Here is a 57,671-nt window from a genome sequence, read left to right on the forward strand (position 1 = left end):
GGCCTACCCTTTGGGCAAACCTTCTTTCAGCGGGCGCGGGCATTAAACATACAATTAGTCTTTGTCGACTCGCTGGATGTTGCTTTCAATATGTTGAAACAGGGGCGTGTCAGTGCCGTTGTGGCTTACACACCGGATGCCTATCTCTACTTTAAAGAGAAAGATATTGCACCATATCCCCATGAGGCTACACACCCTGTTGTGGTACATCCAGATTCGTTTCTCTGTCGGGGGATCAGTCAAAAGGTTGAGGAAGAATTATCCCGCCATATTGAGGAGTTAAGAGGCAGTGGCGAGTTAAAAGAGGCTTTAGGCGAGGTCTATCAAGTGTTGCCGACAGGCGTGAACCCTGACTATAAAATTCCTTAACGATGACTAATACCATTCCCGATAAGTTTCTTGATATCAGAGTAGGCTGAATAAGCGGAGCGCCATCCGACACTAACTCCGATACCATATGGTTGCCGGAAGGTGTCTTTCAGCTTCTCCAACAACAACTTACCAGGTTTGGTTTGATCCCAGTGCAAAGAGTATAAAGTCTGCTTTAAGCGCTTAAACGCTCCAGCAGTTGCAGTTTGCCGTTTGGATCTTTGACGGTGATAAACTCACCATCCTTTGGAAACAGCTTGTCACGCAGACGAGACAACCAGAAGCGCAGTGCCGCAACCTTCTGCATCTCAGGCAGGCATTGTTGTTCCAGCTCATTCAGTGGGCGCACCCTATTGTAATTGTCCAACAAGGCTGCAGATTTTTCCTGATCATACTCTTGCGTAGCTTCGTTATAACACCAGGCATTCAGACTGACCGCCAGATCGTACAGATACGGCGTTGAGCAAGCATGGTAGAAATCGATCAAACCGGACAGTTCATCACCCTCAAACAGCGCATTATCCGGGAACAGATCGGCATGGACCGGGCCTGTGGGTAACTCCGCCCACGGCAGTTCACCGGCAGCTTGCACTGCCTGTTGCAACTTGGCTTGCTCATGTTCAGACAGCTTAGGCCAAACACGGTCACGCACTTCGCAACTCCACTCATAGGTATTCTGATAAGCATCCGCTGGTAACTGATCGGCGGCTTGGTGACTGGCCGCCAGGGTACGGCCAATTACCGCGCACTGAGTTTGTGTCGGAATATCCAGCGGTGCGCCGGAAAGACGACGCATAAATACCGCTGGTCGCTGATTCAGTTCACCAAAAAGCTGACCGGCACGATTAGCGATCGGTTGCGCCACATCCACCTGAGAGTCAGACAGATGAGCGACAAACCCCAGAATAAATGGCAGCTTTTCAGCGGACACGGACTCCACCAGTGTCAGCACATATTCACCGGCACTGGTGGTGACAAAATAGTTCGTATTTTCCACCCCGGCTTCAATGCCTTTGAAGCTCACCAGAGTACCGATGTCATATTGGGTCAGATACTCTTCCAGCTCGGAATGAGAGACCAGGGTATAGATCGACATAACTTCCTACTTTCTATCTTCTATGCGGCTATTTTTCTTCTGCATGGCACACACAAGGCATGACTGGCAGCAACATCTGATGTGTGAAATCTGACGTTTAGGGTTTAACTGTTGACCACAGGCCGTTAAGCGTTAACCACCTGCGGACTTTGCTGATGACTCATCCACTGCCAAAGGTGTTCAGCACATCGATCACGTACCAGAATGTCATACTCCTGCTGATCACAAGGTGACTGAATAATCACTCCTTCATCCAGCAGACGTTGATGGCTGGCCATACGACGATCCGCCGCTTCATTGTGACCGTCCTGGGTATTTTCACTTTCCAGCAGATAACGTACCGCAGCTTCGGTCAGCTCTGCGTGCATCTGCTCGTCTTCGGTATTAAAACGAATATCCTGACCAAAGGTATCGGTCAGTGCCTGACGCACCGACAGATGACTGCCCGTTGGTGGCAGTACCAGCCAACGGTTGACATCCAGCCACAGGATAGCCAAACGACCGATGCAGGAGATACGACTTACCGCCAGCGGTTGAGCGGCACCTGTGACATCCCCTACCGCAATCAGAAAGGATAGATTGTCCGGGTCGATATCCAGATTCAGCTCACCAACAAAGGGGCGCTCGCGCATCATAATGGCACCGACGTCACCGGCACTATCAACCTGTAGAGACAGGTTAATGTGCACCAGACGGTTATTGATGGTTTGTACTGTACTTGCCATATTCATACCTTAAACCTCAACGCCCAGATCTTTACCGACACGCTCGCCGCTGGCTTGCAGATCCGCATGGTAAGAAGAGCGCACCATAGGACCACTGGCCACATTGGTGAAGCCCAGCTCCATGCCGATCTTTTCGTATTCTTTAAACTCTTCCGGCGTTACGTAACGCTCAACTGCCAGATGGTATTTGGTTGGCTGCAGATACTGACCGATGGTCAGCATATCGACCTTGTTTGCTCTCAGGTCTTTCATCACCTGAATCATCTCTTCCTTGGTTTCACCCAAACCGACCATCAGGCCAGATTTGGTGGTGACTTCAGGATGAAGACGCTTAAATTGATACAACAGATTCAGCGACCAGTGGTAATCCGCCCCTGGGCGCACAGACTTATACAGTGACGGTACGGTTTCCAGGTTGTGATTCAGTACATCAGGCAGATGCTCGCCCAGCTTTTCCAGAGCGAGCTCCAGGCGGCCACGGAAGTCTGGTACCAGAATCTCTACGGTCAGTTCCGGGTTTAATGCACGGGCTTCACGTACTACCTCAGCAAAATGCTCGGCACCACCGTCACGCAGATCATCACGATCCACCGAGGTGATCACGGCATAACGCAGATCCATCTTTTGAATCGATTCTGCCACATGACGGGGTTCTTCCGGGTCCAGGGCCATAGGATGGCCATGGGCCACATCACAGAACGGACAACGACGGGTACAGATCGCGCCCATCACCATAAAGGTGGCGGTACGCTTGCTGAAACACTCTGCCAGATTCGGACAGGAGGCTTCCTCACACACCGTGTGTAGATTCAGGTCACGCAGCTGCTTTTTGACTTTATTCACATTGCCATTACTGTGCGGATCGATTCGAATCCACTCAGGTTTTCTCAGGCGTTTGCGTTCTGGGTCAGGCTTATGACGCAGACGCGCCATCTTGGATTCGCCTTTAAGCTCGGTTAAAGGAATCAATTCCATACGTCACCTCACGGGTGTAATTGTTTTTATGCTTAGGGCCGGTAAAGGTCGGACAAACCTTTACCGGTTTTACAGATAGGAAGCAGAGCTATCCGGGCGGATTAGCCGCGGTAGTAACGCTGTTCAATGAAAGGCATGCGGGATACGGTCATTGGCAGTTTTTTGCCACGTACTTCAGCGTAAACAACGGTTTCCAGCGCACTGAATTCAGTGGCGACATAACCCATTGCAACAGGCTTACCGACAGTCGGACCAAAAGTACCACTGGTGACAACACCGATCTTGTTATCGGCTTCGTCAAACAGCTCTACACCTTCACGTACCGGTGCACGACCTTCACCCAACAGACCGACACGCTTACGAGTCCAGTCTTTGTTAGTGATCTGAGACAGTACTTTCTCAGCCCCTGGGAAACCACCCGCACGCTCACCGTCTGCACGACGACATTTGGAGATTGCCCAGATCAGGCTGCCTTCCAGTGGAGTCGTCGTCGTATCGATGTCGTGGCCATACAGACACAGACCCGATTCTAAACGCAGAGAGTCACGGGCACCCAGGCCAGTGGCTTCAATCTCAGATTGATCCAGGAACAGGCGACACAGACGCTCAGCGTCGGCAGATGGGATAGAGATCTCAAAACCATCTTCACCGGTGTAGCCCGAACGGGATACCAGGCAGTCGACGCCGTCGATCTGCATCTGACGGGAATCCATAAACACCATTTCATTCACTTCCGGTGCCAGACGGGCCACGGCCTGGGCCGCTTCAGGACCTTGAATCGCCACCAGAGCGCGGTCGTCCAGCACTTCCAGTGTAACGTCATCACCCAGATTAGCCTGCATGTGAGCGACATCTTGCTCTTTACATGCGGCATTAACGACCACATAGATCCAGTCACCGTAGTTGGTCACCATCAGGTCATCCATGATGCCGCCTTCTTCGTTGGTAAACATGGCATAGCGCTGTTTACCCACAGGCAGATCAATGATATCAACTGGCACCAGCTTCTCTAAAGCCGCTGCGGCATTCGCACCGGTCAGCTTTACCTGGCCCATATGGGAAACATCAAACAGCCCCGCTTTTTCACGAGTTTGCAGGTGTTCCTTTTTAACACCCAGCGGGTACTGCACAGGCATTTCATAACCGGCAAAAGGTACCATTTTACCGCCCAGCTCTACGTGAAGATCAAACAAAGGCGTTTTCTTCAGAGCACCCTGTGTTTCAGCCATATCGAACCTCTTTGAATTTTTATGGGTTGGGAAAATATGTACTCAGCGTGCTGTTTATACTGAATCAGACGTTCTACCCTAGCCTGATCAGCCGTTGCTAAACCCAAGCAGCCCCGGCCTCCTGAAAACACCCCTGGCCGGTAACACTGGAGTACATATCCCCTTTGTGAATGAAAACATCAAGTCGATGGTAAAGATCTGTACAGATCTCAAGTTTCCAATAGGAAACAAATTAGACCAATAGAAAACCTGATGCAAGATTTTTTTCCAATTCAGGTCGTATTGCATCATGGAAAAGATAATAAAAATCTTTATTTTCAATGGGTTATTAAGATTGAGTGACATCGTTGGGTGTTGTAAAAATCCCGAAACACCGGCTTATCCACAACAATAAAGGCCGCGCTTAGGTTTCTCAAAGGAAAATAATATCTGGAAAAGCGTGTACGATCGGAAATTCAGAGAAATAAATACTTAAAGGTTCGCCAAGGGAGGGAATTTGGTAATTACGATGTTCCACTCAAAGGCTGATTCAGCGTGAGCCTCACTTCGAAACTAACTCAGGGGAAATATCAGGCTAAATAATCAATTTGATAATAAGATACGAGGATTAAAAGGGCCGAAAAAAGAAGAGAAAAGAAAAAGAAAAGCGGGAAACGGCGCTTACGCCGTCACCCAGATCACTATCGCATCGTCATCACTGGTGGATACCAGTGCATGACCCATCGCGCAATCATAATAAGCAGAGTCACCGGACATCAGCTCAATCGGCTCATAGAACTCGGTATAGAGCAACACAGAGCCGCTTTCCACATACATAAACTCTTCTCCATCATGGCGCACCCACTCAGGGTACTCTTCAAAAGAGCGGGCTCTGACCGTTGTACGATAGGGAATCATCTTCTTTTTAGTCAGCTGAGTCGCCAGCAGTTCATGTTCATAAGTGGGCGTAGGATGCGGTGTACCTTCACCCTTACGGGTAATATCACGACGACCTACAGCTCCCATACCGCGAGTCGGCTCGCTGAACAGCTGTGGGATATCAATCCCTAACCCCTTGACCAACTTATTTACAACGGAAAATGTCGGTGAGATCTGCTCATTTTCAATTTTAGACAGAGTGGAACGGGCAAGGCCGGTCAGCTTACTGGCTTCTTCCAGAGTCAGGCTTTGACTCAAACGAATCTCACGTACCCGCTGCCCTAACTGCAGAGGTTCGACATGAGCTTCAGCATCCGCCTCAGCACGACTAATCTGGACTTTTTCTTCTTTTAAGAAATGTGGCTCGTCAGGCATTTAACTTCTACTCCTTCGCTCCCGGTGTGGCACCAGGATGCTATTTTCAAAAATGGTACACAAGCACAGGTCTCTTTTAAAGAAACAATGTAGTCCCTGTATCAACAAAATATAAATAAGTTTCCTATAGGAAATTTTTGTTGCCAATTATAAAATCTATTGCTAGTCTGAGCCTTAATGGTGCACTCCACTGCTTTTCATGAGAGTTCGGGTCTTAAACGACCCACGATAGGGGTGTCGTCTCTGAGACGAAAAGCAGTGGTTTTTAAGTGTGCAGGCGCTGTTAAACAAGCACTTATACATGGCCGTTTTTCAAAGCCTGCTCTTAATGATGTATCGGTTTATAAAGTATCAACGTGATTTTTACCCACTTAAACAAAAGTATTTCGCTGCAAAATGCAGCACTTTGGTGAAGAGAAACTTTTGTTTGAGTGCTTTGCAATAGAAATAAGTCAGGTCATCAATAAACCCGACATGTCTCCCAGTAATTAAACAATAAAAAATCGGAGGCCAGAGCAATGGCGCTCAGCATCTTTGATCTGTTCAAGGTGGGCATCGGCCCATCCAGCTCTCACACCGTTGGTCCTATGGTAGCGGCCAACCGCTTTCTTGATGAGCTGCGTGAAAAAGACCTGTTAACGGGCACTGCCCGTGTCAAGGTCGATTTATATGGCTCTCTGGCCATGACAGGTGAAGGACACGCCACCGATATCGCTATATTACTGGGCCTGTTGGGTGAGCAGCCCGACTTGGTTAACCCGGATAAAGTCGCTGAATATATTCAGCAGATTGATGAGCAGGGTGAGTTGAATCTGGCTGGCGAGCGCCTGATTCCTTTTAACCGTAAAAGTGATCTGCCCTTCAATTTTGGCGAATCCCTGCCAAAGCATCCAAACGGTATGCGCTTTTATGCCTTTGATGCTGCAGGCATAGTGACTCTGGATAGCATCTACTATTCCATTGGCGGTGGTTTTGTACTGAGTGATGCCGAGGTGGATCAGAAAGGGGCTGCAGGCTCCGATAGCAGTGTACCTTATCGATTCAACAATGGCGTTGAGTTATTAAAAGTTTGTCGTCAGGAAAACCTGAGTATTGCGGATATTGTGCTGGCGAACGAAAAAGCACGCTTGGGCTCAGAAGAGAAAGTAAACGAAGCAGTGCTGAACATCTGGCATGTGATGGATAACTGTATTCGCCGTGGCTACCAGCAAACCGGGATCTTACCCGGTGGTTTAAAGATAAGACGTCGCGCTAACGAGCTGTACCGTGAATTGACGGAAAAGCCGGAAAAAGCGCTGAAAGATCAGCTGTCGGTGATGGATTGGGTCAACCTGTACGCCATTGCCGTGAATGAAGAAAACGCTGCCGGTGGTCGTGTGGTAACAGCCCCCACCAATGGTGCAGCCGGGGTGATTCCTGCGGTGCTGGCCTATTATGACCGTTTTGTTCCGGGTTCCAACGAAGATGGCATCGTACGCTTCCTGGCAACGGCAGCCGCCATTGGCATGCTGTACAAGCAAAATGCCTCAATCTCTGCCGCCGAAGTCGGCTGTCAGGGTGAGATTGGCGTGGCCTGCTCTATGGCTGCCGGTGCACTGTGTGCGGTACTGGGCGGTAACAATGAACAGGTTGAGAACGCGGCCGAGATCGGTATGGAACATAACCTGGGCCTGACCTGTGACCCTGTGGGTGGTCTGGTGCAGGTGCCTTGTATCGAACGTAATACCATGGGTGCTGTAAAAGCGATCAACGCGGCCCGTCTGGCCCTGCGTGGCGACGGTCAGCACCATGTATCTCTGGATTCGGTGATTGAGACCATGCGTCAGACCGGTCTGGATATGCAGGATAAATACAAAGAAACCTCTACCGGAGGTTTAGCTGTAAATGCAGTAGCTTGTTAAAGGGCACACAACCGCAGCGGTGGCATCCCCTCATGTTACCGCAGCTTTTTTAAAATAAGAAACAGAGATAGACACCATGAGCATGAGTGAACTGTACAGAAACGACGCAGTAAGCGAAAAGTTCTTTACCAGTAATCTGGCGGATAGCGATGCGGCAATCAAAGCGGCCATTGAGCGTGAATTCCACCGCCAGGAAGACGGTATCGAGCTGATCGCTTCCGAGAATATCGTCTCTAAAGCGGTAATGCAGGCCCAGGGAACCGAGCTGACAAATAAGTACGCTGAAGGTTACGTAGGTCGTCGTTACTACGGTGGTTGTGAATACGTTGATGAAGTGGAAGCGCTGGCGATTGAGCGTGCCAAACAACTGTTCAACTGCGAGTATGTCAACGTACAGCCTCACTCGGGTGCACAGGCTAACGGTGCCGTTTTTATGGCTCTGCTGCAGCCTGGCGACACTATTCTGGGTATGTCTCTGGATGCCGGTGGTCACCTGACTCACGGTGCACGCCCTGCTCAATCCGGTAAATGGTTCAATGCGGAGCAATACGGTGTTGACCGTGAGACTCAGCGCATCGACTACGATGCGGTTGAAGCACAAGCAGTGGAGTGTCAGCCAAAGCTGATTATTGCCGGTGGCTCTGCAATCCCCCGTCAGATCGATTTTGCTCGTTTCCGTGCGATCGCTGACAAAGTAGGCGCATACTTGATGGTGGATATGGCGCACATCGCCGGTCTGATTGCCACAGGTCAGCACCCTAGCCCGTTGCCACATGCGCATATCGTTACAACGACGACACATAAAACCCTGCGCGGTCCCCGTGGCGGTATGATCCTGTCTAACGATCTGGAACTGGGTAAGAAGATCAACTCTGCGGTCTTCCCAGGTCTGCAAGGTGGCCCTCTGATGCACGTGATCGCCTCTAAAGCCGTGGCTTTTGGTGAAGCATTGCAGCCTGAGTTCACAGATTACATCAAGCAGGTGGTTAAAAACGCAGCAGTACTGGCTGAGACGCTGGTTGAGCGCGGTTGCGATATCGTCACCGGCGGTACTGATACGCACCTGATGCTGGTTGATCTGCGCCCTAAAGGTCTGAAAGGTAACGCCACAGAGGAATCTCTGGAGCGTGCCGGTATCACCTGTAACAAAAACGGTATTCCATTTGATCCTGAAAAGCCAATGGTAACGTCTGGTATCCGTCTGGGTACGCCTGCGGGCACCAGCCGTGGTTTCGGTGAAGAAGAGTTTCGTCTGATCGGCAATCTGATTGGTGATGTACTGGATGGCCTGGCGGCGAATCCGGAAGATAACAGTGCAGCAGAAGAGCGTGTTCGTGCACAGGTTAAAGCACTGTGCGAACGTTTCCCGCTGTACCGTTAATGGATGCTTTACAGCCTAAAAGTACCGTTTTTTACAAATAAAGTGTTGGCAGTACGGTAATAGTGAAAAAAAAGCACTATTGCGCATTGAGTACTGCTAAGTTTTGAAGATAATCACTGGCGGCAGCTGGCCTCACTACTTTCCATCCTGCCATCCAATGTATTTAACACCGAGGATTTAGATATGAGCAACGTACCTGGCAATCTGAAATATGCAGCTTCTCACGAGTGGGTTCTGGACAATGGTGACGGTACTGTAACCGTCGGTATTTCTGACCACGCTCAGGAGCAGCTGGGTGACGTAGTATTCGTTGAGCTGCCAGAAGTGGGTCGTGAAGTAGAAGCGGGTGAAGAGTTCTCACTGGTTGAATCGGTAAAAGCCGCTTCTGACATCTACTCTCCGGTATCAGGTGAAGTGGTTGAAGTAAACGAAGCACTGGAAGATGCCCCTGAAACGGTTAACGAGCATCCTTTTGCAGACGGTTGGATTGCCAAAATCAAACTGGCTGATAGCGCTGAACTGGAAAACCTGCTGGATGCAGAAGCATACGAAGCTAAGGTTGCTGAAGAAGAGTAATTAATTTACCGGAGGCACTGCAGTTAGAAACCCTCCGGTTATGAAGGGCTCAGATTCCAAGTCTTTTGGCGCTGAGCTTTCAAAATAAGATAGCCCCTCTTCTTGAATCTGAAACCAGTCCTGTCCTGGACAGGATTGAATAAGATAAACAAGGATCAGTGTCAGCCACTGAGACTGATCCGATTAAAACAGGTTGGAAAAAATGGCAGTTGATACGCGCGCACTGAGTGAACTGGAACAACACAACGAATTTACTCATCGTCACGTGGGCCCGGATGCAGCAGAGCAACAGGCGATGCTGGACTCACTGGGTGTCAGCACCCTGCAGGAACTGATTGAGCAAACCGTACCGGGCTCTATTCGTCTGGACGACGCTCTGGACATGGATCTGGGTATCACTGAAGTGGCTGCCCTGGCTGAGCTGAAAGCTCTGGCAGACCAAAACACAGTTAACAAATCCTATATCGGTATGGGTTACCACAATACCTTCGTACCGAATGTGATCCTGCGTAACGTTCTGGAGAATCCTGGCTGGTACACTGCCTACACGCCATACCAACCTGAAATTTCTCAGGGTCGTCTGGAAGCCCTGCTGAACTACCAACAGATGGTGATGGACCTGACCGGCATGGATCTGGCAAACGCCTCCCTGTTGGACGAAGCGACTGCTGCTGCAGAAGCGATGACTCTGTGTAAGCGCTCTAACCGCAAGAAGAGCGATCAGTTCTTCGTGGCAAGCGACGTACACCCACAGACTCTGGACGTAATCAAAACCCGTGCAGAATACTTCGGTTATGAGGTGGTTGTAGACTCTGCTGACAAGCTGGGCGAATACGACCCGTTTGGTGTGCTGCTGCAATACCCAGGCACCTTCGGTGATATCACAGATATCGCTGCCGTGGTGACCGAAGCGAAAGCTCAGAATGCGATGGTAGCGGTTGCTGCAGACATCATGTCTCTGGTACTGCTGAAATCCCCTGGCGAGCTGGGTGCCGACATTGTTCTGGGTTCTTCTCAGCGCTTTGGTGTACCTATGGGCTTTGGTGGCCCACACGCCGCTTTCTTCGCCGCGAGTGAAAAACTGAAGCGTTCCGTACCCGGCCGTATCATTGGTGTATCCGTTGATGTCAACGGTAACCAGGCCCTGCGTATGGCGATGCAGACCCGTGAGCAGCACATCCGTCGTGAGAAAGCGACCTCTAACATCTGTACTGCACAGGCACTGCTGGCCAACATGGCAAGCTTCTACACCGTATACCACGGTCCAGAGGGTCTGAAGCGTATCGCTGAGCGTGTTCACCGTCTGACCGCTATTCTGGCTCTGGGTCTGAAAGAGAAAGGTGTTGCCACTAACGATACCTACTTCGATACCCTGACTTTTGCTGCTGATGCAGCGGTTTACCAGAAAGCACTGGATAACGGTTGTAACTTCCGTCAGATCGAAGGTGGCAAGTTGGGTGTAAGCCTGGACGAAACCACAACTGCGGCAGATGTTGCTCAACTGTTCGACATCATTCTGGGCGAAGGCCACGGTCTGGACGTTACTGCAATCGACACAAGCATCACTGCGGGCGCAGAAACCGGTATTAAAGCGGCGATGCGTCGTGAAGATGCAATCCTGACTCACCCAGTATTCAACACGCACCACTCAGAAACAGAGATGCTGCGTTACATGAAGTCACTGGAAAACAAAGATTACTCTCTGGTTCATGGCATGATCCCACTGGGTTCCTGCACCATGAAACTGAATGCTACCGCACAGATGATCCCTGTGACCTGGCCTGAGTTTGCCAACATCCACCCGTTTGCCCCTACAGATCAGACTGTGGGTTACCACAAGATGCTGAGCCAGCTGGAAGAGCAACTGGTAGAAATCACCGGTTACGACGAAATGTCTCTGCAGCCAAACTCTGGTGCATCCGGTGAGTACGCCGGTCTGCTGGCGATCCGTAAGTATCAGGAATCCATCGGTGAAGGTCACCGTAACGTATGTCTGATTCCATCGTCTGCGCATGGTACTAACCCGGCGACAGCAGCGATGATGGGCATGAAAATCGTTGTGACCAAGTGTGATGAAAACGGTAACGTTGACGTTGCTGATCTGGCTGAAAAAGCGGAACAGCACGCAGACAACCTATCAGCACTGATGGTGACTTACCCATCCACTCACGGTGTTTACGAAGAAGATATCGTTGAGATCTGCCAGATCATTCATAAGTTTGGTGGTCAGGTGTATATGGACGGTGCGAACATGAACGCACAGGTCGGTATCTCTAAGCCGGGTCAAATGGGTTCTGACGTATCTCACCTGAACCTGCACAAAACTTTCGCCATTCCACACGGTGGTGGTGGTCCTGGTATGGGGCCTATCGGTGTTAAGAAACACCTGGCCCCTTTCCTGGCCAGCCACAAGGTAAGCCCGGTTGAAGGTTTGAACCCAGAGAACGGTGCGGTATCGGCTGCGCCTTACGGTTCTGCTGCGATCCTGCCGATCACCTGGATGTACAACCGTATGCTGGGTAAAGACGGTCTGAAGCACTCAACAGAAGTGGCGATTCTGAACGCTAACTACCTGACTGAGCAACTGGCTGACCACTACCCAGTCCTGTACCGTGGCCGCAACAACAAGGTGGCTCACGAGTGCATCGTTGATATCCGTCCGCTGAAAGAAGCGTCTGGTGTCAGCGAAGAAGATATCGCTAAGCGTCTGATGGACTACGGTTTCCACGCGCCGACCATGTCTTTCCCTGTTGCCGGTACACTGATGATCGAGCCGACTGAGTCTGAGTCCAAGGCTGAGCTGGATCGCTTTATCGAAGCGATGATTAAGATCCGTGCGGAAGTTGAGAAAGTTCAAAGTGGTGAGTGGCCAGCAGACAACAACCCTCTGGTGAATGCGCCACACACCATGGTTGATCTGACCAGCGCCTGGGAGCGTCCTTACTCACAAGAGGAAGCGGTATTCCCAACAGCACACACCCGTGCCAGTAAGTACTGGCCGACGGTTAACCGTGTCGACAACGTATACGGTGACCGTAACTTTATTTGCTCCTGCCCAAGCATAGAAGCTTACCAGGACTAATCGCAAACCCTTGTCGTCAAGTACTCTCTGTTACCGGCCCTGCACGCCACAAGGCAGGTGCCCGGTACAGAAGTTCTTATTTGCCCCGCACCCTCAGCGGGGCTTTTTTATCGTCAGCCGATACGCTGTTATGATAAGTGATCTTGATTAATTAAAGGCTCATCGACAAAGCTCAAAGCCCAGACTCGATCCACACTGGCATCTCTTTCTTTTGCAGATAACTGACCAAGTTGCTTAACCAATTGCAGGGTATCACTGATATCACCATTACTATTTTTCTTCTGGTTTAGCCAAGCATGAGTGACCAGTGCTTCGACCGTTTCAGTTAAATCCTTAGCGGACTCATCACGCCCTTTTAAGTAGTAAAAATTTGATCCTGTCCCATTATCGTTCATTCTTTGTTCGCCCATCCGTGAGAAAAAGACCAGATTACGTGTATCTTCATCTTCTCTCAGTGCTGAGATTGTGGCGAAGGCTTCTTCATGCTCCGACATATCGATTGGATGAGAATTTTCATTGCCAAACAGGCGTTTGAATCCTGTTGTGGTGATTTCCAGGTAAGCTCTTTGATTACTACGGTCCAGACTACTAAGCTCTGCAGTCATTTTTAATAGTTGCTCATCCGTAAAGCTATAATTTTCTATCAGATCCAAAGTATCTGTCATCATTTCATAGCCCACTTTATAGAAAAAATCATCTATATCGATAATTACTGTTGCGTCATCATCTGGAGCCCTATTACTTAGCTCAAACCCTTTAGTCCAGGCTGCTGTTTCCTTCGAAACAGAACTCAGAAACTCAAGTAGTTGGCCCTGGACATCATCAGAGAGATTATGATTTTGTAATGTGCTACTTACTCGATCTCCCAGCGATTGATCTAAACTATAAATTTCCAGAAGGTGGCTCTGATTTGTTGCACTCAATTGTTGCAGGTTATTGATTAAGCGCTCAGGATTATCATGATTCTTTAATTGCCCGACAAAATTAACAAGATCGTTAGCTGTTTGCCTGATCTCCTTAGTATGCCCATTTTGCGTATAAGTTTGCTGACTGTCTCCCGGGTGAACTTTACTGGCATATTGTACTGCCTGGTCCAGTATCTGCTGGCGCAGCTCAGGTTCAGCAGCAGAAACGATATCCATAAAGTCAGACATGGCATTGGCTGGGGATAATATGTCGGCTCTGTACATAATTCTGAGTTCGGCTGAAGTAGCTAAACCAATGAAAGCGTCTATGGCCTTATTCAACTCCTCATCCGTCAGGCTATTGGCGAATTCAGTGAACTGATCATTTTCCATCAGATCAATATTTAAACGGCTATTTCCTCTTATTGCATGTTGCTGTTCAGGGCTAAGACGCTCCAATACAGCATCAATTGCTTCTTGTCGTTCTGCAGAAAAGTAATGCCCGTGCCCCGAGGAATCCAGACCTGCATAGATGAACTGTGTGCCATCTTTTTCTTGTGGTTGCCTTGACTGGGATGCAAGTGTTTCATTATCGATGGCATCAATCGACTGGCGTATGCCTGTAGGAGCTGAGAGTTGGGATTGGTTAGGCTGAGTGCTGGCCCCAGTTTTAAAAAAACGATTGAATAGGTGGCTGGATGAGATATCCATAAAAACACTCCTTGTATAGTCCATTTCTGAAAAATCCTGCTTCCAGATTTATATCGGCATTAAACACCCTTTCAGCATAATGAATTGACGGTTTAATTAATCAGAATTTGCTGATTTAGAAAATAAAAAATCCGAAGGGGAAATCCCCTTCGGAAAGAATACGCCAGGTAGGGAGTTCAGGTCCCACCTGACGTAGACACTGGACCTCGCGAGAAGAACCAGTAGAAAGCGTTAATCGGTTTTAACGGAGTGCCGATCAGGTGAATGAGTTCAGGCCAGTTCAACCTCTTCAACATTTTCGATTTCAGTTTCAGCAACCGGGGTACGAATCAGATAATCAAATGCGCCCAGCGCTGCATTAGCACCATCACCCATAGCGATAATAATCTGCTTGTATGGGGAGTCGGTGACATCACCGGCTGCAAAGACACCAGGAATATTGGTTTCACCACGACGGCCGACCACAATTTCACCCCGAGGTGTCAGTTCTACACCTTCGTTGCCCTCTGACTTCAGGAACTCAGTGTTTGGCACCAGACCGATCTGAACAAAGATACCGGCCAGCTCAACCTGTTTGCTCTCACCACTGACACGATCGGTGTAATTCAGGCCTGTAACGCGTTGACCATCACCGACCACTTCTGTGGTTTGGGCCTGCATAATGATGTCGATATTACCCATGGAGCGTGCTTTCTTTTGCAGCACTTCATCAGCGCGCAGTACATCACTGAACTCCAGTACAGTCACATGCTCTACAATACCGGCCAGATCAATCGCGGCTTCGATACCCGAGTTACCACCGCCAATGACCGCGACACGCTTGCCTTTAAACAGCGGACCATCACAGTGTGGGCAGTAGGCCACGCCTTTGCCACGGTATTCCTGCTCGCCCGGAACGTTCATCTCTCTCCAGCGGGCACCGGTAGCCAGCAGCACGCTGCGGCTTTTCAGAATCGCACCGTTTTCCAGTGTCACTTCAATCAGGCCACCCACTTGTTTGGCACCTGTGACAGCGGAAACCGCTTGGTTCTGCATGATATCCACATCGTAATCACGCACATGCTCTTCCAGCTGAGCCACTAAACGTGGACCTTCAGTGGCTTTTACTGAGATAAAGTTCTCAATGCCTACTGTATCGGCAACCTGACCACCAAAACGACTGGTTACCAGACCGGTACGCAGACCTTTACGGGCGGTATACACCGCAGCGGCAGAACCCGCAGGACCGGCACCTACGACCAACATATCGTAGGCTTGTTTGGCGTTCAGGCTTTCAGCTTGACGCTTAGATGCTCCGGTATCCAGTTTGGCAAGAATCTCAGACAAAGTAGTACGGCCCTGGCTGAAGTTTTCACCATTCAGGTAAACCGATGGTACTGCCATGACGTTGCGTTCGTTGACCTCATCCTGATTCAGCGCACCATCAATCATCACGTGATGAATATTCGGGTTGATCACCGCCATCATATTCAGTGCCTGCACCACATCCGGGCAGTTCTGACAGCTCAGAGAGATATAAGTCTCAAAGTTGTACTCGCCGTCCAGATTGCGCACCTGTTCGATTACCTCTTCATCCAGTTTCATCGGATGACCGCCGCTGTGCAGCAGCGCCAGCACCAAAGAGGTAAATTCGTGTCCCATCGGGATACCGGCAAAACGCAGCTCACTGCCTTTTTCTACCGAGCGAACTATTAGAGTCGGTTTACGCTCACCCTGATGTTGTTCACCGGCTTGGGCGATGCTGACTTTGTCGGACAGAGAAGCAATCTCATCCGCCAAAGCCGTTAATTCTTTCGCTTTTACACTGTCATCGGATACGGTGATCAGCTCAACCGGGGTTTTCAGGTTCTGCAGGTAAGTTTGCAGCTGTTGTTTCATTGCATTGTCTAACATGGAAACTCTCCTGTTTATTGATGGAATCACTGGAGGCTGACGGCCGGTAGTTTTCAAGATAGTTGGTCAAACACACACCAGTGTTTAATGCTGATCAGTCACGGGATCAGACACCCCGTATCCGTGAATGAAACAGGCTATTTCTATGAACAAAATTCTATGAACAAAAAATAGTGCTGTTTCCGGTTGACCTATGGAGTACCTCCCAGCGGGAGGCCTCCATAAGAGCACAAGGATGGTCAGGCTTAGATTTTGCCAACCAGATCCAGAGAAGGAGCCAGAGTCGCTTCGCCTTCTTTCCATTTAGCCGGACATACTTCACCTGGGTGAGCAGCAACATACTGAGCCGCTTTGATCTTACGCAGCAGGTCGTCTGCATCACGGCCAATACCTTCAGCAGTGATTTCCATCGCCTGGATCACACCTTCAGGGTCAATCACGAAAGTGGCGCGGTCTGCCAGACCCATACCTTCACGCATTACACCGAAGTTGTTGGTGATGTTGCCGGACTGGTCGCCTACCATGTAGTAGTTGATCTTGCCGATTGTTTCAGAGCTGTCGTGCCATGCTTTGTGAGTGAAGTGAGTATCTGTCGATACAGAGAACACCTCTACGCCCATCTCTTGCAGCTCTGCGTATTTGTCTGCAACGTCGCCCAGTTCAGTAGGACATACAAAAGTGAAGTCCGCTGGGTAGAAGAAGAAAACAGCCCATTTACCTTTTACATCTGCTTCAGTGATCTCTACGAATTCACCTTGTTTGAAAGCAGTGGCTGCAAATGGCTTGATTTCAGTGTTGATTGCTTGTGGCATGGTAGTGCTCCTATCTCTTTAACGTTCAGCATTTCGCTGTTTTAACTTCAGGGTTAGTCTCTTAACCGGCCCTGTTTCGTTGAGTTCGGAGTTAGTTTATCCAGTCAGCTAAGAAAGATTAAATCGATTATGGTTATTTTAATGATAGGTAAAAGCTATCATTAAAATAACATACCCTGGATCTATGCTTGATAAGATACTGAAACAGGTTAAATCACGATCCAGCCTTTCACAAAAACCTATCATTACAATCGCTTTTTTGCAGATGACTTCACCGCCTGCAAACGCCTACACTAAGCTTTTCTATCATTCGGTTTAGGATATGTCCGATAAAAAGCCCGAGACAGTGCGCTCGCCAGAATTCCAGCTGAACTTTGTTAACGAGAAGTCTTTTCTGGCCGCACCGGGAGAGACTCTACTCTGTCAGGCGCTGAAAAATGAGATACCACATGTGCATGAATGCGGTGGTCAGGGCCGGTGCTCAACCTGCCGGGTTGTGGTGGAAGAGGGGCTGGACAATCTGACGCCGGAGACAGAAGCCGAGCAACATATTAAGAAGCATAAGAATCTGCCACCTTATGTGCGCCTGGCCTGTCAGACAAAGGCGAAAGGGCCTGCCAGTGTACGTCGGTTGGTGCGGGATAACTTTGATATCTCTCAGGCGCTGGAGAACGGCTTAAAGCCTAATGCTGAGCGTAAAGAGATTGCGGTGATGTTTTCCGATATCCGTAACTTTACCGAATTCAGTCAGCAGCATCTGCCCTATGATGTTTCCCATATGCTGAATCGCTATTTTGCGGCCATGATTGATGTGGTGCAGGCCTATGGTGGTTATGTCGATAAGCTTCTGGGTGACGGCATTATGGTGCTGTTTGGTTTGGATGCAGACCGGGATACTCACCCGTGTGATGATGCGCTAAAAGCCGCTGAACAGATGCAGCTGGAGCTGGTCAATCTCAATCAGTACTTTCAGGAGGCCTTTGATTACCGCTTTAAGATAGGGATCGGTATCGACTATGGTCCTTCGCTGACAGGTTTCTTTGGCAGCAAGAATCAGCAAAGCTTTACCGCTTTAGGTCCCAGAGTCAATCGCGCCTCACGTATTGAAGCCTTGTGTAAAACCTATCAGTGTACTCTGTTGATTTCTGATCAGGTAAAAGCGGCTGCCCGGGAAAGCTATTCCTATACTGAGTGTTACGATGTATACCTGAAAGGCATCCGGGAAGCGACCCGGATCTGGCGTTTATCATCGCCTATACCTGAACATCAGGGGAGCCATGGCAATTATGAAGAGGAGTCATTAATGGATATTGAAGTGGATAATCTGCCCCATGTGATTGGTAGTCCTGCGATTGCCGTTGCCGCCAGTTATCAGGGCGATCAGTTGGCGCTGCATATTGGCCAGGTTCAGCTTTACTCAGATAACAGTTTAACGTTCTATGTGCCTAACGGTCATCGGTTACAGGCCGGTGAGTATCTAACCCTGCATCTGGATAACCGTACTGGTGTTGATGAGTTTGATGCGGAGCTGCGGGTGTTTCGTACCTCTTATAAAGGTGTTGTCACAGAGGTCATTGATGGTTTAACCCTGCGTTTAACCTTTAGGGATTTCAGTCTGGTTTATGGTGTTAGCGAAGTACTGGCAGCCAGGCAACCGGATTACCAGTTCCCGCCGGACGGTCGTCCATTGCAGGCTTTACCTGAAACACCGTTAACCGAGATGCCTGAACTGAACGATGAGGAACATGAGAATAAAATCGGCGTGCTGGTAACCCGCACACCGGAACAACCTCACACCACCGCCATGGCGTTTTTATCCACCAAGGAAGACGATATTTTTATTATCTCTTTCCCATCGACCTTCAAAGTGCAGCAACTGCAGAAAGATAACCGCTGCTGTTTTGCCATTGATGAGCGCGCCAACTTTACCTTTGAAAATGCCATTGACTGGAACTATGTACTGATTGATGCCGAGGCCTACGAAGTGCCGGTGGATCACCCGATCTATCAACCGGTGAAGTCCGCATTTATTGATAAAAACCCGTGGGAAATCGGTTTCTTTGCCGATCCTAATGTGCGCTTGTATCACCTGAAATGCTTAAGCACCGTTTGCCCGGACCGCAAGTGTTGATCATAAATAGCATGCTTTGATGCAGCGGATCGAAACAAGCAAAGTCACGGTATCCCTGGAACCAAAGATGACTGTATCAAAGATGGCTGCATCAAAGATAACTGTATTAAAGAGCCCTTAATGGGCTCTTTTTCGTGCCTGCCTAGGTGTCTGGCCGAAGTGCTTTTTATAGGCGCGGGACAGACTGGAGGCATCGGAAAAGCCCAGCTCTTCAGCAATGGCCAGTTGGGACAAGGATGTGGTTTGTAGCAGCTCTCTGGCTTTCTGCATACGCCGCTGCGCTACGTATTGTTGCGGAGCCATAGCAAACTGGCGATTAAACAGCGTATAAAAGTGACTCTGGCTGAGATAGAAGTGATCTGCCAGTTGCTGATTATCCAGCGGTTCTGACAGATGACGGTCAATCAGACGGTTAAGCTGCTGTTCATCAATACGGGACTGACTACCAATGGAAGTGATGATTTCGGGTTCAATCGTCTCTCCCGGCATACACAATTGCAGGAGTAACAGGGGCAGTAGCTGGCAGCTTAATGCGGCGGACACCCTATCGTTTCTCTGTTGCAGACGGGTGGATGCAAACTCCAGTAAGGGGGCGGTACCTGCGGTAATCTGTGCAAAACGCGGAGTTTGTAACCAATCCTGATACAGAGCGATATCGGAGCTTTGTTCGATAGCACTGACCAGAGGATCAGCATTGGGAATGTCCAACACCAGCAACTCACAATCATCACTTAAGCCATGAAACAGGTGTGACTCCTGGCCGGGCACAATGGCAAAGGAGCCTTGTGTCAGGTAATTTCCACCGCCATGGAGCAACTCACAGGCCATCCGCCCTTTCCAGCCAATCAGAATTTGGGAAAAGTCGTGGCAGTGCTGTCCACTTTGGTGAGCAATCCGGTTACGTCGAATCAGGCTGTGCATGGAGTTCGATCTGTTTTCAGGCAAATTAAGATGATGGAATAAACCGTCAGTTCCGCTTCAGTGCATCCTACCACTTGTCGAAACCTGCTTTTTAGCCTAACACCATCCTTTGAGCAACGTCTATATGGGCCACAGAGATGTGCGTCCATATGGGTTTTAAGCCTAGAGTCAGGCTGCTATATGGGCTTTCAGGCTATCTCAGTAACACAAATCCGACAGAAACAGAGCCTGGGTCAAAAACAGCAGAGAACCGGTCAAAGACCTGCCCCGTAAGCTTGCTAACATGCCAAAGATCATAATACAGAACAAAAAAGCAGAGAGCTTACGATGCAAATTGATGCACAAGACGTTTGTCGTTTACTGCCCTGGCATGAGTTGATTCAGGCGCTGGAAGATATTTTTACCCGCAAAGTTGGTGCGCCTGTACGTCACCACCACACCATGCCTGTACCGGGTGATCCTGATGCGACCTTACTGCTAATGCCCGCCTGGTTAGAGGGTGAATACCTGGGCGTAAAACAGGTTAACGTGTTTCCGGGCAATAACAACCGGGGCCTGCCAGGTCTGACCAGCCACTATACCCTTAGCTGTGGCAAAAGTGGCCGTCCTCTGGCTCAGCTGGACGGTAATGAGATCACTGCTCGTCGTACCGCGGCAGCTTCTGCCATGGCTTCCCGTTATCTGTCCCGTGAAGACACCCACAGCATGCTGATGGTGGGTGCAGGTCGCATGGGCCAGCGCTTGATTCCTGCCCATATGAGTGTTCGCCCAATCAACAAAGTATGGGTATGGGATCGCTCTGAGCAGGCTTCACAAGCCTTAGTGGATCAGCTGGTTGCACAAGATATTGATGCTCAGGTTTGCCCTGTTGCTGATTTGGCCAATGTCGCCGGTCAGGTGGATCTGATCAGCTGTGCCACTATGGCGACTGAGCCACTGATTCTGGGGGATTGGTTAAAGCCAGGAACCCATCTGGATCTGGTCGGCAGTTTTACCCCTGAGATGCGTGAAGCGGATAACCGTGTTATGCAGCGGGGCCAGATCTTTGTGGATACCCGCGCCGGTGCCTTGTCTGAAACCGGTGATCTGATCAGCCCTATTCAGCAAGGGGCTATTAGTGAAGCGGATATTCAAGCGGAATTCACTGAACTTTGCTCTGGTCAGCATAAGGGTCGTGCCCAGCTGGATGACCCGACGCAAAGCATCACCGTATTTAAATCCGTGGGTGACTCCAGAGAAGATCTGGCAGCGGCCATTCTTGCCTATCAACGGGCTCAATAAAGTCTGACACGGGTACTTTAACGCCATTCCCTGACCAGGGTTATAACGCGACTCAAGGCCTGCCAAGTCAATGGGGATCGTTAACGATCCCTGCTACCCGCCCGGATCTTCGGGCGGGTAACCGATGTACCTATGGTACTCAATAAAACAATAAAACCATTCCAAAAACACAACCCTCGGACTTCAGTCCCCGGAGCATTAACAATGACGAATAATAAGTCTCCTGATCTCCCTATGCCGTCGGTCAGTATCGCGCTGATCCCTATTCTGTCGACCATCGCTTTACTGGGTATCCAGATCTTCTATTACGATGATTTTACCCCTCATATTGCACTGGCTATCGGCTTTGCCATTACCGCTATTGTCGGTTGGGCTCAGGGCTATCGCTGGAAGGATATTGAGAAAGGCGCGTTTCATGTGATTCATGTGGCGATGCCTTCTATCGCTACTTTGATCGTAGTAGGTATGCTACTGAGTACCTGGATCGCCAGTGGCACGGTGCCGACCCTGATCTATTACGGTCTGGATGTGATCGATCCGGCCTGGTTCCTGGCTGCGACTATGCTGCTGTGTTCAGTGGTGTCTCTGTCGATTGGTTCCAGTTGGACGACCGTAGGTACGGTGGGTTTGGCTCTGGTGGGTATCGGTACTGCGTTTGATGTGCCTCTGTACTGGACCGCTGGCGCTGTGGTGTCCGGTGCCTTTTTTGGTGATAAGATTTCGCCGCTGTCAGATACCACAAACCTGGCTGCCGCGGTGACCGAAACCAATGTCTTTGATCATATCCGCAATATGATGCCGACCACGGTGCCTGCCATGGTGATCGCTTTTGTGATTTATCTGTTGGTCGGTGGCACCAGTGCTGATAATAGCCAGCTTGAGCAGATCAATGCGTTTCAAAATGGTTTAGCAGAGCACTTTGATCTGGGTTTTCTACCTCTGTTGCCATTGATCATCGTTATGTCTCTGGCCTTTTTTAAGGTGGCTCCCATCCCCGCTTTGTTTATCGGCTTTGTTTCCGGTGCCTTGGTTGCTTGGGCAAACTACGACTACAACCTGAATCAGCTGCTGAGCTTTGCTCACGGTGGTTTTAGTATTGAAACTAATAACGATGCGTTAAACAGCCTGCTGAATCGTGGTGGTGTCTCCTCCATGACTTGGGTCGTAACCCTGATGATGTTTGCTCTGGCTTATGGTGGTGCACTGGAACGTACCCGCTGTCTGGAAGCGATTGTGGATAAGCTGTCTCACCTGACCCGCAGCTATCGAGGTCTGCAGACGAATGCCATTCTGACATCGATAACCACCAATGCGGTATCCGGTGATGTTTACCTGTCTATCGCTCTGCCGGGTCGTATGTATGGCCCTGAATATGATCGTATCGGTTACAGCCGTCTGAATCTGTCCCGTGCCATTGAAGAGGGCGGCACTTTGGTATCGCCATTGATCCCCTGGAATGCCGGTGGTGCTTTTGTCATTGGCGCACTGGGTCTGACCGTAGCCTCCGGTGATTACAGTAACCTACTCTATGCGCCACTGGCTTTTGCCTGCTGGCTCTCTCCGGCCATCGGAATCTTCTATGCGCAAATGGGGCTGTTTTCACCAAAAGCAAAAGACAGTGATACGGAAGCTCGTCAGAGCACAAAAGAAACTGCAGAAGCCTGATCATAAGGGCTGCGTTGTAAAAACAGCACTGCTTAGACTTATACCATTCCAGATAAGTTTCTTGATATCAGAGTAGGTTGGATAAGCGGAGCGCCATCCGACGCTGACTCCGATACCGGATGATTGTCGGAAGGCGCCTTGCGGCTTTTCCGACCTACAATCACTTCTCTGGTTCACAATCACTTCTCTGGTTTGGTATTGCTCGGCTCAAACTAGCCGGGCAACGATCAATCAGTCAGGAAAGATTATGACGATACATACTTCTCTATCACCTACGGATTCCGCGTCATCCCTGCATGAGGCATTAGGCTCCAATCCAAAGACAGAGAAAACACTGGCGATTATCGGTGCCGGGGTGGTGGGTTTATGCTGCGCACTGCAAGCTCAGGCCAGGGGCTATCAGGTCACTTTGTTTGATCGCGATCTACCGGGTAAAGGCGCATCTTTTGGTAATGCCGGTTATCTGGCGACCGAACTGATTGATCCTCTATCCACTGTGGATACCCTAAAACAGGCCCCGCGCTTGTGGCTTAACCCCAAAGGCCCGGTTTGTCTGCCGTGGAACCACCTTTTAAAGGTGTTGCCCTGGCTGGGTCGCTTTATTAAAGCGGCCCACCCCGATAATGCCAGGCATAGCCGGGAAGCTCTGACTCAGCTAAACCGTGAGTCAGTACCTGCATGGCAGCGTCTGCTCAGCAAGGTCAATGCACAGGATGAGATCGTACATGCCGGTTATCTGCTGGTTTGGGAGTCTGCACAGAAAAAAACAGCTGCGCAGCAGCATATGCGTTATATGCAGGCCGTCGATATTCCCTGCGAGTACGTGGAAGGTGAAGCGCTGGCGAAACTGGAGCCGGAACTGGCGCAGCAGCTCAGTCATGGGGTGTATTTTCCACAAGCGAGCCGGGTAAAAGAGCCTTATCAACTGTGTGTAAAACTGTTCCAGGCGTTTACCGATCAAGGCGGGCATTTTATTCAGGCGGAAGTGAATCAGTTGGTGCCTGAAGCTACCCTGGATAGTGGTGTTGCAAAAAAACAGGTGCGGATTAAAACGGTATGTGGCCAGACAGGTGCAAGCTGCTCATTAACCAGTGAACTATCTTCCGAGCATCGTTTTGATAAAGCGCTACTCTGTACCGGAGCCTGGGGCAAAAAGCTGCTGGCTGATTTAAACCTCAAGGTGCCGCTGGAAGCCGAACGGGGCTACCACATCACCCTGCCAAACCAGCAGCACAAACTGAAACACGCCATTGGCTCTGCGGAACGTCGTTTTGTTTTAACACCATTGGATTCAGGCCTGAGAGCGGTGGGGATGACAGAACTGGGCGGCTTAAAGCGAGGTCCGATTCAGCGTCGTTTTAATGTGCTGAAGCACCATACTCAGCAACTGCTACCGACTCTAAAATCCACTATAGAAAAGGATTGTGAGCAGTGGATGGGACATCGTCCAACCTTACCGGATTCTTTGCCCGTCATTGATCAACACCCGGAACATAGCCAACTGCTGTTTGCCTTTGGTAATCAACACCTTGGCTTGACTCAAGCGGCTGCCACGGCAGAGCTGATACTGGCAATTTCCGAACAGGAAAGCCCCTTTATGCCCACTCACTACTTTTCGGTATCCCGGTTTTAATCCACTCAGAATTTTTGGGACATATAAATCGTTTACCTAAAGTGCGGCTCTGCCGTTTTCGCCGGGTGCTGCCCGGCTTTTTTGACTCTGCTTTACCCTGCTTTTCAACATTCAAAAAACACTTTCCACAGAGATGCTGTATTGGCTTGTGGATAAGTTGATGATAACTTTTCCAACGCTAATAACCATCGGCCTGTGCTATGTCTGGTTGAATTTTGTACAGGACTAAAACCCAGCTTTCCGGTATGATAATGCGCCTTGATTTACCAGTCATTTGACCTGCATGTCACCATGAGGATATCAACCCTATGTCCGCAGACAACACCCTTACTCCTACTCTGGAACTGGCTTTTGATCTGATCAGTCGCCGTTCGGTTACCCCGGAAGATGCCGGTTGTCAGGAGCTGATGATTCAGCGCCTGGAAGCCATAGGCTTTACCGTGGAACGTCTGCGTTTTGGGGAGGTGGATAACTTCTGGGCCCGTCGTGGTACTGAAGCCCCTGTGCTGGCTTTTGCCGGTCACACAGATGTAGTGCCTACAGGCCCTGAAGCCCGCTGGGATCACCCTCCGTTTGAGCCGTGCATTGGCGAAGATGGTATGCTGTATGGCCGTGGTGCTGCGGATATGAAAGGCAGTCTGGCATCTATGGTTATCGCCTGTGAAGAGTTTATCGCTGAGCACCCGGATCACAAAGGCTCGATCGCCTTTTTGATCACCTCTGATGAGGAAGGTCCAGCGGTTAACGGTACCGTAAAAGTGGTTGAACATCTGGAAGCCCGTGGCGAAAAGATGACTTGGTGTATTGTGGGTGAACCGTCCAGTACCGATCATACAGGCGACATTATCAAAAATGGTCGCCGTGGTTCTCTGGGCTGCAAACTGAAGGTACACGGTGTACAGGGACACGTGGCTTATCCACATCTGGCCCGTAACCCAATTCATGAGGTGGCCCCGGCATTGGCAGAACTATCCACTGAGCACTGGGACCATGGTAATGACTACTTTCCGGCGACCAGCTTCCAGATCTCCAATATCAATGGTGGTACAGGTGCAACCAATGTCATCCCCGGCGATGTGGAGATTGTCTTTAACTTCCGCTTCTCTACCGAACAGACAGTCGATAGCCTGAAGATGCGTGCTGAAGGTATTCTGGACAAGCATGGTATTGATTATGAAGCCAACTGGACAGTCAATGGTCTGCCGTTTTTAACGCCGGAAGGCACGCTGGTGAACGCCTGTCGTGAGTCTATTAAAGACGCCACCGGTATTGATACCGAGCTGTCGACCTCTGGCGGTACATCAGACGGTCGCTTTATTGCTCCAACCGGTACTCAAGTGGTTGAGTTGGGCCCTTGTAATGCCACTATTCATAAAGTGAATGAACACGTATTGGCTGATGATCTGAATAAACTGACCGGTATCTATCGTGGTATTCTGGAGCACTTGTTAGTTTAAAGCCCCGCTGGTCTAAGGCTTGATCAGTTTAAGAGTGATTCACCTGGTACCTGATTTTCGGATTAATACGCACCTGCTATGAAGCTAAAACAGCGCCTGTATAAAATGGCCGATAATGCCCCACAGAACTTCCGTCGTGTTGTTGTGGGTATGATGATCTTTTTTGCCGGAGCCATACTGTTAATGTGGGCAGACGGTGCAACGCACCTGCCACCGCTTCGCCAGGAACTGATCGCCCTGCTGGCTCTGATCGTGATGGGCATTGGTAGTTTGTTTGCTCTGGTGGGTTATTTGGCGCTTAGCGTATTTCGCATCATAAAATTTCTGGATGATAAAGATGACAACGGCGTTTCCTGATATCGAGATTTACGTCAACGCTCCTGAGCTGGAGCAGATTGAGCAATGGTTACGAGAAGTATTTGCTGGTCTGGGGCAGCCTAAGCGCCTGGATAAGCGTACCTTGCTGTATATCGCGACCCGTGAAGATGGCGTAGAAATCCCGATTAATGTAGTTGAAAAAGCAGCTGGTAAATACTGGAGTATTTGGTTTGATAGTCCGGCAAGCCCTTGGGATACAGACATTGACTGTGCCCGTGCGGCTTTTGCTTATTTTGATACCACTATTCGCTGCTCCATCGGCTCCTGGGAACCGGATCAGCCAATGGATCTATGGTGGCAGATCAGTAAAAAAGGCGAAGGCGAGATCAGCTGGCCGGATTAACTACCCCGAATACGGGTCTATCATCAGGCCGTTATTAACGAACAATGATGACTGCCTGAAACAAAAAATGCCCGGCAAGCCGGGCATTTTTATTGCTTAGCCTCAAACAGAATATTTTTGTTTGAGAGGGGGTAAGGGTTAACTGATTACAGTAACATCCTCGGCTTGTAAGCCTTTATCACTTTCAATAGTGGCAAAGCGTACGCGTTGCCCCTCTGCCAGTGATCGATGCCCTGTGCCCCTGATTGAACGAAAATGCACGAATACATCACCACCGGAATCACGGGTAATAAAGCCGAAGCCTTTTGACACGTTAAACCACTTCACTGTGCCCATTTCCCGATCATCGTTTTCATCATTGGCAATATTGGCCAGCTGAGGTGTCATGTAATTCAGCAGCGATGTGCTGATAAGGGTTGTCAGAAAAAATACCCCAGCGGCTTTTCCAAAGTGACCACTGGCCAGTAGCCCCTGATCTCCTGCCTGAGTTATCGCATCCAAAACAAATGGCCCAACAACGGCCATAACCACACTAATTAAAATACAACGAACAAAGGAATTTTTGCTCATACTTACTCTCTCATATTCGTTTAGTTATTATTAAATATCATCCTAAAAACAAAGAGATACATACCCAAACATCCTATTCAGGTGGTAGAAACACAAGAACTGCCGTAAGAGACCAAAACAACTGGTACTACATGGAACAAAACCGAGTCTCTGAAACCTGCCTTGTATAGGCTATTATACAGAGCGTATGCTCCACTTGAAGAGCCTGAATCCTTATAAATTATCAGGAGTTAAATCTATGCCAGAAGAGCGCATAACAGAATTGGAAATTAAAACGGCGTTTCTGGAAGACACCATAGAGTCGCTGAATAAGGTGATTACCGAGCAAGATCAGCGTATTTTCCGCTTGGAAGACTCCATGAAGCTGCTATATGCCGAACTGAAAGAGCAGCAAACCCGATCAAATGATGATATCCAGCCATTTGATCCGTTGAATGAGGTTCCGCCCCATTATTAAGTGTGATTTGTCTTATTGAGCCTCCTTTGTTCGACTAATATCTTAGAACCGTGGGATATCAAACCATCAGCCACTACAGCCGGTATCTTAGATATCATTAATATCGGTTTGAGTATATACCGAACAAGCACGGTGGCAGACTAAAGCCTGCCACCGTAGCTCTTAAGCTAAATCGTGTTTGCTGCCACCCTGACAGGTAGGGGATGCCGGTACTTCACCGTGACGCTGCTGCCACTCTTCGGCTGTAAAAGGGTGAATAGCCAGAGCATGGACACCTGCCGCTAGTTCGTCTGCCAGAATGCCATAAACCTTCTGGTGGCGTTGTACCGGACGTAAACCGGCAAACTGCTCAGAGACCATGGTTAATTTAAAATGAGAGTCTTCGCCACGGCTGTGCATATGGCTCTCATTTTCAACACTGAGGTATTCCGGGGCCAGTTGCTCGCTCAGTTTCTGTTCAATGGTTTGCTGTACTGTCATCACTATCCACTCTGGATCAATAGAAAAAGAAAAGCCTGCGGGTACTACACCTGCAGGCTCACTTTACCCGGTCTGAAAAAGATTGCAATTCCGACTGATTCAGTCAGTTTTGATCCCACTACCGGTATCAATCCGGCTCTTCAACCGTGTCAAATATCCGGCTCTGATTTGCTGGCATTCATAATGACTTTTTTGACCCGATGGGTGATCCACCAGACAATAGCCACCACGACAGGCACTGACAGGCCTGTGATCAGCTCCTTATCGACGGGATACCCCGCACTGTAAATCGCATTGAGGATAATCTTTACCAGGCTGACCAGATAGTAGCTGATTGCGGCGATAGACAGGCCTTCTACTGTCTCCTGCAGGCGCATCTGTAACCGTCCACGACGATCCATTGAGGCTAACAGGCTTTGATTCTGCGCTTCGATGGTCAGGTCCACTCGGGTCTGTAACAGGTCTCCGGCACGTTCAATACGACGGGCCAGATCCTCCAAACGCTCGCTGACCGATTCACAGGTATGATAGGCCGGTGTTAAACGTCTTTCCAAAAAGGAGCCGATGGTAAAGTAGTTTTCCACCTGCTGCTCGTTTAATTCATCCATGCGCTTCATCACCAGGGCATAGTAGGCGCGCATAGCCGAAAAACGGGAGTTGGTGTCAGTACGCCAGCGCTCCACCTGAGCGGCCATATGAGACAGCTTAGTCAACATCTCCCGCTCGCCTTCGTGATCCTCAATCTCGGTCACACTGGCGATAATACCGGCCAGCTTTTTATCCGTCTGCTGGATTTCAGGGCTCAGGCTACGGGCTTCCGGCAGTGCCAGCAGTGCCATCAGACGATAGGTTTCCAACTCCAGTAAGCGCTGTAGCAGACGACCGGCCTGGTTATTGTTTAACCCATTGTTGTGCACCAGAAAACGGCCAAAACCATCGCCATGCAGACGAAAGGCACTCCAGACCGCCGCATCGCCATCCATCAGGTGACCATAGACCAGACGCTGACCTTCAAAGCAGGTTTTCAGCTGTTCCCGATTGAGCTCGGGTTGCGTACGATCCAGCATCTCCACATGAAAAGCGGCGACTACCTGACCGGGTATTTTCTGCAACCAATCCTGTGGTACCAGCTCCAGTGCGGTACTGGCAAATGGGCGATCCCCACTTTCAGGACGGATAAAGGTATAGGTGACAAATTCCATATGGCGACCACAGCGGAATTGAAAACCGCCAAAATCGGCCTGATAGAAGTTGCTGTTTTCAGCGGGCATATTTGCGCCATAGCGCTGACACAGGTTCTGCAGATGAGCAAACTCCTGCTCCCGCTGCCCCTCAGGAATTAACACGGCTAAACGTGACACCCGAGCCGGTGTCTGAACCACGGGGAAAGGACGCGCGTGTAATTCGTGATACAGCTCATCACGCTTAGGGTGAACATTAAACGGCAGAATTGAATCTGCTTCTGTTTTGACCTCGGCATTCATTGAGTGGTGTACCCTTATTATTTTATTAACTGTGTTAAATCTGTGCTCTTACCAGAAAAAAGAACCCGAATAGGTGTCGATCTATTCGGGTCTGTTCATTATCAATCAGGTCCTATGACCCACCTGTTCTTGCACTTTATCTTTGCCGCACAGCGATTATCTAAAGTGATCTCTCAGGCATTTACTTCAGATCATGCAAGAATAAGCCCAGCCGATGCCGGAATCTATTAACCTAACCGGAGCGTAATACCTGTAACGGCGGTTGAAGGATCACCTGTCGTGTGCCCCACATGCCCGCTGCGGTAATAATGACGCCACCGGATAATGGCAGTAGTAACCAGTGAGTAAAACTTAGGCTATAGTCCAAGTCAAATAGGTTACTGTAGAGCAGAAACGCCGTTAGCTCCGATCCCATCAGGGCTAACACTCCTGCCAACATACCCAGCAGAATAAATTCTGTGCACTGAATCTGACGGATTAAGCGCCCGGATGCCCCCAATGTGCGATACAGTGCACCTTCACGCAATCGGTCATTCAGACTATTTTTTACCGCCGCTAGCAGCAATACCAGGCCACACAGCAGGGTAAAGCCCAGCATCACTTCGATCGCCAAAGTCACCTGTTGCAGAATCTGACGAACCTGAGCCAGAATCTGGCCAATATCCAACAGGGACACTGCCGGGAAGGCCCCTACCAATTTCGGCACCAATTGCTGCTGATCTGCAGGCAGATGGAAACTGGCCAGTGAGGTCTGTGGCAGGTTATCCAATGCGCCTGGAGGAGCAATCACATAGAAGTTAGGTTTGAAATTATCCCAGTTCACTGTGCGGACGTTATCGATATAACCCTCGATCTTTTGCCCTGCCAAGGTGAAGGTCAGCTGGTCGCCCAGCTTTAAGCCAAGATGTTTAACCATCTCAGATTCAAGGGAAAGGGGTATGAGATTTTGTCGGGGCGGTGCCGAATCCTTATCCCTACTATTTTGCATGTCAGAACCAGCCTGACCTGTGCTGTTGAGCGAAGAGGGTGCCGTCCAATGCAGATCAGCAGGCCACCAGCGGCCGTCAATCACCTTGTTATCATCCGGTAGGGTGCTGCGCCAGGTCAGATTCAGCTCCCGATGCAGAGCGTTATATTCACGCCCTTTTTCCGGCACCATATCAATGGCTGGTTGCTGATTAATCAGTGTTAAGCGTGCACGCACCATAGGATAAAGCGGTGAACGCTGGACACCTGCTTCATCCAATGTTTGAGCAAACGCGTCCTGCTCGTAGGGCTGAATATTAATGGCAAAATAGTTAGGCGCATTACTCGGCAACTGCTGCTGCCAACTGACCAGGAGATCACTACGAATCAGCGCGACCAGGGCCACAACCATCAGTACCAGACCAAAAGCCAGCACCTGTGGCAGTGCGGTTTGACGGTGACTATAGAGACTACGAATCGCCAGACGTGGACGTGTGGATAAACCAGGCCCCGCCACTTTTAATACCCGGAATAAGCCCAGGGTAATCACGGCGGCCAACGACAGTACTAGTGCCAGGCCCAATGTTAACCAGAAGGTGAGTTTTAAATCGCCACTGTACCAATACACCAGCACGACCAAAGCCAATACAGCTAAACCATAAACCATCAATGTAGAAGGCGTGGCCATATCCAGATCACGGCGGAATACTCTTAATGGCGAGACATTCTTCAACTGCAACAGTGGTGCACTGGCAAAACCCATCAATAGCAATACGCCAGTACCCACCGCTAATACCCAGGGCTGCCAACTGGCTGCTGGCAGATACACAGGTAACAGATCGGCAACCAGGCTGACCGCAACGGATTGAATCAGATAACCCAGGCCAGCCCCCACTAAGGCAGCTAAGAGGCCTAACACCAGCAACATACGTTGATAGATGGCGCTCATAACGCGGGGAGCATGGCCGAGGCTGGCCATTACCGCAACAGTATCCTGACGACGACGGGCAAAGCGGCCTGCGGCCATAGCAACAGCGACACCGGATAGAATCACGGCACCGATACTGGTCAACTGCAGATAGCGTTGGGCCCGATCCAATGCCGAGCCGACAGAAGGACGGTCTTCCCGCACATCCAGCAGGCGATGAGCCGCTTCTAACCTGGGCTCCAGCCACTGCTTATAACGATCGATCTGCTCTGGAGCACCTGCGAAGAGTATGCGAAAGTTGACCCGGCTACCGGGCTGAATCACACCGGTTGCGGCGACATCATCAAAGTTGATCAGTGCACGGGGATTAAAGCTTAAAAAGCCGCCACCACGGTCGGGTTCTTTAACGATCATCTCGCGGATATGGAACAGCTTCTGGCCAATCTCCACTTCGTCGCCCACAGCTACACCTAATGCGGCTAACAGACGATTATCCATCCACACTTCACCACTGGCAGGTAAACGCCCAGCACTGCTGACAGGGGTAAAGTCAGTCGGGCTGGTCGCCAAAGCCAGTCCGCCTTTTAATGGGTAGCCAGATTGGACCGCTTTTACCGCGGAGAGCTGAAAACCCTGATCAGAGGCGACCATACTGGCAAACTCTACTGTTTTCACCACGGTGAGTTGCTGTTGTCGTGCCTGCTCCAGCCAAGGCTCAGGCACTGCTCTTGGGCTGCGCAGTACCAGATCGCCCCCCATTAGCTGAGCAGCTTGTTGCTCCATACCGCCTTGTAGACGATCAGCGATAAAGGCGGTCAACGCGACAGTCATGACAGCCAGGACCAATGCCGGGGCTAGCAGATTGAGGTCGCCTGAGCGCCATTCTCTTAGCAGTAAGCGCCAGGCCATCTGCCAATGGCTGGGCTTATTTTGCTCAGGCTTAGCATTTTCAGTGTTGGTGTTCCGGGCTTGAGCAGGCGTTGCCTTGGTCTCAACCTCCGTTACTTTCTGATTCACGACCGTTCCTCCAGTTTTCCCTGCTGTAGATAAAAACGGCGCTGACAGCGCTGGGCCAACACTTCATCGTGAGTGACCAGAATTAACGTCGTGCCTTGATCTTTATTCAGGCTAAACAGCAGCTCAATAATGGAATGGCCGGTTACACTGTCCAGGTTACCAGTGGGCTCATCGGCAAACAGCACCAGAGGTTCACCGGCAAAGGCGCGGGCAATGGCGACGCGCTGCTGCTCGCCGCCAGAGAGCTGGCGAGGGTAATGCTTTAAGCGATGGGACAAGCCAACCCGATCTAACCACTGTTTTGCTTTGGCTTCATACTTTTTCTCGCCAGCCAGTTCTAACGGCAGCATGACATTTTCCAGCGCAGTCAGGTGATCTAATAGCTGAAAGGATTGAAAGACAAAGCCCACCTGCTGGCGTACGGCGGCTCGTTCCTCCTCCGATAGTTTATTCAAGGGCTGTTGATTTAAGTACACCTCACCGGAACTGGCTTGATCCAGTCCTGCCAGCAGGCCCAACAGAGTGGACTTACCAGCACCGGAACTTCCCAGAATGGCGGCACTCTCACCTGCATTGATTTGTAAATCGATGCCGTTCAGGATATGAAGGGCCTGGTTATCCGCATCCATTACCGTGCGACACAGGTTTTCTGTGTGGATAACAGATTGTGGCTGAAGATCAGAAACAGGAGAACTCATGGTTAATCAACGTCCTTTCATCTCGGTACAGTGGCTGGTGTTAGCACTGCTTATCACCTTATATGCTTTATCAGCCCAATCGGTGCAGGCAGCGCAGACGGCCCGGTTACTGGTTTTAGGGGATAGTATCAGCGCCGGTTATGGTATGAAGCCAGAGCAAGGCTGGGTCACCTTGCTACAAGATAAGCTTAGGCAAGAGGGCTACGATTATCAGGTAATCAACGCCAGCATCAGCGGCGAAACCAGTCAGGGCGGCCTGACTCGTCTGCCTGCGCTACTCAATCAACATCAGCCTGAACTGGTACTGATTGAGCTGGGAGGCAATGACGGCCTGAGAGGCTTACCGCTCAAGCTGTTGCAACACAACCTGTCAAAGCTGGTTCAGCTGACTCAGCAACAACAGGCTCAACCTGTGCTGTTAGGTATTCAACTGCCACCTAACTACGGTCGTCGTTATACCCAGGCGTTTGCCAATATCTATCCCGCTTTGGCTGAGCAATATCAGATCCCTGTGATGCCTTTTATTCTGGAAGGCATAAGTACAGATCCTGACAAGATGCAGTCTGACGGTATTCACCCCACAGCGAAGGCTCAACAGCAGCTGCTGAATAATATCTGGCCCGTGCTTCAGCCATTGTTAGCCAAAAGCTAAGCCCTTGCGCTAATCTGGCTACCTTTGAATATCACGGCTAACGATTAAATAAGATTAGGCTAGCACCTGGAAAGTAAAGAGCAGGTTAACCGACCTCTTATCTGTGCCACTCATAGCACCTATCCCTTAATCTATTGCTTGCTAGCACAGTAAAAGGCCCGAATCACCAAGTGAGCCGGGCCAAAATAAGCAATAGAAGCATCTAAACAAAAGTTTCTCCGCGAGAAATTGGCGTATTTTCCAGCTGTTGGCTGGAAAATACCGAAATACTTTTGTTTAGGTAGGTATAAACAACAATTTTGGCAAAAGGTTTATACGCGGATAAAAGAGAAATTGATCAAATACCCGGTTTCTCTTCCTTCAGAGCGAAGCGGGGCTTCAATTCTCCCTCGTGCTCGACCTGCTCAACAAACATGGACAGTGGACGAAGCCATAAACCCTGTTCACCATAAAGGGCACGATATACTACGTGCGCCTCTTCTGTTTCACTGTGTTTCGCTACACCCAGCACCTGATATTCAGGGCCTTTATAGTGTTGATAGATTCCTGGTTTTAGATCACTCATACAGTTACCTTATTCTGTAAATCCAATAAGCTTTTATCTTGTTGCCCGCTACTTTGGACAAAACGCACCCAACCTTGTTTTTATACCAATCAAGATAAGTTGTTGTAGGTCGGAAAAGCCGCAAGGCGCCTTCCGACAATGATTAGGCGTCGGAGTCAGTGTCGGATGGCGCTTCGCTTATCCAGCCTACCCTAATATCAAGAAACTGATAGTGAATGGTATTGGAAGGCCTTCGCTTAGACCGAAGACTTTCTCTGCTGCAGTAAAATACCACCTAAAATCATCGCTAAGCCAAATAGTGTCGACATAAAGATCGGCTCATCCAGAATGGTATAGATCAGCACCAGAGAGACAAAAGGCGATAGAAAAATCAGATTACTGATCCGGGCCGTATGCTTGGTTAAGCGCATACCCTGCAGCCAGCAGACAAAGGCAAGCCCCATCTCAAAAACTCCGATATAAACCGAGCTGAGCAGTCCCTGCCATTGGGGAATATGCAGGCCGCCTTGCCATAGATTAACGGCAACCAGCAGAGGAATGGCAAAGGCAAAGTTCAGCATCAGGCCCACAACGGGTTCCCGCTGATCCCGGGTATTTAAGATCCAGTAGCTGGCCCAGACTAACGTACTTAACAGCGCCAGTGTAACACCCAACAGGTTACCAAACTGCAGCGACAACACCTCACCTCGGGTGGCAATTACCAGCACACCGCCGTAGCAGATCAAACCCGCCCAGATATCCTGTCGACGCAGCTTCTGCCCCAGAAAAGGCACCGACAAAAAGGCTAAGGTTAATGCCCAAGTGTAGTTCAACGCCTGAGCTTCCTGAGCCGGTAACAGGTCATAAGCTTCAAATAACAGCAGATAATAAAGCCCAGGGTTTAATGCCCCATAGAACAAGGAGGCCGACCATTGACGGGGTGATAACTGGCTTAACAGGGACCACTTTTTCTGTACTGTAACAACCGCTGCTAATACCAGTAACGAAAAAAATGACGCCCATAACAACAATTGCGCTGGGGGTAGATACTCCAGCGCAATTTTAAAAGCGGTGGCGACGGTGGACCACATCATCACAGCAGCCAGTGCATAAGTGACTGCCGCACGCTCATTATGAGGTGCTTGAATATCAGTCATAACAACTCCAGAAAATTAACAAACAGACCGATGCGAGAAACAGGGTCTATAGAAAATAAGCTCAGCACAGAGACGCCATCCCCTGCTGTATCAAAGTCCATTTTCGGCGTATGCTTATTCGCTCATTCGAGTGAAGATAAATTGCCGAGGATAAAGCATGTCACTGAGCCTTAGTGAAGTTCAGGCTGAACAACATGAGTTTCGTAGCCAATGCCAAAGCCTGATTTTGGCAACTTTAAATGAAGCACAATGGCCTGAAGCCAGCTATGCGCCCTTTATCGAAGATGCCGAAGGCAACCACTATATCTTTGTCAGTGAACTGGCCGCCCATACCCGGCATCTGCTGAATAACGGCAAAGCCTCCTGGATGCTGATCGCTGATGAGCAGGACACGCGCCAGATGTTTGCCCGTCGCCGCTTTGTCTGTATCGGTCAATCTCAACTGATTGAGCGGGATAACAAAGAGTTTGAGCTGCGCCTGGAACAGATGCAGAAACGTTTTGGTGAAATTATCGAACTGCTAAAAAGCCTGGATGATTTTCACCTGCTGCGCCTGGTGCCCGAACGCGCCACCTATGTGCGTGGCTTTGGTCAGGCCTACTCGCTGTCCGGTGAAGGCTTAAATCAGATCGAACACCTCAAGCGCAGCTGATCTATCCGTGATAACACGGCCTTTCCTGTCATTATTGTCATCAAGCGTTATAGCTTGATGACTTGATGAGTCGTACCGCCGCTCACCGGTTTAGCGCCTGCCTGATTTTTCAGATGACTTAACGCTTAACCGGTGAATCGGAGTGGCCCAGTGAACGCTCTGGGTCGATCTGATCTCGGATACGTTGTTTGATCTCTTTTGCCCCCGGGAAGCCATCATCTGCTTTACGACACCAAAGCTTATGCTCATCCAGGAAAATCTCGTATAAACCACCTGTCGCAGGCACTAAGGCCACTTCACGTACATCATCGCTGAAGGTATGCAGGATCTCCTGAGCGATCCAGGCCGCTCTTAGCATCCAGTTACATTGGGTGCAGTAATAGATCGCTATTCTTGGTTTGTGGTTGTTATCCGCTGTATTACTCACGGGGCGCTCCTTATATATCGTTATCAGGTCACCTGGCTGGCAGCATCTGCATGACATTTTGACACTTTTAGTGCCTACAAAAATGTATCGTAAGACTCTCAGCCCAAAACCGGGGGGGCTTAAATATTGCTCTGATTAATTAAATGCCAGGAAAGACAAAGCCCCGGCATCTGCCAGGGCTTTTAATAGCGCTTGTTGCATTAATAGTAATTACGTTGGGGTTAGCCCGCCATAATCAAGCCGCCGGTTTTAGCCGTCTGCATTAATTTTGGCAATAACCGCTTGCAGGGACTCGTCTACTTTGTCGTTGTCGATCTGACAAGTACCGGCGTTAAGGTGACCGCCACCGCCATATTGCAGACACAGTTCACCCACATTGGTGTTGGATGAACGGTTCAGAATGGATTTACCCACCGCAAAAACAGTATTCTGTTTTTTCAGGCCCCACATCTGGTGGATAGAGATATTACACTCTGGGAACATTGCGTAGATCATAAAGCGGTTAGTTGCCCAGATCGTCTCTTCTTCGCGCAGATCCAGTACAACCAGGTTGCCGTGCACGGTGCTGCAGCGCTTAATCTGCTCAACCGCTTTCGCTTCCTGTTCAAAGTACAGATCCACACGCTCTTTTACGTCTTCCAGCTTCAGAATGTCGTCGATATCGTGGTTAGCACAGTAATCGATCAACTGCATCATCAGTTGGTAGTTAGAGATACGGAACTCACGGAAACGACCCAGACCGGTACGGGCATCCATCAGGAAGTTCATCAGAACCCAACCTTCCGGCTTCAGGATCTCTTCACGGTTAAACTGAGCTGAGTCGCCTTTGTCTACCGCATCCATCATATCGTCCCAGGATGCTGGGAATTTCTCCGCACCACCATAGTAGTCATAAACGACACGGGCAGCAGATGGCGCTTCAGGATCGATAATATGGTTATCGATATTACCGTCATTACGCAGCGTCTCACTCAGGTGGTGATCAAACGCCAGGTGACAGCCTTTTACATACGGCAGGTTGGTGGTGATATCCGTACCTGCAATTTCAATCTTTCCATCCTGCATGTCTTTTGGATGCACAAACAGAATGTCATCAATCATATCCAGATGCTTCAGTAGCACCGCGCAAACCAGACCGTCAAAATCACTGCGGGTAACCAGTCGGAACTTTTGACCTGACATCAGTCTCTCCTGTAAATACGCCGGGTGCATGCACTTATGCTGTGATGCACCACCCATTAATTCCTGATGCTAAACATACCATTTATCTGCACCTCAGAGAACCGTAAGCTTCGATTATTACGACGTATCCAAACAAAATTGTCTCTATAAAAGACTGTCTAACGCTTTGGTTTTATGAGCATTAAAATATTTTTGTTGGGTCGCGCATTGTCTGAGGTGCTATTTTGCAACCTTCTACAGATAATTTGCTGGATCAGGTGCCTTTTTAAAGTGTACACCAGATCAAACATACTCTGTTTGTTATCTGTCGTTTTTCAACCATGGCAGAGCAAATAAGATAATCATAGCAGAGGACACAGTGCTTCAATGTCGGAATTTACACTTAATGGCGGTGACATAATCAAGCACTTACATAAATGCTTATCTGCAGTGGTCGGCTTGCTCTTCAGCGGTTGGCCAAAAGATATCGAAACATTTTTGTGTAAGTTTATATTTGTGCGTCAAATAGGGTCGTGCGATGAAGGGAGCGGTCAGCTGCATATCTCTAATGCCAAAAGTTAAGGGCGTTACCCGTAACGTTGACATTGCTAATGTAAAGGCGGCATTTTGAAATAAAATGTTACGTAATTTCACACCTCCCTCTTTTGTGAACTAGGTTAGAGTTTTTATCCTTAGTTCTGTTAAACTTTTACACAACTTGTGGGTCAAGTTGTACATAAAAAGCAGCATTTACTTGCAAAAGATATACAATTTAAGCAGCAATACCTGTGTTAGTATCAAATTAACTTGAAGCCTAACAGGATGTCCCTGGGTTTCAGCACAGGATTAACAGGAATAAAAGGGGGTCGTACACTATGCAACTCACTCGTCAAACAGACTATGCCATACGTGTACTTATGTTCCTTGGGGTGCAGCAGTCTGACGAACTGGTAACCATTAGCGATATTGCGCATCATTTTGAGATTTCGCGCAACCACCTGATGAAAATCGTTCATAAACTGGGCCAGCTGGGTTATATCCAGACTGTGCGTGGAAAGTATGGCGGCATGCGCATCAATATGGAGCCTTCAGAGGTATCCATTGGAAAAATGGTACGGGATTTTGAAACATCCCTGGAGATTGTGGATTGTGACAAACTAATCTGTCCTCTGACAGGTGCATGTGACATGAAACCTATGTTGAAAAAAGCGCGGGATGCCTTTTTAGCTGTGGTGGATGAATATACCTTAAAAGATCTGCTGAAAAACCCTGCTGATATTCGTAATCTTCTGGGCTTGGATCTGAAGGAGGGCGAACTGCCTATCCAGGTCATGGCTGCTTCTTAATTAAGCTTTAATCTAGCCCCCACCGCTACTTCGTCAGACAGAGCCGTGTTGAATGTTAGACTCAACACGGCTTTTTTCGGTTATAAATAGGAATTGAATGGGTTTTTATCGTTAAAGGTTGAAAGTTATTGGCCTTTAGTTACCTGTTCGTCCAGTTCGCTGCAGATGCGGTCCTGCAACTGGCGGCATAGTTCTGGATCACTGATCGCTTTCAGGTGGCGGTCGGTAATCACAAAAATATCCTCTACCCGTTCACCCAAGGTGACAATCTTGGAGTTGAGCAGGTTAATATCCATCTCAACAAAGATGCGACCGATGCGAGCGAGCAGGCCGGGACGATCAGGGGTTAATACTTCCAGCAGGGTGCGCTGAGTCTGAGGATCTGTACTGATCGTCACCTGAGTTGGCATGGTGAAGTGCTTCATCTGGCGTGGTGTGCGACGTTGCACAATATCGCTGTAGTCTGCCGGGTCATCCAGTTCTTCGATCAGGATCTCTTTGATCTGCTTGATACGTTCCGGGTCGCGAATCGGCTCGCCATTGTGTTCAAGCACAATGTAGGTATCCAGGCTGTAGTTGTTGCTGGAGCTACTGATGCGTGCATCGTGAATGTTTAAGTTGAGCTGTTCCATCGCTGCCACGGTGGCTGCAAACAGATGAGGTTCTTCCTGGGTATAGATAAACACCTTGGTGCCGCCCACCTGCTCAACTTTATTAGGATTGGTCACCAATACTAATGGCAGGTTAGGGTCTTTATGTTGCAGGATTTGCTCTGTCTGGAAGGCGATCTCCCGTGCGGTATCCTGTAAAAAGTAATCTTCGCCCAAGGTGTTCCACAGTGGCCAGATTTTGGTTTCTTCTACGCCCCATTTATGCAGCAATGCCAAGGCATCTTTCTGGGTTTCTTCGATCCACTCTTCGCGTTCTACAGGATTTTCCAGGCCGCGGCGCAGTGCGCGTTTGGTTTCCACATAGAGTTGCTGTAGTAAAGTGGCTCTCCAGCTGTTCCAGAGATTGGGATTCGTCGCGTTAATATCAGCAACAGTCAGCACATATAGGTAATTCAGGCGCGCTTCGTCACGAACAATCAGGGCGAATTCCTGAATGATCTCCGGGTCGGAAATATCTTTCTTTTGTGCTGTTACAGACATTAATAGATGATGCTCTACCAGCCAGCTCACCAGGCGGGCGTCATACTTGCTCAGATGATGACGCTCGCAGAAAACTAAGGCGTCTTTTGCGCCTAGTTCAGAGTGGTCGCCGCCTCGCCCTTTGCCGATATCATGATAAAGTCCGGCGATAATCGCCAGCTCGGGTTTTGGCAGGCGGTGGATGATTTGGGCGGCAAATGGAAACTCTTTCCGCGCTTCCTCTTTCTGGAACTTATGCAGGAATTTTAAGAGCAGTAGAGTGTGAGCATCAACGGTGTAGATATGAAACAGATCATGTTGCATCAGACCAATGGCATAGCCGAACTCCGGTAAATACTTGCCTAAAATGCCGTAGCGACTCATGCGTCGCAGTTGTCGTGCGACATTGTTGGGGCTGCGCAGAAGCTCCATAAACAGTGAGGAGTGGCGGATATCCTGACGGAAGCTTTCGTCGATCAGGTGGCGGCAATCCCTCAACAGGCGAATCGTTGAGGCTCGTACACTTTCGATCTGAGGGTTTTCTGCCATGAGCAGAAAAATTTCCAACAAGGCAAAAGGGGTCTGTTCAAAGACCCGGCTATGAGTCGCTTCTATTTTGCGATTAACGATCTGAAAGCGTTTGTTTAGCGGGACGATTTCTGCTACGTGTTGAGATTGCAAAATAGCGTCGTCAAAGTGCTGCATCAGTACGTCGTTGAGTTCGGTTAGTGACATTACGACACGGTAGTAGCGGCGCATAAACTGCTCAACCGCCAGGCGTTCATCGTTATCCACATAACCAAAGAGCTCGGCCAGGGTGCGCTGATGATCAAACAGTAGGCGATCTTCGGCGCGTTTGGCGGTCATATGCAGAGCATAACGCACCTGCCATAAGAATGCCTGCCCCTGTTCCATAATGCGTACTTCAGATTCGGTAAGAAAGCCTTCCTTCATCAGACCTTCCAGAGTGTGGGTGCCAAAATGGCGTTTCGCCACCCAGCCGATCATCTGAATATCCCTTAGGCCACCCGGAGAGCTTTTGATATTCGGCTCAAGGTTGTACACATTATTGTTGTACTTATAGTGACGTGTGATTTGCTCCTGCCATTTGGCTTCGAAGAACTCACTGCTGCTCCACATTTTGTCTGTATCTAAGCGGTGCACCATCTCTACACGCAGGCTATCAGGCCCAATAATGGTGCGGTTTTCCAGCAGGTTGGTTGCGACAGTAATGTCAGCTTTGGCTTCTCGCTCACAGTCACTGAGAGAGCGGACGCTATGGCCGATATCCAGGCTGATATCCCACAGGAAGGTAACAAACTGCTGCAGATTCTCCCGGTAAGGGGTGTCATCATCATCGCGCAGTAAAATCAGCAGGTCGATATCGGAGTGAGGGTGGAGCTCGCCACGGCCATAACCGCCGACCGCCAGTAGACTGACGTTATTGTCTGGCCATTCGTACTGTTCCCAGGCAACGCTGAGCAATTGGTCAATAAACCAGGCGCGCCCATGCACCAGATCCCTGATATCTGCGCCGTCCATAAATCTCTGGTTAAGCTTTCCCTGGGCGGTCTGAATGGCTTGCTTGAATAAAGTAATCGCAGACCGGGCGTTGCTGAGCTCCTGTCTAAAGGCGTGCTTGTTAAACAGTGAAGGATCGGGCTCAAACTCATAGGGTGTTAAAGGCATGGGCAATTAAATCCGTTACAGATCGGTTTCTTCTTGGCGCTTAGTCAAAATTTCACAGCCATCTGCAGTAACCAGAATGGTGTGCTCATACTGGGCTGACAGGCTGCGATCTTTAGTGACCACGGTCCATTCATCTTTCAGGGTTTTGCAGTGACGCTTGCCTGCATTGATCATTGGCTCAATAGTCAGTGTCATGCCTTCTTTTAAAGCAAGACCTGTTCCAGCTTTGCCGTAATGGACAACTTGAGGTTCTTCATGAAAGCCTTTGCCGATACCGTGGCCGCAGTACTCTCGGACCACAGAGAAGCCAAAGGATTCAGCGTGTTGTTGAATCACTGCCCCGATATCTCCCAGAGTGGTGCCTGGACGAACAATTGCCAGAGCTTTATACAGGCATTCCTGGGTCACTTGACACAGACGGCGGGCCTGAACCTTGGGTTCGCCAATGAGAAACATCTTACTGGTATCACCGTGGTAGCCGTCTTTGATTACGGTGATGTCCACATTAATGATATCGCCGTTTTTCAGAATTTTGCTTTCGCTGGGAATGCCGTGGCAAATTACCTGATTGACGGAGGTACAGATAGATTTAGGGAAGCCATGGTAATTCAGTGGCGCAGGAATCGCATTCTGCACATTGACAATATAGTCGTGGCAGATACGGTTTAGCTCTTCAGTGCTGATCCCCGCTTTTACATGGGGCTCTATCATCTCCAGAACCTCGGCGGCCAGCCGGCCTGCCACGCGCATCTTTTCGATCTCTTCGGGTGTTTTGATAATTACAGTCATGTCGTTGGTATCTGAAAATTATTCTTGAGTAACTTTAAGAATCAGTATCAATCAGGTAATGGCTATCGGTCTGTTGTTTAGTCTTGCCACTCGTATGCTGTGCATCGCTGGATGAGTATTTCGGATATCAACAGAACCGGATAGCGCAGGCAGTGTTCAATACTTTGCAAAATAACCCGTGATGTTAACCCTTATTGCTTTGCTGTGGGAGAGGGGAGAGGGGATTAATTAATCAAATGTCGATAATTAGCTGGAGTTTTTTTCATCCTAACAGGGAAAATGGTGCTTATTTTGTCTCTGTCAGGCTCGTTTCTTTATATTATAGTAAATCTATGGTATAAAGCCGCCCGCCTGTGTGATTCAACGAGCTGCTCCGAGCTGGTTTTTACTATCTACGAGTAATCGTGTTTTATTGCAGGTTAATCTTAAATTAAACGACACACATATACCGGCACGTAGTTCTGGGTGCCTGGAGATTCTTTTTTTCTCTGGGTTGGACTATGGGGTGTATGGAGGTTTAACCCTAATTAGGAGTCAAAATGTCTCAAGTTTCTATGCGTGATCTGCTGAAAGCAGGTGCTCACTTTGGTCACCAAACCCGTTACTGGAACCCAAAAATGTCCAAGTTCATTTTTGGTGCTCGTAACAAGATCCATATCATCAACCTGGAGCACACTGTTCCTGCGCTGAATGATGCTCTGAGCTTTGTTGAAAAGCTGTCTGCTGGCAAAAACAAGGTACTGTTTGTTGGTACTAAGCGTGCTGCAAGCAAGGTGATCAAAGAAGAAGCGACTCGCGCTGGCATGCCATACGTTAACCACCGTTGGTTAGGTGGTATGCTGACTAACTACAAGACTATCCGTCAGTCTATCCGTCGCCTGCGCGATCTGGAAGCTATGCAGAACGATGGTACGTTCGACAAGCTGACCAAAAAAGAAGCTCTGATGAACACTCGCGAAATGGCCAAGCTGGAGCGTTCTATCGGTGGTATCAAAGACATGGGTGGTCTGCCAGACGCACTGTTTGTTATCGATGTAGATCACGAGCGTATCGCGATCAACGAAGCAAACAAGCTGGGTATCCCTGTAATTGGTATCGTTGATACTAACAGCAACCCAGATGGTGTTGATTTCGTTGTTCCTGGTAACGACGACGCGATTCGCGCAATCCAGATTTACGCTCAAGGTGTTGCAAACGCATGCCTGCAGGGTAAAGACGGCGCTGTTAGCGAAGACGAATTCGTAGAAGTTAGCGAAGAGTCTGCAGAGTAATATCTGTTGTCATACTCGGCTGTTATTTTAATAACAGCAACAGTTAACTCTGCATAAGGGGGCATTAGCCCCCTTTTGCAAATCCAGTTTATTTATATTCAGATCAAGAGGTTATAGTCATGGCTGCAATCAGCGCATCTATGGTAAAAGAACTGCGTGAGCGTACGGGCCTGGGCATGCTGGAGTGCAAAAGCGCTCTGAGAGAAACAGACGGCGATATCGAACTGGCAATTGAAAACCTGCGTAAGTCCAGCGGTATGAAAGCGGCTAAAAAAGCAAGCCGTGTTGCAGCTGACGGCGCAGTAGCGACTAAAGTAGCTGAAGATGGCAGCTACGGTATCGTTCTGGAAGTGAACTCCGAGACTGATTTTGTTGCTCGTGACGACAACTTCAAAGGTTTCGTTGACGCTGTTGCGACTAAAGTATTCGAAACTAAAGAAACTGACATCGCTAAGCTGATGGAAGGTGAGCTGGAAGCAGCGCGTGAAGCTCTGGTTCAGAAGATCGGTGAAAACATCTCTGTACGTCGTGCAGCAGTTGTTGAAGCTCCGGAAGGTGGTCTGGTAGGTGCATACGTACACGGTGGTCGTATCGGTGTACTGTCTGTTCTGACTGGCGGTAACGACGAAGTGGCTAAAGACGTTGCAATGCATACTGCGGCGGCTAACCCTCGTGTTGCTCTGCCTGCAGATATGCCAGAAGCTGAGCTGCAGAAAGAGAAAGAGATCATCATGGCGCAGCCGGATATGGAAGGCAAGCCAGAAGAGATCAAAGAGAAAATGGCTATGGGTCGTGTGAAGAAATTCCTGGCAGAAAACAGCCTGGTAGAGCAAGCTTTCGTTAAAGATCCTGCTCAAACTGTTGGTGCATACGTTAAAGCTAACGGCGGCGAAGTTGTATCTTTCACTCGTTTTGAAGTGGGTGAAGGTATCGAGAAAATTGAAGAAGACTTTGCTGAGGAAGTACGTAAGCAGGCTGGCCTGGCTTAATTCGTTCTTTCTGAGTGCTGATAATGGCGTGTGTGGCGAAAGTTGCACGCGCCATTATTATGATATACCCCCGCTTTTTTTGACCCCTTTATTTTTGCTTGCCGGAGACCGCGAATATGCCTGCAAATGACAAATCATCTCAATACAAACGTATTCTTTTGAAGCTCAGTGGCGAAGCCCTGATGGGTGAGCAAAACTTTGGTATCGATTCCGCTGTATTGAACCGTATGGCGCTGGAGATCGGTCAGCTGGTGGGGATCGGTGTGCAGGTCGGTCTGGTTATCGGTGGTGGTAACCTGTTCCGTGGTGCAACCCTAGGTGAGGCGGGGCTGGATCGTGTGACTGGCGACCATATGGGCATGCTGGCTACCGTAATGAACGGTCTGGCAATGCGTGATGCACTGGAACGTGCCAATATCCGCACCCGTGTGATGTCAGCGATTCCGATGAGTGGTGTGGTGGAGCATTACGATCGTCGTACCGCAATCCGTTATATGACATCCGGAGATGTGGTAATCTTTAGCGCCGGTACTGGTAATCCGTTCTTTACCACAGACTCTGCCGCCTGTTTGCGTGGCATTGAAGTCAACTCTGATGTGGTGATTAAGGCCACGAAGGTAGACGGGGTTTATGATAAAGATCCGGTTAAATTCGCAGACGCTGTGAAATATGATCGTCTGAGTTATGATAGTGCTCTGGAGCAGAAGCTGGAAGTGATGGATCTGACAGCGATCTGCTTGGTGCGTGATCATAACATGCCGGTGCGCGTATTTGATATGAATAAGCCAGGCGCGTTGCTGAACCTGGTGGTTGGTGGCGACGAAGGCACATTAATTGATAGAGGGTAATTCTGTGATCAATGAGATTCAAAGCGATGCAGAACAACGGATGAAAAAGAGCGTGGAAGCTCTGACTCATGCATTTGCTAAAATCCGTACAGGCCGTGCGCATCCCAGTATTCTGGAAAGTGTAACGATTGATTACTACGGTGCTCAGACGCCTCTGAGCCAGGTAGCCAATATCAACATCGAAGATGCTCGTACCCTGAGTATCCAGCCTTGGGAGCAGCAGTTGGTTCCAGCCATTGAGAAGGCGATTATGAAGTCTGATCTGGGCCTGAATCCAAACTCTGCCGGTACGGTAATTCGCGTTCCTATGCCTCCTCTGACTGAAGAGACCCGTAAAGGTTATATCCGTCAGGCGCGTCAGGAAGCCGAAAACGGTAAGGTTGCAATCCGCAATATCCGTCGTGATGCCAATAGCTCAGTTAAAGATCTGCTGAAAGAGAAGGAGATCACTGAGGATGAAGAGCGTCGCGCTGAGGACACTATCCAGAAACTGACTGACAAATATGTCGCAGAAGTGGGTGTCGTTCTTGCTGCAAAAGAAAAAGACCTGATGCAGGTCTAATGTCTCCCGCGCCCATCCTTTGATGGGCGCCTTTGTGTTGCCTTTTCATGGATTCCAAAAAAATTAAAAATATGCCACGGCATATTGCCATCATTATGGATGGTAATAACCGATGGGCAAAAAAACGTTTTCTTCCAGGTGTTGCAGGCCACAAAGCTGGAGCGGATGCTGTTCGCGCTGTGATCCGTGCCTGTATGCAGCAGGGTGTTGAAGCATTAACCCTATTTGCTTTCAGCAGTGAGAACTGGCAACGACCGGCTCAAGAGGTGAACGCCTTAATGGAGCTGTTTCTGTTGTCCCTGCGTCGGGAGATTAAACAGCTACACAAGCATAATATTCGCTTGCGGATTATTGGCGAAAAGTCAGGCTTTAGCAGTGACATTCAGCAGGCCATCGCTGATGCGGAAACACTGACGCAAGATAATACCGCTTTACAGTTAAATGTTGCTGCCAACTATGGCGGGCGCTGGGATATTGCCCAGGCGGCCCGTCAGTTGGCGCAACAGGTGGCAGAGGGAACACTGCAGCCTGATGACATTACAGAAGAGCAGCTGAGCCGGATGGTTTCACTGCATGATTTACCTGCTCCCGATCTCTGTATCCGTACCGCCGGAGAGCAGAGAATCAGCAATTTCCTGCTTTGGCAGTTTGCCTACACTGAGTTTTATTACAGCGATTTGCTGTGGCCTGATTTTCGTGAACAGGCGTTAGTGGAGGCTATAGAAGATTACAGTGGTCGCCAAAGGCGCTTTGGTAAGACCAGTGAGCAGGTTGAAGGAAAAGTTGATGCTTAAACAAAGAATTATAACTGCGTCTATTTTAGCGCCTTTGGCCCTGTGGGGACTGTTTGGTCTGGCTGATGGTTACTATATTTTATTCGTCTCCCTCATTGTCCTGATAGCTAGCTGGGAATGGGCAAACTTGTCGGGTGCCGATAAAATCGGCTGCCTGCTTTACCCTGCTTCTGTCGGTGTGCTGTTGTTAGGTTTGAATGCTGTCAGAACTGATACGCTGGGCCTTGTTATTCTCTCCATATCAGCTATTGGCTGGCTCTTTGCTTTTCGCTTTGTCAGGCAGTATCCCGATAAAAAACGCTGGGCAGGGGTGATGCGCAGGCTCTTGATGGGCTTGGCTGTACTGGTACCTTGCTGGGTTGCCTTTGTTGAACTGAGAACCAGTGAGTGGCTGGGTAAAGAAGCGCTTCTTTATATCTTGTTGCTGGTATGGTGTGCGGATATTGGGGCTTACTTTGCGGGTAAAAATTTTGGCAAACAGAAGTTGGCACCTAAGGTCAGCCCCGGTAAGACTCGGGAGGGGGTCTATGGCGGCATGCTGGCTACTGGTGTGTTGGCAGTACTGGCGGGATCATATTGGCAGCTTAGTTTCAGCCAGGTTGTTATTCTTGTGCTGGTGACTCTGCTGGTTACTGCTGTATCTGTGCTGGGTGATCTATTGGAAAGTATGGTGAAGCGGTTTAGGGGTATTAAGGACAGCAGTAATTTACTGCCAGGGCATGGTGGGGTGATGGATCGTATTGATAGCCTGACTGCGGCAGCGCCTATTTTTGTTCTAAGTCTGAAATTAACCGGTTTGAGTTTATGAGTGCTGTCAAACAGATCTGCTTGCTTGGCGGTACAGGTTCCATCGGGCAGAGTACCCTGGATATTATCGCTCGCCACCCCGGGCGCTATCAGCTGTTTGCGGTATCTGGTTTTAGCCGTGTGGATCGTTTGGCTGAGATCTGTCAGACCTTTAAACCGGTTTATGCTGTGGTGCCTGACAATAAAGCACGTACTGCTTTAACGGCTAAAATTACGGGCCTGGATACCCAGGTTTTAGTAGGTGCAGAGGCGCTGGAAGAAGTTTCCCGTGCACCAGAGGTGGATACCGTGGTAGCCGCTATTGTTGGTGCGGCAGGTTTATTGCCGGCGTTGGCAGCAGTTAAAGCCGGTAAGCGCATCCTGCTGGCCAACAAAGAAGCTCTGGTGATGTCTGGTCAGTTGTTTATGGATGCGGTAAAGGCCTCTGGTGCCGAGTTGCTGCCTATTGACAGTGAGCACAATGCGATATTTCAGTGTTTACCTGAATTGGGCACTCATTTTGAGGCTGGTAGCCTGCCGGATCGGGGGGTGCGTCAGATTCTTCTGACGGCATCGGGGGGGCCTTTTCGCACTTTCTCTGCTGCTGCGCTTGAGCAGGTCACTCCTGAGCAGGCCGTGGCTCATCCGAACTGGTCCATGGGGCAAAAAATATCTGTTGATTCTGCTACCTTGATGAACAAAGGTCTGGAGTTGATTGAAGCCTGTTGGCTATTTGCGGTACAGCCACAACAGATTCAAGTGGTGGTGCATCCGCAAAGTATTATCCATTCTATGGTCTCCTATAATGATGGCTCTGTGATCGCTCAGATGGGTAACCCTGATATGCGCACACCAATCGCCTATGGCCTGGCCTGGCCGGAACGTATCGATGCCGGGGTTGGGCCGTTGGATCTTTTTCAAGTGGCTCAGCTGGACTTTGAGCCCGCTGACGAGTCCCTGTTTCCCTGTTTGCGTTTGGCAAAAGAGAGTTTCTGTCAGGGGGGGACCGCTCCGGCAATTTTAAATGCGGCTAATGAAATCGCTGTTGAGGCCTTTCTGCTGCGACATATCGGTTTTACCCAGATAGCTCAACTATGTGAACAGGCATTAGAAAGCCTGGAGTCTCATTCAGCGAACTCACTTGAGCAGATTCTTGCGGATGATCGCTGTGCCCGCGACTTTAGTCGGCGTTGGCTGGAACGTTTGCCTGTATCCGGTATCAAAGCGCATTAATAAGAATTTAAGGGCTGCACTATGAGCGTTTTGCATACGGTTCTCTCTCTGATCGTCACGTTGGGCATTCTGGTCACCGTGCATGAATATGGCCATTTTTGGGTGGCGCGTCGCTGTGGTGTCAAGGTGCTGCGCTTTTCCGTGGGCTTTGGCAAACCACTGTTTAGCTGGCGTGACAAACAAGATACGGAATACGCAATTGCCTGGATTCCTTTAGGTGGTTACGTCAGTATGCTTGACGAGCGTGAAGCTCCAGTAGACAGCCGGGATCTGCATCGTGCTTTTAACCGCCAATCTGTGTGGAAGCGCATTGCTATTGTTGCTGCCGGTCCCCTGGCGAATTTTCTGTTAGCGATTGTAACTTACTGGGTGTTATTTGCTTCCGGTACGACTGTACTGGCGCCTGTGATTGGTTCTGTAGAAGAAAACTCTGCTGCGGAACGTGCGGGCCTGCCGTCGCAATATGAAATTATCTCCGTTGATAGTGAGCCTGTACGCAGTTGGCAGGAGGTAGGCTTGGCTATGTTGGCTCGTGTGGGAGATACCGGGGAAGTAACGCTGGGTCTACAGGAGTGGCAAGGCTATCGTCAGGAAGAGGTGAGGATACCCATTGAGCGTTGGCTGACCGGTGAGCAGGAGCCGAATCCGTTATCCGACTTGGGTGTGACACCCTATCGCCCTGCTATACCGGCTGTTATTGGTCGTGTGATTGAGGGTGGTGCTGCCCAAGCCGCAGGTTTGCAGGTTGGCGACAGGATTCTCAGTGCCAATGGCGAAGCGGTAAAAGATTGGCCTCATTGGGTTCAGTTAGTACAAGGTGCGGCAGACAATAAGCTGGAGCTGAATCTGGAGCGTGATGGCAGTCAACAACAGTTGGTGTTAATACCGAAGAGTAGAACTCAAGGTGATGGCCGGGTTATCGGTTATATTGGTGCTGCTGCTCAGCCTGGAGAGTGGCCGGAGGGCATGGTACGTTCAATCAATTATGGGATCATTGAGTCTGTAGGTCAGGCTACGGTGAAAACCTGGGATATGATTGGCTTGACCTTAGACTCAATTCGTAAAATGATTGTTGGCCTTATTTCGGTTGATAATCTGAGCGGCCCTATTACGATTGCCAAGGTGGCCAGTGATTCTGCTAAAAGTGGTCTGGAAAGCTTTTTAATGTTTCTGGCCTATATCAGTATTAGTCTAGGCGTTCTGAATCTTCTGCCTATTCCTATTTTAGATGGCGGACACCTGTTATTTTACCTGGTGGAAGCGGTTACGGGACGTGCTGTACCGGAAAAAGCACAGCAGTTTGGGTTACGCATCGGCATGGTTCTGCTGGGCAGTCTGATGTTAATTGCTTTTTATAACGATTTGATGCGCCTGTAACAGGCGCTTTATGGATAAGTTAGCCATGAAGTCTTGGAAAAAACGATTGTTGCCGGTGTGTATTTCGGCCGTTTTATCAGGCCTGCCGGTATCAGCGTATTCGGCCAATTATGTATTTGATGATCTTCTGGTAGAAGGTTTGCAGCGGGTGACATCGGGCGAGGTATACAGTTCTTTCCCAATCAAACCAAAGGTTACTGTGACTAAAGAGGAGTTAGTTGCGGCAAGTAAGCAGTTGTTTGCTACGGGCTTATTTGACGATGTGAGCCTGGAGCGGGATGGTTCCCTGTTGCTGTTGGTTGTGAAGGAGCGCCCTTCGATTGACAAGATTCATATCAATGGGAATGACAAAATCAAGGATGAACAACTTGAAGCTGGTTTGGCGCAATCCGGTCTGAAAGAGGGGCAGATTTTTCAGCGGGTTGCTCTTGAGCAGGTAGAGTTGGATCTTGAGCGCATGTATCACGCTCAGGGACGCTATAGTGCCAGTATTAACACTGAAGTGGAAACACTGCCGGGTAACAGGGTGGTCCTGAATGTTAATATCAATGAAGGCGATGTTGCGACTATTCGTCATATTAACTTTACCGGTAATGATCGTTTTGACAATGAAGAGTTGATGAAGCGCTTTGAGCTGGAGCCTAAACAGCCCTGGTCACTGTTTTCCTCTGCCAGTCAATATTCCCAACCTAAGTTGCAAGGGGATTTGGAGCGTTTGCGTAATTGGTATCTGGATAGGGGATACCTGAAGTTTAATACTGACTCCACGCAGGTTTCGGTCAGCCCGGATCGTTTGGATATTTATGTCACGGTCAATGTCACCGAGGGTGATGTTTATAATATACGTGAGATCAAACTTGCAGGTGATCTGGTCGTTGATCCTGATGAGATTTTAGACCTGGTAGAGTTGGCACCTGGTGAACCTTTTTCTGGCACCAAGCTGGAAAATACCCGGGAAGCCATTCGTAAACGTTTAGGTAAAGAAGGTTTTACGTTTGCCAATGTTACTTCTATTCCAGAAGAGCATGACGATCAGACGGTCACTCTGACCTTTGCGGTCTCCCCAGGTAAACGAACTTACGTACGTCGTATTAACTTTACTGGCAATGTCACCACTAAAGATGAGGTGCTGCGCCGTGAAATTACTCAGATGGAAGCGGGATCTGCTTCCACCGATGCGATTAAAAATTCCAAGGTGCGCCTGGAACGTTTGGGCTATTTTAAAAACGTTCAGGTGGAAACACCACGGGTACCTGGTGTTGATGACCTGATTGATGTGAACTTCTCTGTAGAAGAACAGCCATCCGGCAGCTTGAACGCATCAGTCGGTTACTCGGAAAACAGCGGTATTATTTTCGGTGCAGGCGTTAAACAGAACAACTTTTTGGGTACCGGTAACAATGTTTCCTTCTCGGTGAATAAGAGTGACTCAGTTCAGAAAATGGATATATCTGTGCTTGATCCTTATTTTACATTGGACGGAGTGAGCCGGGGTATCAGCGTCTTCTATCAGGAAAGCGATCTGGAAGAGGAAGATATCAGCGGCTTCTCCACCGATTCCTTTGGTACCAAAATGACTTTTGGCTACCCGATTTCTGAAACGGCTCGTTTAGGCATGACTGTCGGTGCAGAAAATATCAAGGTGCATACAGGGGATGAACCTGTAGCAGAAGTACTTGATTTTATCGCCACTGAGGGTGATCAGCACACTGCATTTAAGATCGGTGGTTTTATGACCGATAACCGCCTTAACCGGGGGGTGTTAGCCACAGCAGGAAGTTATCAGCGCTTATCGGCTGAAGTGACGATTCCTGGCAGTGATATGAACTTCTATAAGATTGATTATAAAGGGCGTTATCTGCATGCCTTCAATGATGACTTTTCATTGAAATTCCGTACAGATTTAGCTTATGCGAATGCCTTTGGTAATAGCAATCAGCTACCGTTTTATGAGCACTACTTTTCGGGTGGCCTGGGTTCCGTTCGTGGTTTCGAGGCGAACTCTCTGGGGCCGATGAGTACCCCAACGGTTGACGGGGATGACCCCAGTGCATTTGGCGGTAACGTCCTGATCGAAGCGGGCATTGAGCTGATCTATCCATTGTGGTTTATTGAAGATCGCAGCTCGTTACAAACGACAGCCTTTATTGATGCCGGTAATGTTTTTGCCACTAAATGCAGTTCCGTATCTGAAAACTGTACCAAAGGTATTGAGTTGGATGAGTTAAGGATGTCTGTCGGTGTCGGCTTAACCTGGCTTTCCCCAATCGGACCGCTTGATTTTAGTATTGCAAAACCTATAAATGATAAGTCTGGAGATGATACTCAGTTCCTCCAGTTTAGTATCGGGCAAACTTTCTGATAACCAAGGATTAAAATGATGTTTTTAAAGCCTTTTTTAAAACGTTATGTTGGGGTTTTATTGCTGAGTCTGCTGCCAGGGTTTGCTATGGCTGCTGACCAGACAATTGCAGTATTGGATTGGCGTGCTGCACTTCTGGGGACAGAACAGGCTAAAAGTGAGTTTGAAAAAATTCGTAACTCTTTGAGTGGCGATGAAAAAGAGATTCGTGAGCTGGCAGAGCAAGCACGCAAACTGCAGGAACGCCTAAAAAAAGAAGCTGACAAGCTGAGCGATGATGATAAGCGTCAACTGAGTAAAGAGATCCAGGAGAAGGCGGAAGAATATCAGTTCCTGGGGCAGCGCCTGAAAAAAGAACAGCGCCAACAGCAGGAAGCTTATATTCGTAATGCTCGTTTGATGCTGGATGATGCGGTACGTGCAGTCATTGAAAAAGCAAAGATTGATCTGTTACTTGATCGTCAGGCGGTGACTTTTGTTAAACCTGAATTGGATGTAACTCAGGCGGTAATCAAAGAACTGAACGTACTACAGAAAAAGGGTAAGTAAGCGTGCCAAACGCCTATCGCCTGCAAGAACTGGCTGATTTGTTAGATGCCGAGATTTCCGGTGATCCAGATTACCTGATTACAGGTTTGGGGACATTGGAAACAGGTCGGTCAGGGCAGCTGAGTTTTTTAGCCAACAACAACTATCTGAAATATCTGTCGGCGACTCAGGCCGGAGCTGTATTGCTAAAGGCTGAGCTGGCGCAGCAGTGCCCCACTCATTGCCTGTTAGTGGACAATCCTTACGTGGCATTTGCAAGGGTCAGTCAACTGTTTGACCCTATGGCAAATGTAACGGCGGGTATTCATGATTCTGCCGTGATTCATCCTACTGCTCAAATCTCAGATGATGTCACGATTGATGCTGGTGTGGTTATTGATGCCGGTGTTGTACTGGCAAAGGGTTGTGTTATCGGCGCTAATACGGTTATCGGCAGGGATTGTCAATTGGGTGAGGGGTGTCACTTGCATCCCAATGTGACACTTTACCACGGCGTCACTTTAGGTCAGCAGGTCAGGATACACAGCAGCGCTGTTATTGGTGGCGATGGTTTTGGTTTCGCTAATGAAAATGGTAATTGGATCAAGATTGCTCAGCTGGGTGGTGTTATCATAGGCGACCATGTCGAGATAGGTGCAAATACCAATATTGATCGTGGTGCTTTGGATGATACTGTAATCGGCAATCAGGTGATTATCGATAGCCAGGTACAGATTGCCCATAATGTTAAAATAGGTGATGGCACCGCGATTGCCGGTTGTGTTGGTATAGCAGGTAGTTCACGAATAGGACGTTACTGTCTTATTGGTGGAGCGTCTAATATTGCAGGGCATATTAGCATCTGTGATGGCGTGACTATCACTATGGCAACCAGTGTAACAGGCAATATTACCCGTAAAGGTAGTTACTCATCAGGTACTACGGCGGTATCAACTCCGCAATGGCGTAAAAATACGGTGCGTTTTGCTCAACTGGATCAGTTAGCTAAGTCTGTGCGTAAGCTGGAAAAACAGGCTGGATTGAAAAAAGCTTCTGAATAAGCATTTAATAAGAGATTTATATACGCCTGCGACCCGGTATGGTGCGCAGGCTTTTTTGAGGTTGAATCAATGGTAATGGACATTAACGAAATTAAAGAATATCTACCACACCGCTACCCTTTCCTATTGGTGGATCGTGTTGTAGAGCTGGAACTTGGCGAGTCCATTGTCGCCTATAAGAATGTTACCGTTAATGAACCTTTTTTTAATGGCCACTTTCCTCATCATCCGGTCATGCCTGGCGTACTGATTATCGAAGCGATGGCGCAGGCTGCAGGTGTGCTGGGCTTTAAAACTATGGATAAGAAACCTGCAGACGGAAGCATTTATTACTTTGTTGGCAGTGATAAAGTACGCTTTAAGCGTCCTGTAACACCGGGTGACCAGCTGAAGCTGGAGGCCAGTGTGATAGGTAAGCCTCGTCGTGGAATCTGGCGCTTCGAATGCCGTGCTACTGTTGATGGCGAGCTGGCTTGTGAAGGGACAATTTTGTGTGCAGAGAGAGCCCTGTGAGTTTAATTCACCCCACAGCAATCATAGATCCATCGGCGGTAATCGCCGATGGTGTAGAGATTGGGCCCTACTCTATTATTGGGCCCGATGTCGAAATCGGCTCTGGTACCTGGATAGGACCCCATGTGGTGATCGCGCGACTGACCACCATCGGCAAGGGGAATAAGATTTACCAGTTTTCATCAGTAGGTGAAGATTGTCAGGACAAGAAATACGCTGGTGAGCCGACACGTCTGATTATTGGCGACAATAATGTGATTCGTGAAGGTTGTTCCCTGCACCGTGGTACGGTGCAGGATAACGGTATTACAGTGATCGGCAATAATAATTTACTGATGACCTGTGTGCATATCGCTCATGATTGTGTCATTGGGGATAACACCATTATTGCCTCCGACGCGGCCATTGCCGGCCATGTGAAAATTGATGACTGGGCGATTGTGGGAGGCGCTTCTGCAATTCATCAGTTCTGTCATATCGGTGCTCATGCCATGTGTGGTGGCAGCACCTATGTTTCCAAAGATATTCCGGCTTATCTGATGGTTACTGGCAATCCTGCACAAGCTCACGGTATGAATGTTGAGGGCTTAAAGCGCCGTGGTTTTAGCTCAGACAGTATCAGTGATCTGCGTAAAGCCTATAAAATGGTCTACCGACAGGGTTTGCGCTTGGAAACGGCTATTGCTGAGATTGAATCCGGTGATGTATCGTCTGAGCTGCAGGTATTTGTTGACTCTTTAAAAGCATCGACCCGAGGCATTGTTCGTTAAGCCGCTTTATGATGACATCACCTGCCTCCCCTGTTAATCCAGTCTTATCTGTGTCTGATACTCATATACCCGCCTCAGGCAAACCGTTGCGCATTGTTATTGTAGCCGGTGAATTGTCAGGGGATATCCTGGGGGCTGGCTTGATAAAAGCACTCAAACGAAAATACCCGGATGCGGAATTTTTGGGTATCGGCGGTCCTCGCATGCAAGCAGAAGGTTTTGTCAGTCACTGGTCGATGGACCGCCTTTCTGTGATGGGGCTGGTGGAAGTACTGGGGCGACTGCGCGAACTGTTAAGTATTCGTAAAGAAGTACGTGATCTTTGCCTGCGGGAAAAGCCGGATCTGTTTATCGGTATCGATGCACCGGACTTTAACCTGACGCTGGAAGGCTGGGTGCGTGAAGCCGGTATTCCTGTGGTACATTACGTTTCACCTTCTGTGTGGGCTTGGAAGCAGGGGCGATTGAAGAAGATTGCCCGCTGTGTTGACCATATGCTGACACTGCTGCCTTTTGAACCAGATTACTACCATAGATTTAATATCCCCGTGACCTTTGTTGGTCACCCTCTGGCCGATGAAATTTCACTGGATGTTGATCAAAAAACTGCTCGCCAGCAGCTGGGTTTACCTAGTGGTATTCCTGTGCTTGCGCTGTTGCCTGGTAGCCGTAGCAGTGAAGTGAAATACCTGGCTGAGCCTTTTATTCAGGCCGCTCAGCGGTGCTGCCAGCAACTGGATAATCTGCAAGTGGCTGTGCCTTGTGCCAATGCCAGGCGCAGGGAGCAGATTGAACAGCAGCTGGATCAGATACCGGCTGATATCCGTCGTCGTATCCGACTCTATGATGGTCAATCCCGTGAGATAATGGCCGCATCCGACGCCGTACTGTTGGCTTCAGGTACCGCCGCGCTTGAAGCGATGCTAATGAAGAAGCCCGTGGTTGTGGCTTATAAGATGGCGGCACTGAGTCATGCCATTATCAGCCGTATGCTGAAAGTGGATTATGTTTCTCTGCCGAATCTGATTGCCAATGAGGCATTGATTCCTGAATTGATTCAGAGTCAGGTAACATCAGAAAATCTCAGTCGCGAAATGCTGGACAGACTGACGCAGCCGGAAAAATATCAACCGTTGGTGGATCGTTTTTATCAGATGCATCATGATCTGCGCCGGGATGCCAGTGTGAAAGCCGCCGATGCTGTTGAGTCAGTGCTTCTGGGTACTGCAGTTAAAAACCCTACACCGGCAGATTAAGGTATTTGCGTTAACTATTGTTATTTAGGCAAACTCATTTCGTTCACTTCCCAGGCTTAACGGCAGATAAAATCCGCGATGGCAAAGACAAAAGCACAAACTCGCTCCCAGTCAAAAGCAAGCGCTAAATCTAAAACAAGCACCAAGGCAAAAATGGATTTCCCACCTTTGGAAATTCCGTACCAAGGTATTCTTCTGGCCGGTGTCGATGAGGTAGGGCGAGGCCCCTTAGTAGGCTCTGTGGTCACCGCAGCTGTTATCTTAGATCCAGAACAGCCGATTGAAGGTCTGGCCGATTCCAAAAAACTGTCAGAGAAGCGCCGTGAAGTGCTTTTCGATGAGATTCAGCAAAAGGCTTTGGCCTGGTGTATTGCGGAAGGCACGGTGGAAGAGATTGATCAGATTAACATCCTGCAT

51 protein-coding genes (2 of these 51 cut by a window edge) are annotated in these 57,671 nt (G+C 49.1%); 31 read left to right on the forward strand and 20 right to left on the reverse strand.

The annotated features are described in order from the left end of the window. Window positions 1–369, forward strand: the final stretch of a protein-coding gene (locus H579_RS0101290; protein WP_028299153.1) for a type 2 periplasmic-binding domain-containing protein. 414 nt of this gene lie to the left of the window's left edge; the window shows 369 of its 783 coding nt (coding positions 415–783); its start codon lies beyond the left edge, outside the window; the stop codon is at window positions 367–369. Between the two features lie 175 nt (window positions 370–544). On the opposite strand, the gene H579_RS0101295 is transcribed toward H579_RS0101290, so the two are convergent. The 5 genes from H579_RS0101295 to H579_RS0101320 form a co-directional block, all read right to left on the reverse strand. Continuing rightward, a complete protein-coding gene (locus H579_RS0101295; RefSeq protein ID WP_028299154.1) occupies window positions 545–1,465 on the reverse strand; it encodes a homoserine kinase in 921 nt (306 codons plus the stop codon). Between the two features lie 125 nt (window positions 1,466–1,590). Further along, on the reverse strand, window positions 1,591–2,196 hold the full coding sequence (locus tag H579_RS0101300) for a sarcosine oxidase subunit gamma family protein (RefSeq protein WP_028299155.1): 606 nt from the start codon (window positions 2,194–2,196) through the stop codon (window positions 1,591–1,593). Between the two features lie 3 nt (window positions 2,197–2,199). Further along, entirely contained in the window at window positions 2,200–3,165 is a 966-nt protein-coding gene (gene lipA, locus H579_RS0101305) for a lipoyl synthase (RefSeq protein ID WP_028299156.1), read from the reverse strand. A gap of 101 nt (window positions 3,166–3,266) precedes the next feature. Continuing rightward, window positions 3,267–4,394 carry a glycine cleavage system aminomethyltransferase GcvT gene (gcvT, locus tag H579_RS0101310; RefSeq protein ID WP_028299157.1) on the reverse strand — a complete coding sequence of 376 codons (1,128 nt, stop codon included), beginning with the start codon at window positions 4,392–4,394 and terminating at the stop codon, window positions 3,267–3,269. A gap of 660 nt (window positions 4,395–5,054) precedes the next feature. Beyond that, entirely contained in the window at window positions 5,055–5,687 is a 633-nt protein-coding gene (locus H579_RS0101320; protein ID WP_028299159.1) for a helix-turn-helix domain-containing protein, read from the reverse strand. A 518-nt stretch (window positions 5,688–6,205) separates the two neighbouring features. Between H579_RS0101320 and H579_RS0101325 the strand changes: the two genes are divergently transcribed. The 4 genes from H579_RS0101325 to gcvP all read left to right on the forward strand — a co-directional run bounded on the left by H579_RS0101325 (window position 6,206) and on the right by gcvP (window position 12,627). Continuing rightward, window positions 6,206–7,588: an L-serine ammonia-lyase gene (locus H579_RS0101325; RefSeq protein ID WP_028299160.1), complete on the forward strand. Its 1,383-nt coding sequence runs from the start codon at window positions 6,206–6,208 to the stop codon at window positions 7,586–7,588. Between the two features lie 76 nt (window positions 7,589–7,664). Next, a complete protein-coding gene (gene glyA, locus H579_RS0101330) occupies window positions 7,665–8,969 on the forward strand; it encodes a serine hydroxymethyltransferase (protein WP_211224643.1) in 1,305 nt (434 codons plus the stop codon). Between the two features lie 183 nt (window positions 8,970–9,152). Next, window positions 9,153–9,545, forward strand: coding sequence for a glycine cleavage system protein GcvH (gene gcvH, locus H579_RS0101335; protein WP_028299162.1), 393 nt, complete (start codon window positions 9,153–9,155; stop codon window positions 9,543–9,545). Window positions 9,546–9,747: 202 nt separating this feature from the next. Further along, entirely contained in the window at window positions 9,748–12,627 is a 2,880-nt protein-coding gene (gcvP, locus tag H579_RS0101340; protein WP_028299163.1) for an aminomethyl-transferring glycine dehydrogenase, read from the forward strand. Window positions 12,628–12,755: 128 nt separating this feature from the next. Here gcvP and H579_RS0101345 read toward each other — a convergent pair whose 3' ends face one another. From H579_RS0101345 to ahpC, 3 genes are all read right to left on the reverse strand, one after another. Further along, on the reverse strand, window positions 12,756–14,243 hold the full coding sequence (locus H579_RS0101345; RefSeq protein ID WP_028299164.1) for a hypothetical protein: 1,488 nt from the start codon (window positions 14,241–14,243) through the stop codon (window positions 12,756–12,758). 270 nt (window positions 14,244–14,513) lie between these two features. Beyond that, window positions 14,514–16,136 carry an alkyl hydroperoxide reductase subunit F gene (ahpF, locus tag H579_RS0101350; RefSeq protein ID WP_028299165.1) on the reverse strand — a complete coding sequence of 541 codons (1,623 nt, stop codon included), beginning with the start codon at window positions 16,134–16,136 and terminating at the stop codon, window positions 14,514–14,516. A gap of 245 nt (window positions 16,137–16,381) precedes the next feature. Next, complete coding sequence (ahpC, locus tag H579_RS0101355) at window positions 16,382–16,948, reverse strand: alkyl hydroperoxide reductase subunit C (protein ID WP_028299166.1); 567 nt, start codon at window positions 16,946–16,948, stop codon at window positions 16,382–16,384. A 322-nt stretch (window positions 16,949–17,270) separates the two neighbouring features. Here ahpC and H579_RS28380 point away from each other — a divergent pair, with 322 nt between their 5' ends. After that, window positions 17,271–19,079: an adenylate/guanylate cyclase domain-containing protein gene (locus H579_RS28380; RefSeq protein ID WP_084623779.1), complete on the forward strand. Its 1,809-nt coding sequence runs from the start codon at window positions 17,271–17,273 to the stop codon at window positions 19,077–19,079. A 117-nt stretch (window positions 19,080–19,196) separates the two neighbouring features. Here the strand turns inward: H579_RS28380 and H579_RS0101365 are convergent, their stop codons facing one another. Beyond that, the gene (locus H579_RS0101365) at window positions 19,197–20,000 is read right to left on the reverse strand and encodes an AraC family transcriptional regulator (RefSeq protein ID WP_028299168.1); all 804 of its coding nucleotides are present in this window, start codon (window positions 19,998–20,000) and stop codon (window positions 19,197–19,199) included. A gap of 327 nt (window positions 20,001–20,327) precedes the next feature. Here H579_RS0101365 and lhpI point away from each other — a divergent pair, with 327 nt between their 5' ends. From lhpI to H579_RS0101400, 6 genes are all read left to right on the forward strand, one after another. Further along, entirely contained in the window at window positions 20,328–21,281 is a 954-nt protein-coding gene (lhpI, locus tag H579_RS0101375) for a bifunctional Delta(1)-pyrroline-2-carboxylate/Delta(1)-piperideine-2-carboxylate reductase (protein WP_028299169.1), read from the forward strand. 204 nt (window positions 21,282–21,485) lie between these two features. Beyond that, entirely contained in the window at window positions 21,486–22,946 is a 1,461-nt protein-coding gene (nhaC, locus tag H579_RS0101380) for a Na+/H+ antiporter NhaC (RefSeq protein WP_028299170.1), read from the forward strand. 247 nt (window positions 22,947–23,193) lie between these two features. Next, window positions 23,194–24,579, forward strand: a complete 1,386-nt coding sequence (locus H579_RS23805; protein WP_084623781.1) for an NAD(P)/FAD-dependent oxidoreductase — start codon at window positions 23,194–23,196, stop codon at window positions 24,577–24,579. 308 nt (window positions 24,580–24,887) lie between these two features. Then, entirely contained in the window at window positions 24,888–26,036 is a 1,149-nt protein-coding gene (gene dapE, locus H579_RS0101390; RefSeq protein ID WP_028299171.1) for a succinyl-diaminopimelate desuccinylase, read from the forward strand. 78 nt (window positions 26,037–26,114) lie between these two features. Beyond that, window positions 26,115–26,393: a hypothetical protein gene (locus tag H579_RS0101395; protein WP_028299172.1), complete on the forward strand. Its 279-nt coding sequence runs from the start codon at window positions 26,115–26,117 to the stop codon at window positions 26,391–26,393. Continuing rightward, window positions 26,374–26,757 (forward strand): hypothetical protein, encoded by a 384-nt coding sequence (locus tag H579_RS0101400; RefSeq protein WP_036565007.1) that lies wholly within the window; start codon window positions 26,374–26,376, stop codon window positions 26,755–26,757. The genes H579_RS0101395 and H579_RS0101400 overlap by 20 nt, the downstream gene beginning before the upstream one ends. Window positions 26,758–26,895: 138 nt before the next feature. Here the strand turns inward: H579_RS0101400 and H579_RS29810 are convergent, their stop codons facing one another. Next, complete coding sequence (locus H579_RS29810) at window positions 26,896–27,327, reverse strand: cold-shock protein (RefSeq protein ID WP_028299174.1); 432 nt, start codon at window positions 27,325–27,327, stop codon at window positions 26,896–26,898. A 238-nt stretch (window positions 27,328–27,565) separates the two neighbouring features. Here H579_RS29810 and H579_RS0101410 point away from each other — a divergent pair, with 238 nt between their 5' ends. Continuing rightward, window positions 27,566–27,784: a SlyX family protein gene (locus tag H579_RS0101410; protein ID WP_028299175.1), complete on the forward strand. Its 219-nt coding sequence runs from the start codon at window positions 27,566–27,568 to the stop codon at window positions 27,782–27,784. A 162-nt stretch (window positions 27,785–27,946) separates the two neighbouring features. On the opposite strand, the gene H579_RS0101415 is transcribed toward H579_RS0101410, so the two are convergent. The 4 genes from H579_RS0101415 to H579_RS0101430 all read right to left on the reverse strand — a co-directional run bounded on the left by H579_RS0101415 (window position 27,947) and on the right by H579_RS0101430 (window position 33,357). Continuing rightward, on the reverse strand, window positions 27,947–28,264 hold the full coding sequence (locus tag H579_RS0101415; RefSeq protein WP_028299176.1) for a BolA family protein: 318 nt from the start codon (window positions 28,262–28,264) through the stop codon (window positions 27,947–27,949). Between the two features lie 149 nt (window positions 28,265–28,413). Further along, on the reverse strand, window positions 28,414–29,748 hold the full coding sequence (locus H579_RS0101420; protein WP_036565009.1) for a DUF3422 family protein: 1,335 nt from the start codon (window positions 29,746–29,748) through the stop codon (window positions 28,414–28,416). 232 nt (window positions 29,749–29,980) lie between these two features. Next, window positions 29,981–32,659 carry an ABC transporter permease gene (locus tag H579_RS0101425; RefSeq protein ID WP_051227203.1) on the reverse strand — a complete coding sequence of 893 codons (2,679 nt, stop codon included), beginning with the start codon at window positions 32,657–32,659 and terminating at the stop codon, window positions 29,981–29,983. Further along, on the reverse strand, window positions 32,656–33,357 hold the full coding sequence (locus H579_RS0101430; protein WP_028299179.1) for an ABC transporter ATP-binding protein: 702 nt from the start codon (window positions 33,355–33,357) through the stop codon (window positions 32,656–32,658). The genes H579_RS0101425 and H579_RS0101430 overlap by 4 nt, the downstream gene beginning before the upstream one ends. On the opposite strand from H579_RS0101430, the gene H579_RS0101435 reads away from it, so the two are divergent. Further along, entirely contained in the window at window positions 33,356–34,009 is a 654-nt protein-coding gene (locus H579_RS0101435; RefSeq protein ID WP_084623783.1) for an arylesterase, read from the forward strand. The two genes, H579_RS0101430 and H579_RS0101435, sit on opposite strands and share 2 nt — an antisense overlap. 337 nt (window positions 34,010–34,346) lie before the next feature. On the opposite strand, the gene H579_RS0101440 is transcribed toward H579_RS0101435, so the two are convergent. Together H579_RS0101440 and H579_RS0101445 are read right to left on the reverse strand one after the other, a co-directional pair. After that, on the reverse strand, window positions 34,347–34,574 hold the full coding sequence (locus H579_RS0101440) for a DUF1653 domain-containing protein (RefSeq protein ID WP_028299181.1): 228 nt from the start codon (window positions 34,572–34,574) through the stop codon (window positions 34,347–34,349). A gap of 236 nt (window positions 34,575–34,810) precedes the next feature. Continuing rightward, window positions 34,811–35,710, reverse strand: coding sequence for a DMT family transporter (locus tag H579_RS0101445; protein ID WP_028299182.1), 900 nt, complete (start codon window positions 35,708–35,710; stop codon window positions 34,811–34,813). 157 nt (window positions 35,711–35,867) lie between these two features. Between H579_RS0101445 and H579_RS0101455 the strand changes: the two genes are divergently transcribed. After that, entirely contained in the window at window positions 35,868–36,362 is a 495-nt protein-coding gene (locus H579_RS0101455) for a HugZ family pyridoxamine 5'-phosphate oxidase (RefSeq protein WP_036565011.1), read from the forward strand. Window positions 36,363–36,480: 118 nt separating this feature from the next. Here H579_RS0101455 and H579_RS0101460 read toward each other — a convergent pair whose 3' ends face one another. Together H579_RS0101460 and H579_RS0101465 are read right to left on the reverse strand one after the other, a co-directional pair. Next, entirely contained in the window at window positions 36,481–36,789 is a 309-nt protein-coding gene (locus tag H579_RS0101460; RefSeq protein ID WP_036565013.1) for an Rdx family protein, read from the reverse strand. Between the two features lie 249 nt (window positions 36,790–37,038). Then, window positions 37,039–37,971, reverse strand: coding sequence for a DHH family phosphoesterase (locus tag H579_RS0101465; protein ID WP_028299185.1), 933 nt, complete (start codon window positions 37,969–37,971; stop codon window positions 37,039–37,041). An 854-nt stretch (window positions 37,972–38,825) separates the two neighbouring features. On the opposite strand from H579_RS0101465, the gene H579_RS23810 reads away from it, so the two are divergent. Further along, window positions 38,826–39,296: an Rrf2 family transcriptional regulator gene (locus tag H579_RS23810; protein ID WP_051227205.1), complete on the forward strand. Its 471-nt coding sequence runs from the start codon at window positions 38,826–38,828 to the stop codon at window positions 39,294–39,296. A 125-nt stretch (window positions 39,297–39,421) separates the two neighbouring features. Here the strand turns inward: H579_RS23810 and H579_RS0101480 are convergent, their stop codons facing one another. After that, entirely contained in the window at window positions 39,422–42,115 is a 2,694-nt protein-coding gene (locus H579_RS0101480; protein WP_028299187.1) for a [protein-PII] uridylyltransferase, read from the reverse strand. A 15-nt stretch (window positions 42,116–42,130) separates the two neighbouring features. Then, entirely contained in the window at window positions 42,131–42,904 is a 774-nt protein-coding gene (map, locus tag H579_RS0101485) for a type I methionyl aminopeptidase (protein ID WP_028299188.1), read from the reverse strand. Between the two features lie 539 nt (window positions 42,905–43,443). Between map and rpsB the strand changes: the two genes are divergently transcribed. From rpsB to rnhB, 15 genes are all read left to right on the forward strand, one after another. After that, on the forward strand, window positions 43,444–44,175 hold the full coding sequence (gene rpsB, locus H579_RS0101490; RefSeq protein ID WP_028299189.1) for a 30S ribosomal protein S2: 732 nt from the start codon (window positions 43,444–43,446) through the stop codon (window positions 44,173–44,175). Between the two features lie 119 nt (window positions 44,176–44,294). Further along, a complete protein-coding gene (gene tsf / locus H579_RS0101495) occupies window positions 44,295–45,164 on the forward strand; it encodes a translation elongation factor Ts (protein ID WP_028299190.1) in 870 nt (289 codons plus the stop codon). Between the two features lie 116 nt (window positions 45,165–45,280). Then, entirely contained in the window at window positions 45,281–46,012 is a 732-nt protein-coding gene (gene pyrH / locus H579_RS0101500; protein WP_036565016.1) for a UMP kinase, read from the forward strand. 4 nt (window positions 46,013–46,016) lie between these two features. Further along, entirely contained in the window at window positions 46,017–46,574 is a 558-nt protein-coding gene (frr, locus tag H579_RS0101505; protein ID WP_028299192.1) for a ribosome recycling factor, read from the forward strand. A 47-nt stretch (window positions 46,575–46,621) separates the two neighbouring features. Next, window positions 46,622–47,368, forward strand: coding sequence for an undecaprenyl pyrophosphate synthase (locus H579_RS0101510; RefSeq protein ID WP_028299193.1), 747 nt, complete (start codon window positions 46,622–46,624; stop codon window positions 47,366–47,368). After that, window positions 47,361–48,176, forward strand: a complete 816-nt coding sequence (locus tag H579_RS0101515) for a phosphatidate cytidylyltransferase (RefSeq protein WP_028299194.1) — start codon at window positions 47,361–47,363, stop codon at window positions 48,174–48,176. The genes H579_RS0101510 and H579_RS0101515 overlap by 8 nt, the downstream gene beginning before the upstream one ends. Beyond that, the gene (ispC, locus tag H579_RS0101520; RefSeq protein ID WP_028299195.1) at window positions 48,173–49,387 is read left to right on the forward strand and encodes a 1-deoxy-D-xylulose-5-phosphate reductoisomerase; all 1,215 of its coding nucleotides are present in this window, start codon (window positions 48,173–48,175) and stop codon (window positions 49,385–49,387) included. The genes H579_RS0101515 and ispC overlap by 4 nt, the downstream gene beginning before the upstream one ends. Before the next feature lie 21 nt (window positions 49,388–49,408). Beyond that, entirely contained in the window at window positions 49,409–50,764 is a 1,356-nt protein-coding gene (gene rseP, locus H579_RS0101525; RefSeq protein ID WP_028299196.1) for an RIP metalloprotease RseP, read from the forward strand. A gap of 25 nt (window positions 50,765–50,789) precedes the next feature. After that, complete coding sequence (gene bamA, locus H579_RS0101530; protein ID WP_084623797.1) at window positions 50,790–53,126, forward strand: outer membrane protein assembly factor BamA; 2,337 nt, start codon at window positions 50,790–50,792, stop codon at window positions 53,124–53,126. Window positions 53,127–53,141: 15 nt separating this feature from the next. After that, a complete protein-coding gene (locus tag H579_RS0101535; RefSeq protein ID WP_084623787.1) occupies window positions 53,142–53,675 on the forward strand; it encodes an OmpH/Skp family outer membrane protein in 534 nt (177 codons plus the stop codon). A gap of 2 nt (window positions 53,676–53,677) precedes the next feature. Continuing rightward, a complete protein-coding gene (lpxD, locus tag H579_RS0101540; protein WP_028299199.1) occupies window positions 53,678–54,715 on the forward strand; it encodes a UDP-3-O-(3-hydroxymyristoyl)glucosamine N-acyltransferase in 1,038 nt (345 codons plus the stop codon). A gap of 69 nt (window positions 54,716–54,784) precedes the next feature. Further along, entirely contained in the window at window positions 54,785–55,228 is a 444-nt protein-coding gene (fabZ, locus tag H579_RS0101545; RefSeq protein WP_036565019.1) for a 3-hydroxyacyl-ACP dehydratase FabZ, read from the forward strand. Next, window positions 55,225–55,998, forward strand: a complete 774-nt coding sequence (lpxA, locus tag H579_RS0101550; protein WP_028299201.1) for an acyl-ACP--UDP-N-acetylglucosamine O-acyltransferase — start codon at window positions 55,225–55,227, stop codon at window positions 55,996–55,998. Before fabZ ends, lpxA begins: the two co-directional genes overlap by 4 nt. An 8-nt stretch (window positions 55,999–56,006) precedes the next feature. After that, a complete protein-coding gene (gene lpxB, locus H579_RS0101555; protein ID WP_245583192.1) occupies window positions 56,007–57,254 on the forward strand; it encodes a lipid-A-disaccharide synthase in 1,248 nt (415 codons plus the stop codon). Between the two features lie 78 nt (window positions 57,255–57,332). Continuing rightward, window positions 57,333–57,671, forward strand: the 5' portion of a protein-coding gene (gene rnhB, locus H579_RS0101560; RefSeq protein ID WP_084623791.1) for a ribonuclease HII. It continues 333 nt past the right edge of the window; the window shows 339 of its 672 coding nt (coding positions 1–339); it begins with the start codon at window positions 57,333–57,335; the stop codon falls past the right edge of the window.

The organism is Oceanospirillum beijerinckii DSM 7166, assembly GCF_000422425.1.
GTDB classification, from domain to species: Bacteria; Pseudomonadota; Gammaproteobacteria; order Pseudomonadales; family Halomonadaceae; genus Oceanospirillum; species Oceanospirillum beijerinckii.

What these genes read in the sequence shown, in the direction of transcription:
- H579_RS0101515 (WP_028299194.1), top strand. Translation starts at nt 47,361, where the DNA reads ATGCTTAAACAAAGAATTATAACTGCGTCTATTTTAGCGCCTTTGGCC.
- H579_RS0101395 (WP_028299172.1), top strand. Translation starts at nt 26,115, where the DNA reads ATGAAGCTAAAACAGCGCCTGTATAAAATGGCCGATAATGCCCCACAG.
- nhaC (WP_028299170.1), top strand. Translation starts at nt 21,486, where the DNA reads ATGACGAATAATAAGTCTCCTGATCTCCCTATGCCGTCGGTCAGTATC.
- rseP (WP_028299196.1), top strand. Translation starts at nt 49,409, where the DNA reads ATGAGCGTTTTGCATACGGTTCTCTCTCTGATCGTCACGTTGGGCATT.
- bamA (WP_084623797.1), top strand. Translation starts at nt 50,790, where the DNA reads ATGAAGTCTTGGAAAAAACGATTGTTGCCGGTGTGTATTTCGGCCGTT.
- fabZ (WP_036565019.1), top strand. Translation starts at nt 54,785, where the DNA reads ATGGTAATGGACATTAACGAAATTAAAGAATATCTACCACACCGCTAC.
- H579_RS0101440 (WP_028299181.1), bottom strand. Translation starts at nt 34,574, where the DNA reads ATGAGTGATCTAAAACCAGGAATCTATCAACACTATAAAGGCCCTGAA.
- H579_RS23805 (WP_084623781.1), top strand. Translation starts at nt 23,194, where the DNA reads ATGACGATACATACTTCTCTATCACCTACGGATTCCGCGTCATCCCTG.
- gcvH (WP_028299162.1), top strand. Translation starts at nt 9,153, where the DNA reads ATGAGCAACGTACCTGGCAATCTGAAATATGCAGCTTCTCACGAGTGG.
- H579_RS0101435 (WP_084623783.1), top strand. Translation starts at nt 33,356, where the DNA reads ATGGTTAATCAACGTCCTTTCATCTCGGTACAGTGGCTGGTGTTAGCA.
- gcvT (WP_028299157.1), bottom strand. Translation starts at nt 4,394, where the DNA reads ATGGCTGAAACACAGGGTGCTCTGAAGAAAACGCCTTTGTTTGATCTT.
- H579_RS0101465 (WP_028299185.1), bottom strand. Translation starts at nt 37,971, where the DNA reads ATGTCAGGTCAAAAGTTCCGACTGGTTACCCGCAGTGATTTTGACGGT.
- dapE (WP_028299171.1), top strand. Translation starts at nt 24,888, where the DNA reads ATGTCCGCAGACAACACCCTTACTCCTACTCTGGAACTGGCTTTTGAT.
- H579_RS0101365 (WP_028299168.1), bottom strand. Translation starts at nt 20,000, where the DNA reads ATGCACAGCCTGATTCGACGTAACCGGATTGCTCACCAAAGTGGACAG.
- map (WP_028299188.1), bottom strand. Translation starts at nt 42,904, where the DNA reads ATGACTGTAATTATCAAAACACCCGAAGAGATCGAAAAGATGCGCGTG.
- H579_RS0101320 (WP_028299159.1), bottom strand. Translation starts at nt 5,687, where the DNA reads ATGCCTGACGAGCCACATTTCTTAAAAGAAGAAAAAGTCCAGATTAGT.
- H579_RS0101455 (WP_036565011.1), top strand. Translation starts at nt 35,868, where the DNA reads ATGTCACTGAGCCTTAGTGAAGTTCAGGCTGAACAACATGAGTTTCGT.
- lhpI (WP_028299169.1), top strand. Translation starts at nt 20,328, where the DNA reads ATGCAAATTGATGCACAAGACGTTTGTCGTTTACTGCCCTGGCATGAG.
- H579_RS0101535 (WP_084623787.1), top strand. Translation starts at nt 53,142, where the DNA reads ATGATGTTTTTAAAGCCTTTTTTAAAACGTTATGTTGGGGTTTTATTG.
- H579_RS0101295 (WP_028299154.1), bottom strand. Translation starts at nt 1,465, where the DNA reads ATGTCGATCTATACCCTGGTCTCTCATTCCGAGCTGGAAGAGTATCTG.
- H579_RS0101415 (WP_028299176.1), bottom strand. Translation starts at nt 28,264, where the DNA reads ATGACAGTACAGCAAACCATTGAACAGAAACTGAGCGAGCAACTGGCC.
- tsf (WP_028299190.1), top strand. Translation starts at nt 44,295, where the DNA reads ATGGCTGCAATCAGCGCATCTATGGTAAAAGAACTGCGTGAGCGTACG.
- H579_RS0101345 (WP_028299164.1), bottom strand. Translation starts at nt 14,243, where the DNA reads ATGGATATCTCATCCAGCCACCTATTCAATCGTTTTTTTAAAACTGGG.
- H579_RS0101430 (WP_028299179.1), bottom strand. Translation starts at nt 33,357, where the DNA reads ATGAGTTCTCCTGTTTCTGATCTTCAGCCACAATCTGTTATCCACACA.
- H579_RS0101300 (WP_028299155.1), bottom strand. Translation starts at nt 2,196, where the DNA reads ATGAATATGGCAAGTACAGTACAAACCATCAATAACCGTCTGGTGCAC.
- H579_RS0101400 (WP_036565007.1), top strand. Translation starts at nt 26,374, where the DNA reads ATGACAACGGCGTTTCCTGATATCGAGATTTACGTCAACGCTCCTGAG.
- lpxB (WP_245583192.1), top strand. Translation starts at nt 56,007, where the DNA reads ATGATGACATCACCTGCCTCCCCTGTTAATCCAGTCTTATCTGTGTCT.
- H579_RS0101410 (WP_028299175.1), top strand. Translation starts at nt 27,566, where the DNA reads ATGCCAGAAGAGCGCATAACAGAATTGGAAATTAAAACGGCGTTTCTG.
- pyrH (WP_036565016.1), top strand. Translation starts at nt 45,281, where the DNA reads ATGCCTGCAAATGACAAATCATCTCAATACAAACGTATTCTTTTGAAG.
- H579_RS28380 (WP_084623779.1), top strand. Translation starts at nt 17,271, where the DNA reads ATGTCCGATAAAAAGCCCGAGACAGTGCGCTCGCCAGAATTCCAGCTG.
- H579_RS0101480 (WP_028299187.1), bottom strand. Translation starts at nt 42,115, where the DNA reads ATGCCTTTAACACCCTATGAGTTTGAGCCCGATCCTTCACTGTTTAAC.
- H579_RS23810 (WP_051227205.1), top strand. Translation starts at nt 38,826, where the DNA reads ATGCAACTCACTCGTCAAACAGACTATGCCATACGTGTACTTATGTTC.
- H579_RS0101510 (WP_028299193.1), top strand. Translation starts at nt 46,622, where the DNA reads ATGGATTCCAAAAAAATTAAAAATATGCCACGGCATATTGCCATCATT.
- H579_RS0101325 (WP_028299160.1), top strand. Translation starts at nt 6,206, where the DNA reads ATGGCGCTCAGCATCTTTGATCTGTTCAAGGTGGGCATCGGCCCATCC.
- ahpF (WP_028299165.1), bottom strand. Translation starts at nt 16,136, where the DNA reads ATGTTAGACAATGCAATGAAACAACAGCTGCAAACTTACCTGCAGAAC.
- glyA (WP_211224643.1), top strand. Translation starts at nt 7,665, where the DNA reads ATGAGCATGAGTGAACTGTACAGAAACGACGCAGTAAGCGAAAAGTTC.
- H579_RS29810 (WP_028299174.1), bottom strand. Translation starts at nt 27,327, where the DNA reads ATGAGCAAAAATTCCTTTGTTCGTTGTATTTTAATTAGTGTGGTTATG.
- ispC (WP_028299195.1), top strand. Translation starts at nt 48,173, where the DNA reads ATGAGTGCTGTCAAACAGATCTGCTTGCTTGGCGGTACAGGTTCCATC.
- rpsB (WP_028299189.1), top strand. Translation starts at nt 43,444, where the DNA reads ATGTCTCAAGTTTCTATGCGTGATCTGCTGAAAGCAGGTGCTCACTTT.
- ahpC (WP_028299166.1), bottom strand. Translation starts at nt 16,948, where the DNA reads ATGCCACAAGCAATCAACACTGAAATCAAGCCATTTGCAGCCACTGCT.
- gcvP (WP_028299163.1), top strand. Translation starts at nt 9,748, where the DNA reads ATGGCAGTTGATACGCGCGCACTGAGTGAACTGGAACAACACAACGAA.
- H579_RS0101445 (WP_028299182.1), bottom strand. Translation starts at nt 35,710, where the DNA reads ATGACTGATATTCAAGCACCTCATAATGAGCGTGCGGCAGTCACTTAT.
- H579_RS0101420 (WP_036565009.1), bottom strand. Translation starts at nt 29,748, where the DNA reads ATGAATGCCGAGGTCAAAACAGAAGCAGATTCAATTCTGCCGTTTAAT.
- lipA (WP_028299156.1), bottom strand. Translation starts at nt 3,165, where the DNA reads ATGGAATTGATTCCTTTAACCGAGCTTAAAGGCGAATCCAAGATGGCG.